Source organism: uncultured Acidaminococcus sp. (assembly GCA_900538365.1).
GTDB lineage: Bacteria > Bacillota > Negativicutes > Acidaminococcales > Acidaminococcaceae > Acidaminococcus.
The window spans coordinates 1-46,737 of the sequence record UPXT01000013.1; the positions used below are offsets into that span (position 1 = coordinate 1).

Annotated in this window: 37 protein-coding genes and 1 tRNA gene; 15 read left to right on the forward strand and 23 right to left on the reverse strand. The window is 48.7% G+C overall.

What is annotated here, in order from left to right; genetic code table 11:
• Positions 1–183: 183 nt before the first annotated feature.
• The 3 genes from uvrC to uvrB are packed head-to-tail and all read right to left on the reverse strand — an operon-like array spanning position 184 to position 6,813.
• A complete protein-coding gene (gene uvrC / locus QZQ08_RS04110) occupies positions 184–2,010 on the reverse strand; it encodes an excinuclease ABC subunit UvrC (RefSeq protein ID WP_009015618.1) in 1,827 nt (608 codons plus the stop codon).
• A complete protein-coding gene (gene uvrA, locus QZQ08_RS04115) occupies positions 2,007–4,826 on the reverse strand; it encodes an excinuclease ABC subunit UvrA (protein WP_009015619.1) in 2,820 nt (939 codons plus the stop codon). Before uvrA ends, uvrC begins: the two co-directional genes overlap by 4 nt.
• The gene (uvrB, locus tag QZQ08_RS04120; protein WP_016459752.1) at positions 4,813–6,813 is read right to left on the reverse strand and encodes an excinuclease ABC subunit UvrB; all 2,001 of its coding nucleotides are present in this window, start codon (positions 6,811–6,813) and stop codon (positions 4,813–4,815) included. The genes uvrA and uvrB overlap by 14 nt, the downstream gene beginning before the upstream one ends.
• 334 nt (positions 6,814–7,147) lie before the next feature.
• On the opposite strand from uvrB, the gene QZQ08_RS04125 reads away from it, so the two are divergent.
• The 3 genes from QZQ08_RS04125 to QZQ08_RS04135 all read left to right on the forward strand — a co-directional run bounded on the left by QZQ08_RS04125 (position 7,148) and on the right by QZQ08_RS04135 (position 9,772).
• Entirely contained in the window at positions 7,148–8,701 is a 1,554-nt protein-coding gene (locus QZQ08_RS04125) for a DUF4127 family protein (RefSeq protein WP_009015621.1), read from the forward strand.
• A 32-nt stretch (positions 8,702–8,733) separates the two neighbouring features.
• A complete protein-coding gene (locus QZQ08_RS04130) occupies positions 8,734–9,225 on the forward strand; it encodes a YajQ family cyclic di-GMP-binding protein (RefSeq protein WP_009015622.1) in 492 nt (163 codons plus the stop codon).
• Between the two features lie 235 nt (positions 9,226–9,460).
• Positions 9,461–9,772 carry a hypothetical protein gene (locus QZQ08_RS04135; RefSeq protein WP_022227222.1) on the forward strand — a complete coding sequence of 104 codons (312 nt, stop codon included), beginning with the start codon at positions 9,461–9,463 and terminating at the stop codon, positions 9,770–9,772.
• 662 nt (positions 9,773–10,434) lie between these two features.
• On the opposite strand, the gene QZQ08_RS04140 is transcribed toward QZQ08_RS04135, so the two are convergent.
• The gene (locus QZQ08_RS04140; protein WP_009015624.1) at positions 10,435–11,067 is read right to left on the reverse strand and encodes a trimeric intracellular cation channel family protein; all 633 of its coding nucleotides are present in this window, start codon (positions 11,065–11,067) and stop codon (positions 10,435–10,437) included.
• 113 nt (positions 11,068–11,180) lie between these two features.
• A complete protein-coding gene (locus tag QZQ08_RS04145) occupies positions 11,181–12,422 on the reverse strand; it encodes a GspE/PulE family protein (protein ID WP_226828494.1) in 1,242 nt (413 codons plus the stop codon).
• A gap of 216 nt (positions 12,423–12,638) precedes the next feature.
• Between QZQ08_RS04145 and QZQ08_RS04150 the strand changes: the two genes are divergently transcribed.
• Together QZQ08_RS04150 and QZQ08_RS04155 are read left to right on the forward strand one after the other, a co-directional pair.
• Positions 12,639–13,139: a hypothetical protein gene (locus tag QZQ08_RS04150; RefSeq protein ID WP_009015626.1), complete on the forward strand. Its 501-nt coding sequence runs from the start codon at positions 12,639–12,641 to the stop codon at positions 13,137–13,139.
• The gene (locus QZQ08_RS04155; RefSeq protein WP_009015627.1) at positions 13,136–14,410 is read left to right on the forward strand and encodes a type II secretion system protein GspD; all 1,275 of its coding nucleotides are present in this window, start codon (positions 13,136–13,138) and stop codon (positions 14,408–14,410) included. Before QZQ08_RS04150 ends, QZQ08_RS04155 begins: the two co-directional genes overlap by 4 nt.
• Here the strand turns inward: QZQ08_RS04155 and QZQ08_RS04160 are convergent.
• Positions 14,407–15,333: a cation diffusion facilitator family transporter gene (locus QZQ08_RS04160; RefSeq protein WP_045171816.1), complete on the reverse strand. Its 927-nt coding sequence runs from the start codon at positions 15,331–15,333 to the stop codon at positions 14,407–14,409. The genes QZQ08_RS04155 and QZQ08_RS04160 overlap by 4 nt on opposite strands.
• Before the next feature lie 297 nt (positions 15,334–15,630).
• On the opposite strand from QZQ08_RS04160, the gene QZQ08_RS04165 reads away from it, so the two are divergent.
• The gene (locus QZQ08_RS04165; protein ID WP_296328293.1) at positions 15,631–16,263 is read left to right on the forward strand and encodes a CoA pyrophosphatase; all 633 of its coding nucleotides are present in this window, start codon (positions 15,631–15,633) and stop codon (positions 16,261–16,263) included.
• A 61-nt stretch (positions 16,264–16,324) separates the two neighbouring features.
• Here QZQ08_RS04165 and yihA read toward each other — a convergent pair whose 3' ends face one another.
• From yihA to tig, 5 genes are read right to left on the reverse strand one after another with little or no spacing between them, the layout of a single operon-like run.
• Complete coding sequence (gene yihA, locus QZQ08_RS04170; RefSeq protein WP_009015630.1) at positions 16,325–16,957, reverse strand: ribosome biogenesis GTP-binding protein YihA/YsxC; 633 nt, start codon at positions 16,955–16,957, stop codon at positions 16,325–16,327.
• 5 nt (positions 16,958–16,962) lie between these two features.
• Positions 16,963–19,281 (reverse strand): endopeptidase La, encoded by a 2,319-nt coding sequence (lon, locus tag QZQ08_RS04175; RefSeq protein ID WP_296328298.1) that lies wholly within the window; start codon positions 19,279–19,281, stop codon positions 16,963–16,965.
• Positions 19,282–19,338: 57 nt separating this feature from the next.
• Positions 19,339–20,616, reverse strand: coding sequence for an ATP-dependent Clp protease ATP-binding subunit ClpX (gene clpX / locus QZQ08_RS04180; RefSeq protein WP_009015632.1), 1,278 nt, complete (start codon positions 20,614–20,616; stop codon positions 19,339–19,341).
• 46 nt (positions 20,617–20,662) lie between these two features.
• Positions 20,663–21,253, reverse strand: coding sequence for an ATP-dependent Clp endopeptidase proteolytic subunit ClpP (gene clpP / locus QZQ08_RS04185; RefSeq protein ID WP_016459757.1), 591 nt, complete (start codon positions 21,251–21,253; stop codon positions 20,663–20,665).
• Between the two features lie 20 nt (positions 21,254–21,273).
• Positions 21,274–22,593, reverse strand: coding sequence for a trigger factor (tig, locus tag QZQ08_RS04190; protein ID WP_296328306.1), 1,320 nt, complete (start codon positions 22,591–22,593; stop codon positions 21,274–21,276).
• Between the two features lie 498 nt (positions 22,594–23,091).
• Here tig and QZQ08_RS04195 point away from each other — a divergent pair, with 498 nt between their 5' ends.
• From QZQ08_RS04195 to QZQ08_RS04220, 6 genes are all read left to right on the forward strand, one after another.
• Positions 23,092–24,495 (forward strand): sodium:alanine symporter family protein, encoded by a 1,404-nt coding sequence (locus QZQ08_RS04195; protein WP_296328308.1) that lies wholly within the window; start codon positions 23,092–23,094, stop codon positions 24,493–24,495.
• 193 nt (positions 24,496–24,688) lie between these two features.
• The gene (locus QZQ08_RS04200) at positions 24,689–24,874 is read left to right on the forward strand and encodes a ferredoxin (protein ID WP_021736850.1); all 186 of its coding nucleotides are present in this window, start codon (positions 24,689–24,691) and stop codon (positions 24,872–24,874) included.
• A complete protein-coding gene (locus QZQ08_RS04205) occupies positions 24,874–25,239 on the forward strand; it encodes a DUF488 domain-containing protein (RefSeq protein WP_296328315.1) in 366 nt (121 codons plus the stop codon). The genes QZQ08_RS04200 and QZQ08_RS04205 overlap by 1 nt, the downstream gene beginning before the upstream one ends.
• A 1-nt stretch (position 25,240) precedes the next feature.
• Positions 25,241–25,408, forward strand: a complete 168-nt coding sequence (locus QZQ08_RS04210) for a hypothetical protein (protein ID WP_021736851.1) — start codon at positions 25,241–25,243, stop codon at positions 25,406–25,408.
• A 350-nt stretch (positions 25,409–25,758) separates the two neighbouring features.
• Complete coding sequence (locus QZQ08_RS04215; RefSeq protein WP_231368230.1) at positions 25,759–26,226, forward strand: hypothetical protein; 468 nt, start codon at positions 25,759–25,761, stop codon at positions 26,224–26,226.
• A gap of 211 nt (positions 26,227–26,437) precedes the next feature.
• Positions 26,438–28,180, forward strand: a complete 1,743-nt coding sequence (locus QZQ08_RS04220; RefSeq protein WP_296328325.1) for a phosphoethanolamine transferase — start codon at positions 26,438–26,440, stop codon at positions 28,178–28,180.
• A gap of 115 nt (positions 28,181–28,295) precedes the next feature.
• On the opposite strand, the gene QZQ08_RS04225 is transcribed toward QZQ08_RS04220, so the two are convergent.
• From QZQ08_RS04225 to QZQ08_RS04280, 12 genes are all read right to left on the reverse strand, one after another.
• Positions 28,296–29,297 (reverse strand): NAD-dependent epimerase/dehydratase family protein, encoded by a 1,002-nt coding sequence (locus QZQ08_RS04225; protein ID WP_296328328.1) that lies wholly within the window; start codon positions 29,295–29,297, stop codon positions 28,296–28,298.
• Positions 29,298–29,447: 150 nt separating this feature from the next.
• Positions 29,448–30,281, reverse strand: coding sequence for a carbon-nitrogen hydrolase family protein (locus QZQ08_RS04230; protein WP_296328331.1), 834 nt, complete (start codon positions 30,279–30,281; stop codon positions 29,448–29,450).
• A 19-nt stretch (positions 30,282–30,300) separates the two neighbouring features.
• The gene (locus QZQ08_RS04235) at positions 30,301–31,317 is read right to left on the reverse strand and encodes a glycosyltransferase family 8 protein (protein ID WP_296328334.1); all 1,017 of its coding nucleotides are present in this window, start codon (positions 31,315–31,317) and stop codon (positions 30,301–30,303) included.
• Complete coding sequence (locus tag QZQ08_RS04240; protein ID WP_296328337.1) at positions 31,314–32,378, reverse strand: glycosyltransferase family 9 protein; 1,065 nt, start codon at positions 32,376–32,378, stop codon at positions 31,314–31,316. The genes QZQ08_RS04235 and QZQ08_RS04240 overlap by 4 nt, the downstream gene beginning before the upstream one ends.
• 42 nt (positions 32,379–32,420) lie before the next feature.
• Entirely contained in the window at positions 32,421–33,575 is a 1,155-nt protein-coding gene (locus QZQ08_RS04245) for a glycosyltransferase (RefSeq protein ID WP_296328339.1), read from the reverse strand.
• Positions 33,572–34,747, reverse strand: coding sequence for an O-antigen ligase (locus QZQ08_RS04250; RefSeq protein ID WP_296328341.1), 1,176 nt, complete (start codon positions 34,745–34,747; stop codon positions 33,572–33,574). The genes QZQ08_RS04245 and QZQ08_RS04250 overlap by 4 nt, the downstream gene beginning before the upstream one ends.
• Before the next feature lie 43 nt (positions 34,748–34,790).
• Complete coding sequence (locus tag QZQ08_RS04255; RefSeq protein ID WP_296328344.1) at positions 34,791–35,738, reverse strand: glycosyltransferase family 8 protein; 948 nt, start codon at positions 35,736–35,738, stop codon at positions 34,791–34,793.
• A gap of 144 nt (positions 35,739–35,882) precedes the next feature.
• The gene (locus QZQ08_RS04260; protein ID WP_296328347.1) at positions 35,883–37,793 is read right to left on the reverse strand and encodes an LTA synthase family protein; all 1,911 of its coding nucleotides are present in this window, start codon (positions 37,791–37,793) and stop codon (positions 35,883–35,885) included.
• Positions 37,794–37,856: 63 nt separating this feature from the next.
• Positions 37,857–37,931 (reverse strand) — tRNA-Gly (locus tag QZQ08_RS04265).
• A 63-nt stretch (positions 37,932–37,994) separates the two neighbouring features.
• Positions 37,995–40,268 (reverse strand): adenosylcobalamin-dependent ribonucleoside-diphosphate reductase, encoded by a 2,274-nt coding sequence (locus tag QZQ08_RS04270; protein WP_296328350.1) that lies wholly within the window; start codon positions 40,266–40,268, stop codon positions 37,995–37,997.
• Positions 40,269–40,401: 133 nt separating this feature from the next.
• Entirely contained in the window at positions 40,402–40,572 is a 171-nt protein-coding gene (locus tag QZQ08_RS04275; protein WP_296328352.1) for a hypothetical protein, read from the reverse strand.
• Positions 40,573–40,596: 24 nt separating this feature from the next.
• The gene (locus QZQ08_RS04280) at positions 40,597–42,201 is read right to left on the reverse strand and encodes a Na/Pi cotransporter family protein (RefSeq protein WP_296328355.1); all 1,605 of its coding nucleotides are present in this window, start codon (positions 42,199–42,201) and stop codon (positions 40,597–40,599) included.
• Positions 42,202–43,002: 801 nt separating this feature from the next.
• Between QZQ08_RS04280 and QZQ08_RS04285 the strand changes: the two genes are divergently transcribed.
• The 3 genes from QZQ08_RS04285 (at position 43,003) to QZQ08_RS04295 (ending at position 46,519) form a co-directional block, all read left to right on the forward strand.
• Positions 43,003–43,977 (forward strand): TAXI family TRAP transporter solute-binding subunit, encoded by a 975-nt coding sequence (locus QZQ08_RS04285; protein WP_296328357.1) that lies wholly within the window; start codon positions 43,003–43,005, stop codon positions 43,975–43,977.
• A gap of 98 nt (positions 43,978–44,075) precedes the next feature.
• Positions 44,076–44,540, forward strand: a complete 465-nt coding sequence (locus QZQ08_RS04290; RefSeq protein WP_296328360.1) for a DUF1850 domain-containing protein — start codon at positions 44,076–44,078, stop codon at positions 44,538–44,540.
• 26 nt (positions 44,541–44,566) lie between these two features.
• Positions 44,567–46,519, forward strand: a complete 1,953-nt coding sequence (locus QZQ08_RS04295; protein WP_296328362.1) for a TRAP transporter permease — start codon at positions 44,567–44,569, stop codon at positions 46,517–46,519.
• The last annotated feature ends 218 nt before the right edge of the window (positions 46,520–46,737 follow it).

The window sequence follows — 46,737 nt, forward strand, 5'->3', positions numbered from 1 at the left end:
GATGGCGGCCGGGTATACGTACGTCCTCAATTGTGTTAGAATGGATGTGATCCATCGTGATTGCTCCTTTGTTGATGATTTCTCGCAAAACCATTTTAGCATGAGGCTTCACTATGGATTTATATTTTTTGATTAACTGTTCAAGTTCATTTTACAACTGACCAAAATTTTTTAAAGTAATTTTTATTTAATAAATGTTCTTTTATCAGAAGCAGATGCATGCAGGAAAGCAAAGAGTTTTTCCGCAGCTGTCCGAGTCATGGTAGGAACTGCTTCAAGATCATCAACACTTGCTTCCCGCATCTTTTCCAAAGAAGCAAACCGCTGCCAGAGAGCAGCCCGCCGTTTAGGGCCAATCCCCTCGATATGATCAAGGACAGAAACAAGATTGCGCTTAGCAAGCCTTTTCCGATGATAGGTAATGGCAAAGCGATGGGCCTCATCACGGATATGCTGGATGAGATGCAGAGCCGCTGAGGATTTATCAAGAAGGATGCTTTCATGGGCCCCTTCCGTAAAAATTTCCTCTTCCCTTTTGGCAAGACCGATAACGCGTACATCTCCAAGCCCCACACCGCGGATGACTTCAAGAGCCGAGCTTAACTGTCCTTTGCCTCCATCTATGATGATGAGACTGGGAATATCCTCCGCGTCCTTATACCGGCGATAGACGACTTCCTGCATGGATTTGAAATCGTCCGGCTTGCCTTCTGTAGAACGCAGTTTATACCGCCGATAATCCTTTTTCGAAGGGCTGCCATTGCGAAAGACCACCATGGATGCCACAGTTTCCGCCCCTTGATTATGGGATATATCAAAGCAATCCATCCGTTCCAAGGGGCCTGTCATGCCGATGGCGTGAGCCAAGTCCTCAGCAGCCTCTTCTGCCGGCTTTAGAGCAAGTCGTCCCTTCCGGAGACGTTCATCAAGGTTTTTCTTGGCATTTTCCTCCGCCATGAGGATGAGATCATGCTTAATGCCCCGCTGAGGGACAAGGATGGTGACATTTTTCTCATTTTTCTCCGTAAGCCACTGGGAAAGCAGGGCCCGGTCCTTATCAAAAAGGCCGCTTGACGTAATGATTTCCTTGGGGGGCCGATGCTCTTCCTGATAATATTCCCTAATGAAAGCAGAGAGGATTTCTGCTGCGGGTTCCCCTTTTTCATCATCAAGAAAGAAACTGTCCCGGCCCAATATCTTACCATTTCGCACAAAGAAGACTTCCAGGCAGACTCCTGTGTCATCCACCGCAAGACCTATGACATCACGGTCCCCGCTTTCTGTCGTTGCTTTCTGGGATTCTTCCAGCTTATTGAGGCTAAGAAGGGAGTCCCTGTATTGGGCTGCCTTTTCATATTCCATCTTGTCCGACGCGTCCTGCATTTTTTTCGTCAGCTGGCGCCGCAGTTCCGTGACCTTCCCATCCATAAGAAGAAGCACCTCATCAACGAGCTTCCTATACTCACTAAGGGGGACCTTTCCCGTACAAGGAGCCAGACAGCGATGAAGATGGTACTGGAGGCAGGGCCGTTTGACATTCATGCTGCGGCAGTGACGCAGGGGAAACATGGAACGGATGAGACGCATGGTTTCCCTTAAGGCCCCTACATCGGCATAGGGGCCGTAGTACTTGGCTCCATCTTTTTGAACGCGGCGCGTAATGTACATACGGGGATAAGCTTCATCGACCGTAATCTTGAGATAGGGGTAGGTCTTGTCGTCCTTGAGCTCGATATTATAACGGGGCCGGTACTTCTTGATGAGGTTGCATTCCAAGATAAGGGCTTCCATTTCGCTGGCGCAGACAATGGTCTCAATGGAATCAACATGGGCATTGATGGCCCGCACTTTCGGGGAAACCTGACTTGCCTTGCGAAAATAACTCCGCACTCGATTCTTTAGGATGACAGCCTTGCCGACATAGATAACCCGGCCCGCTGCATCATGCATGATATAAACGCCGGGCGCATCGGGAAGGACCTTCAAGGTCTCAGCAATGCGTTCATTCATTTAAGGATCCTCTTTATATACTGTCCTGTGTAGGATTCCGGTACCGCAGCAAGCTCTTCGGGGGTTCCCACAGCAACGATGCTGCCGCCCCTGTCCCCGCCTTCCGGACCCAGGTCGATGAGATAATCGGCCGATTTGATGACATCGAGATTATGCTCGATAACGACAACCGTACTGCCCGAATCAACCAGGCGTTCCAAGACCTGGAGCAGCTTATGGACATCAGCCATATGAAGTCCCGTCGTTGGCTCATCCAAGATATAGAGCGTCCGTCCCGTATTGGTCTTGGAGAGTTCCGCCGCAAGTTTGATGCGCTGCGCCTCCCCGCCGGACAGGGTCGTCGCCGACTGTCCCAGGCGGATATAGCCCAGGCCCACATCTTCAAGGACTTGGAGTTTCTTCAAGATTCGCTGATGGTTGCTGAAATAATCACAGGCTTCCGTAACGGTCATGTTAAGGACATCAGAAATATTCTTGCCCTTATAATGGACTTGAAGCGTATCCCGATTATATCGCGTGCCCCGACAGACTTCACAGGGGACATAGACATCGGGAAGGAAATTCATTTCAATTTTCAGCATGCCGTCACCATGGCAGGCCTCGCAGCGGCCGCCCTTTACATTAAAGCTGAAGCGGCCTGGTTTATAGCCCCGAACCTTGGCTTCATTCGTCGTTGCAAAAAGGGCTCGGATGAGATCAAAGGTTCCCGTATAGGTCGCCGGATTGGAACGAGGCGTCCGTCCAATAGGACTCTGATCGATATTGATGATCTTATCGATATACTGGACCCCCATGATCCTATCATGGGCAAGGGGGCGCTGCCGAGCCCCCTTGAGTTTTTGGGCAAGGCCGCGGTAAAGAATATCGTTCACCAGGGTACTCTTGCCGCTGCCGCTGACACCGGTCACAACGGTCAGGGTCCCCAAAGGAATGGAGACATCGATGTCTTTAAGGTTGTTGGCCCGTGCCCCTTTGACTATTATTTTCTTGCCATTTCCTTTACGGCGGACCTTGGGAACAGGAATCTTTTTCCGACCGCTGAGATAATCGCCTGTGACAGACCCTTTGACCTTCATGATTTCCTTTGCTGTTCCCTGAGCAACAACCTGTCCCCCGTTTTCGCCGGCGCCAGGTCCAATATCGATGATCTGGTCAGCTGCAAGCATCGTATCTTCATCATGTTCGACAACAAGGAGGGTGTTTCCCAAATCACGAAGATGCTTGAGGGTGGAAAGAAGTTTGTCATTATCCCGTTGGTGAAGGCCGATACTCGGTTCATCAAGGATGTAGAGTACACCGACAAGCCCGGAACCAATCTGTGTTGCAAGGCGGATCCGCTGGGCCTCGCCGCCGGAAAGAGTAGCCGCTGCCCGGCTAAGGGTGAGGTAATCGAGACCGACATTGTTAAGGAAAGAAAGGCGGGCCCGAATTTCCTTAAGGATTTCCTTTGCAATGAAAGCGTCACGGTCGCTGAGGGAAAGCTCTTCAAAAAACTTCAGGCATTCCCTGACGGGCATTTGGCACACTTCATTGATATTGCGTCCACCCACCGTAATTCCGAGGACTTCCGGACGCAGTCGGGCCCCGTGGCAGGTGTGGCATTCAATGGCCGTCATAAAGGATTCATAATCAAGACGCTGACTTTCGCTCATGGCATCCTTTAGCCGATGCTTCAAAATAGGAATGATTCCCTCAAAAGCGGTCGTATGGGGATGGACCTCTCCCATAAGGTTTTCATAAAGAAAGGTAAAGTGCTCATCAGGGATTCCTTCCAGCAGCTCTTTCTGCACCTTTTTAGGAAGGTCGTTCCACGTATTTTTAAGGGAAAACCCCCGCGATTTCAAGACTTCGGCAAACTGGCAAAGAAAATAGGACTTCGGGTTGCTGCTCATGGCGGCAATGGCTCCGTCTTCAAAGGGCACGTCCTTGTTCGGGATCACAAGATCCACGTCAAATTCCATATGCATGCCAAGCCCCATACAGTCCGGACAGGCCCCATACGGAGCATTAAAGGAAAAAAGACGGGGCTCGATCTCCGGAAGGGAAATGTTGCAGTCCGGACAGGCAAACTTTTCGCTGTAGACTTCAGTCTTGCCGCCAATTATTTCGATTTCCACTGTTCCTTCGCCAAGTTTCAGAGCCGTTTCCAAGGATTCGGACAGGCGCCCGGCAAGGGTTGGCCGACTGATGAGACGGTCGACAACGACAGAAATATAATGTTTCTTTTTCTTATCAAGCGTGATGTCCTCATCAAGGGTACGGATTTTCCCATCCACCTTGACCCGTACATAACCGTCACGGCGGACTTCATTGAAAACCTGCTTATGCTCTCCCTTACGGCCCCATACAAGGGGTGCCAGGACCATAAATTTCGTACCTTCCGGCAGTTCCAGGACTTTATCGGCAATCTGTTGGGGACTTTGGCGCTGAATGACCTTTCCGCAATGCGGACAATGGGGCACGCCAATGCGTGCAAACAAAAGACGCAAATAATCATAGATTTCCGTTACCGTTCCCACCGTAGACCGCGGATTGCGGCTTGTAGTCTTCTGGTCAATGGAAATTGCGGGGCTGAGGCCGCCAATATAATCTACATCAGGCTTATCCATCTGTCCCAAAAACTGGCGGGCATAGGCTGACAAGGATTCCACATAGCGCCGCTGGCCTTCGGCATAGATGGTATCAAAAGCAAGGGACGATTTGCCGCTGCCCGACAGTCCTGTAATGACAACGAGTTTATTGCGGGGAATCGTCAGGGATATATTCTTTAGGTTGTGCTGACGCGCCCCCTGGATGACAATTTCATTTTCGCTCATGGCGTTTACTGATTTCTCCTTTGATCAAAATCATTTGGTCACGATATTCAGCCGCCAGTTCAAAATCAAGCTGCTTGGCGGCTGCTTTCATATTCTTTTCGATAAGTTTCACTTGTTTCTGCAAGGCCTTTTCAGAAAGCTTCTTCAGGGAATCCACGCCGCCTGCTTTCACAGTGCCGCCGTCTTCTTCCACTTTGGTGAGCTTGATGAGCTCCACGACCTTCTTTTCAATGGTCTTCGGCACGATCCCGTGAGCTTTGTTATAGGCTTCCTGCTTGGCCCGCCGCCGTTCCGTCTCTTCAATGGCACGCTGCATGGATCCAGTCATGACATCGGCATACATGATGACCCGGCCGTGGGCATTGCGGGCGGCTCGGCCAATGGTCTGGATCATTGCAGTATCGCTGCGCAGGAACCCTTCCTTATCAGCATCCAAGATAGCCACAAGGGAAACTTCCGGCATATCAAGCCCTTCGCGCAAGAGGTTGATGCCGACTAGGACATCAAATTCCCCTGCCCGAAGATCACGGATGATCTCGGCGCGGTCAATGGTTGCAATATCACTATGGAGATAACGGACACGGATTCCTGACGCGGCAAGGTACTCTGTCAGGTCTTCAGCCATTTTCTTTGTGAGGGTCGTGACAAGGATGCGTTCCCCGGCCTCCGCCACTTTATGGATTTCTCCCAGAAGGTCATCAATTTGACCCTTGATGGGACGAACCTCGATTTTCGGATCAAGAAGGCCTGTCGGACGGATAATTTGTTCTACAACCTGCTCGGCATGATCCAGTTCATAGGCTGCCGGAGTTGCAGACACATAGATAATCTGTCCCCGTTCCTTTTGGAATTCATCAAAGGTCAAGGGCCGGTTATCAAGGGCTGACGGCAGGCGGAATCCATAGTTTACAAGCTGTTCCTTACGGGAACGGTCGCCTGCGTACATGGCCCGCAGCTGAGGCAGGGTCACATGACTTTCATCAATGACAGTAAGAAAATCATCTGGGAAATAATTGACCAGCGTAAAAGGCGGCTCCCCAGCCTTGCGTCCTGTCAAATGCCGGGAATAGTTTTCAATACCGCTGCAATAGCCCATTTCTTCCATCATTTCAAGGTCATAATTGGTCCGCTGTTCGAGGCGTTCGGCCTCAAGGAGTTTTCCTTCTTCATGCAGGACGGTAAGCCGCGCCTTCAGTTCTTTCCGGATATCTCCGCGGGCCCGTTCCAAATTCTCATCACTGGTCACATAATGACTCGCTGGGAAGATGGCCACATGGGTCCTTTTATCGATTACGTCTCCTGTAAGGACATCGATTTCCATGATGCTGTCCACTTCATCACCAAAAAGCTCAATACGGATGCCCTTTTCGTTGTAGCTGGAAGGAATGACTTCAATGACATCACCGCGGGCCCGAAAAGAACCGCGCTGCAGGACCAGGTCATTTCGTTCATAACGAATCTTGACAAGTTTTTCCAAGATGGCATCGCGATCGACCTCTTGCCCAACACGGAGGGAAAGGACGCTGTCATAGTAATCCTTTGGTGCACCTAGGCCATAGATGCAGGAAACAGAAGAGACAACAATGACATCACGCCGCTCAAACAGCGCACTTGTTGCAGAATGGCGCAGCTTATCGATTTCATCGTTGATGGATGAATCTTTCTCAATATAGGTATCTGTTGCCGGAATATAGGCTTCGGGTTGGTAGTAATCGTAGTAGGATACAAAGTATTCCACTGCGTTATGTGGGAAAAAGGCCTTGAATTCGCTAGCAAGCTGGGCTGCCAAGGTCTTATTGTGAGCAATGACCAAGGTAGGCCGCTGTACCTTTTGGATCATCTGGGCAATGGTAAAAGTCTTGCCAGTACCCGTTGCCCCCAAAAGGACCTGCGTATCCATTCCTTCTTTCACCCCTTTGACGAGGGCCTCAATGGCCTCAGGCTGATCACCGGACGGTGCAAAGGGGGCTTCCAATTGAAAGTCCATGAAAGGGCTCCTTTCCATAAAAATGAAGCAAGAGGTACTGTCCCCCAACTTCCTTATATTCTTAGAAGATTGATTCACGTTAAAGAAGGCATACAAAACCAAGGGCATCTCCCTTCTTAGGCAATGTCCTTTTGCTCATTATACCACATCAGAGTACTAGGGGATACGGTTCTTCCTCTTTTTCCCCTGACTGCGGCGGCTTTCCACAGTGATGAAAGCGTAGGCCGGCTAAAATCACAAAAGGTGTGAAAAAATGAGACAAATACGATATAATAGTTTCATTACGATGATGAAACATAGCCGGTTCCATTCCCAGAAAGGATGATGGAAGCTCTTGCAGATCAAGAAATATCTCTTAGGAAGCGCGGCAGCGCTCTTACTATTTTCAGGCCTTGCGGCTGCCTCTCCCAAGATCATCTACATTCCCTTGGACAACCGTCCTGTAAACCTTGAATATACGGTCGATACGGCCAAAGCAGCCGGTTATCCCCTGACTGTCCCACCGGAGAAATATCTTTCCAACCATAAGAGCGTCGGCGACAACGAGGGCCTTTGGGAATGGTTGGAAACCGAAGCCCCTCACGCCGAGGCCGCTGTCATTGCAACGGACAGTCTCAACTACGGGGGCCTTGTCGCCTCAAGGAAGCATCATCACCTGGAAAAATACCTCCGGGGAAAAATTGTGCGCCTCGACACGCTCCACAAAAATAATCCTGGCCTTAAGATCTACGCGTTCAGTACAATCATGCGGACGCCCCGTCAAAGTGTGGCCTCTGTTGAACCCGCCTATTATGAGACATATGGGCCCAAGATCTTCCGTCTTTCCCAACTGGCGGACAAGGAGGACATGGAAGGCCTTACGGAAACAGAAGAGCGGGAAAAAAACCAGCTGACCCTTTCCATTCCGGCAAATGATCTAAAGGATTGGCGTACGAGGCGTCTGGTGAATCTCCAGACCAATAAACGCCTTATCCGCATGGCCCAGCGGGATGGCTTTCATTTTCTTGCCATCGGCAAGGATGATGACGCCCCCCTTTCCCAGACCCACATGGAAGCACGCATCCTGGAAAATTTGGGAAACGGCATGAATAAGAAACAGTTCCAAATTGTCCCTGGAGTCGACCAGCTGGGACTCACCTTGGTCACGCGGGCCATCAACGAAATCCGCGGCGATAAGCCCGCAGTCTATCCACTTTTTGCTCCTGGGACAGGAGGCAGCACCGTTCCCTTGTATACAGATGAAAGTGCCGAAAATTCGGTACATAACCAGATTATCGCCATTGGCGGCAAGATTGCTTCAAGCACTAAAAAAGCAGACCTCATCCTTGCAGTCAACACACCGGATGATGGTATTTGCCGCGATTCCACAGCCAATGAGAATGCCCCCTACAGCAACCGCGCCAACAAGGAATTTGCTGCCCAGATTGCGGACCTTGAACGCATGAAGCCCATTGCCTTGGCCGACATTGCCTATGCCAATGGCGCCGATAACGGATTTATGGAAGCGCTCTCCCATAAAAAAGCCCTGCTTGACCTTACGGCCTATTCTGGATGGAATACATCGGACAACAGCATCGGCTTTGCCCTTTCCCAAGGAATCTTGGCCAAACGAATGTCTGAACCAGACCGGCTCCGCCTGCTCAAGATCCGGCTCCTTGATGACTGGATCTATCAAGCCAATGTGCGTTACCGTGTGTCCCTTGAAATGGACCGTCACAATGTAAAACTCAAGTATGATCTTGGAAAATATTATAACAAGATCCTTAGCCGGACAAATCGGCTCTTCAAGACCTACATCAGTGATGAACCGGACGTAAAAGGAACCGATTATACCATCGAGTTTCCTTGGAACCGCATGTTTGAAGTTTCCGTCCGCGTCAATCCATAACTACAGGAAAATGCCAAAGGAGGAACTTATACATGGCAAAAAACAGCTCTTTCGACATCGTCTCCCAATTGGATATGCAGGAACTTGACAATGCCCTGAACCAAACGAGAAAAGAAATTTCCCAACGCTACGATTTCAGGGGATCAGCCGCTGCCATTGAACTTGTTGATGAAAGCCTCAAGATGACCGCAGAAGACGAATACAAGCTAGGCGCCATCCTTGACATCCTGCGCCAGCGCATGGCTAAGCGGGGGCTCAGCCTGCGTGCCTTGGAACCCGGTAAGGTTGAACCGGCTGCGAAAGGAACGGTCCGCCAAACAGTCACCTTAAAGCAGGGCATTGATAAGGAAACCGCTAAAAAGATCATTGCTGCCATCAAGGCATCGAAGATCAAAGTCACGACCCAGCAAATGGATAATCAAATCCGGGTCTCCGGGCCCAAAAAAGATGATCTGCAGGCCGTCATCCAACTCATCCGCAGTGATGATTTCGGCATCGACGTCCAGTTCATCAATATGCGGTAATACAATTCAATGAGGCTGTGAGGAAATGATCATCTCGTTTCTTCACAGCCCTTTTTTCAATCAACGAGGAAAGGATTTTCAGCATGATTGCTTCTATCGCTCTGCGGCGCAGCATCCGAAACTATAAGCATAGCCCCGTTCCCCAGGACTTTGTAGAACAAATCCTCTAAACCGGTCTGCTGGCCCCGGCTTCCAAGAATCGTCAGCCCAGCATTTCATCGTTACAATAGGAATCATGAAAGAGGCCCCCGTCCTGATCTTTGTCATGAATGATCTAGGCTGCCGTCTGGATCACACCCTCAGCTGGGACGAACGGGTATCGGGAATTTGCTACGCCCCGTCCATTGACGCTGCCGTCGAAAATGGGTGTCTTACGGCTGACAGTCTGGAGCTTGGCAGTCTCTGGATCTGCAATACTTATTTTGCCTGCCCTGAAATTATGCCACACACTAAAAAGCCGCTGCGAACCAATCTGTGCCCTTGCCCTGGGATATGCCGCGGAAGCTCCCCCTTAACCGACTGCGCAAAGCTTTTGCGGATGCGGTGAAATTTTGCGATTCATTGTTGGGCAGTGCCAAAATCGTTCCGATTGGATGGGGTTACTTGCCCCATTGCTTAAAAAAGATACTTCTGAAAATAATGGGGGCATGATGTTTCGCAAAAAGCCTCGTACCACACTCTCATTCCAAAGTCATCCTCCAAATACCGTCGCCGTTCGATCCACTTTCAGGAATTTTTACGTTTGTTAGCGGAAAGAGCACAGGCTTACGCCGCATATCCGCATATCGGCCCATCCGCATTGTCAGTCGGCAGCTTCTTTGCTGGCATCTGGATAATCTGTTCCCCTCCAAATTAGATAACTGAAAAAAACACGATGGTTGGATCACTGTGACAAGCAGCACGTTTGCTTCGTCACCGAGGCCGATGGATCTTCGTATCTGTCCCCATCAAAACCTAAGCTGCAAAAAGCCAGAAAAAACGTAAGACACAGACATTCAAGTGAACCAACAGCCTTGCATGCCATAGCAAGTTCACATTTCTTATCAAGACAACCGCAATAAAAATCCCGTTTCAAAGCAGCTTGAGGGAGAATCGACCACTGTCGGCAATGGCCATCTTGGCCTCGTCATATCTAGCTGAGAGGACAAGAACATACATAAAAAAGAGGCAAGGAAGAAAGGATGAATGTCCTTCTTCCCTACCTCTATTTTACTTTACCGGTCGGTAGAGCTGCCATTTAAACTGCACGGCAAGCACGCGGAGAATGATTACCACAAGGGCCCCAATGATAGGGGCAAGATCCATGGCCCCAAAACGCCAACAGAGACAGATCATGATACTTCCCGCAATAGAAGCCGTGGCATAAACATCCATTACAAGGACGACAGGAATCTTTTGCGCCATGAGATCCCGCAGGACACCACCGCCCACTGCCGTTAAAAGTCCTAGGACAACAGGAAAAATATAGGATTCTGGTTCTCCATCCGAAAGACCGACCATGGTTCCTGTAACCGTAAAGGAAGCAAGGCCAATGGTATCAGCAGCAATATAAAGAAGATTGAGGAACTTTTTTCTCCGGCCCTCCAAACGGTACGAAGAGATACAGTAACTGGTTACAATAGCAGCCAATAGGGCCAGTCCTATGGGAACAGGATTGCGCAGTGCCGCCGGAGGAATATGACCGGACAAGACATCGCGAATCATACCGCCGCCTACTGCCGTCAGGATGGCAAGAACGGAAATGCCAAAAATATCCATCCGTTTGACAGCACCCACAATGGCACCGGAAACAGCAAAAGATAGGGTTCCGGCAAGGTCAAACAAATTCCATAAAAGCCACATAAGAAATCTCCTTTTTGAATAAAATCGAGTGAAACGAACTGGTTGGAAGAAAAATAAGGGCTCTCCGCACCTATCTTATCCAAAAAGCGTCCAAAAAACAACAGAGGCAGTGGTTATTTCTTCTCTAAGGGGCCTAAGACGCGAAGCATTTCTTCCGGCGAGGTCTCTCCAGCAAGAACTTTTGCGCGGCCATCTTCGAAAAGGGAAGCAACCTGCTGCTGACGACCAAGCTCAAGCAGGGCCTTCTCACCCAGTCCTCGGGCAGCAGCCTGACGGCACGCCTCGTCAAAAGGAAAAACTTCCTGAACCGCAAGACGCCCGCTGTATCCCGTTCCTCGGCAATGGGCACAGCTGGACGCATGGAAAAGATGAAGCGGCCCCTTGAGAGAAAAATACGTCCTTTCCCAACTATTTTCCCCAACGGCATAGGCCGTCCTGCACTGGAGGCAGAGCCGTCGCAAAAGACGCTGGGCCACAATTCCCTTCAGGGCCGAAGCCACAAGATAGGAATCAACCCCTAGGTCAAGAAGACGGCTTACAGCACCAACCGCGGTGTTGGTATGAAGCGTACTGAAGACAAGATGACCGGTGAGCGCGGCATGGACACTCATTTCTGCCGTTTCCCGATCACGGATCTCACCTACGACAATCAGGTCCGGGTCTTGTCGGAGGATGCTTCTCAAGCATCTGGCAAAAGTGAGGCCAATCTTGGGGTGCACGGCAACCTGGCTGATGCCGTCAATCTGATATTCGATGGGATCTTCCACGGTAACAAGGCTCCGACCGGATTCATTGAGGGCCTGCAAAATGGCATAAAGCGTTGAAGATTTCCCCGATCCCGTCGGTCCGGTTACCAGAATCAGTCCATAAGGTTCATGCAGAAGCTGATAAAGCCGTTCCAGGTTTTCTTTTGAAAACCCCAGATGGTCCAGGGAGTAAAGACCTTTTCCACTGTCTAAAAGGCGCATGACAAGCGTTTCTCCGTAAAGCGTAGGAAGGGAAGAAACACGGATATCAATGGAACGGTCCTGGTAAGTCATTTGGATACGGCCATCCTGGGGCAGGCGTTTTTCTCCAATATCCATGCGGGCCATAATTTTATAGCGGGAAATCAAAGCATCCTGCATGACCGGTGGAATCCGCATAAGGTCCTGCAGGACACCATCCATGCGTCCGCGGATGCGAAGTCCATTTTTTTGCGGTTCCAAATGGACATCGCTGACAGACAGATCCAGACAGACTTCAAGGATTTTCTTGGAAGCGGCAATGATATTTCCATCATCTCTGCCGGCATTGGAAAAAAGCGCCTCTTGAAAAAAAGGGGCTTGCTGTGTCTGGGATTGGCTCATCATCATTCCTCCATATAATAAAGCAGATAATGCGAAAAAAGGGACGTTCGTCACGAGAAAACAGCCTTTTACCATGAAGCGCCCCCCTTTTAATCAATCGGGGTAGGAAAAAAGAACAGGAATCAGTATAATAAAAGACGTTATTAAGCGTTCTTTTAATAGAGTATCATACTTTTCTAAAAAAAGCTGAATATTTCTGTCATATCTTTCAAAGGAGGAATAATGATTCATCCATCAGCCCTGAAAAAAGCCTTGAAAGAAAGAAAAAAAAGAATTTTCTTCCTTTTTCCCTTTCCGCTTCTTATTGGCGTTCTCATCTTCCGTCCAAAAGATTCCTTGCCCAATGAGCCCCTTTCCCCACCGCCTGCCATTATACCCGTACTCCCCCAGAAAGAAGAAAAAGCAGGTCTTGTGCCGCCCCGTAGGGATCCTTTTGAAGGGTTGTTTCATTCCCATTCCCCTGTGCCGCATCCCTTTCCTACGGCTAAAGATGATTCCCCTTTCCCTTTTGGGAAAAGGGAAAAGACTGAAAGCCCAATGCTGCGCCTTAGCGGAATCCTCACGGTCGACGGATGCCGCAAAGCACTCTTCATAGGCCCAGAAAAGACCTATCTGCTGGAAACCATGGATAAGATTCCACAAAGAGGGCAAGTGCGCGCCATCCATTCCGATTCGATCATCTGGAACAATATGGTCATCCCCGTTGGTGAGGTGATTCCATGAAACGTTTTTTCTTCCTGTGCCTTTTACTTTTTGTATGCGGCAGAGCCTTTGCCGGTCCCTTGGTCAGTCTATCCGTAAAAAAAGCGCCGACCGAAGAAGTCTTTCGTTCCCTGGCTTCCATGAGTGGAAAAAACATTGTCTTTCCTGAAGCCCTTACGGGGGAACTTTCCCTCACCCTTCATGACGTGCCTTACGAAGAAGCCCTCCGTCTTGCTGCCGCTTCCCAAGGGCTTTTCCTTGAAACAGTCGGGGACGTCACCATCGTAGCTCCGGCAGGGACCATGGAAAGAGGGTTCGGTGCACTCACAGCCTACCCTCTTTCCTACGTTCCAGCAAAGGAAGCGGCTGAAACCTTGAAGCCCCTCATCAAGGCGCCCCTATCCTTTGATCAGACAAGCAATACTCTTTTTGTGCTGGGAAGTCCTGGAGATCAAGCGCGGGCCCAAAAGGTCCTTGCCCGCATGGACCGGCTGCAAAAACAGGTAACCTTGGAAGCCCGAATTCTCTCCCTGCAGGAAGACGCCTCCCGCGAATTGGGCCTCCAGTGGAAATGGAGCGGACTGCCGCAGCAAAATAGCGAAGAAACAGATGGCGGTACCTTCCATCTTGGGCATGGCTATACGGGCTCCTTTCAAGGCATCCTTTCTGCTCTCTGTCAAAAAGGAAAGGCAAAGGTCCTTGCCACGCCCCGCATTGTCACCGTGCCAGGAAAAGAAGGAAAAATCTTCATTGGTGACCATATCCCTGTCGTTACGGAAAAAGTTTCCAACGGCACCACGACAACCTCGACAGAATATGTAGATGCGGGTATCCGCCTTTCTTACACCCCCATTGTCGGTCCTGATGGCGTTATCACGGCTTCGGTCCATACGGAAGTCAGCACCCCAACCCTAATTTCAGAGCTCCACAATTACCGGATTACAAGCCGAACGGCGGATACGAATGTTCGTCTTCTGGAAGGCGAAACCCTCGTCATCGGCGGCCTGATCAGTGATGAGGAACAAAAACGTCTGGAAACCATCCCGCTCCTATCAAAACTGCCCCTGTTAGGGAATCTCTTTACCTTTCGGTCTCGCAAAAAAACGCGCACTGAAGTAGTTATGCTCCTTACGCCTTATCTGACTGAACCAGGTAGAAGTCCCGCCTTCATCCCCTATAAAGAAGATCCTCATTTTCTTCCGCCACTGCCTTTTTCCCAAAAAAAGGAGGGCGATGAGAATATAAGCCTCTCATATTCTCATCGCCCTCCCTCATTTCAAATTTCAGGTTAGCTTTCCCCTGTAATCCGATTGGATCCGATGGGGCAAAAAATATTTGTTTTCGTATTATCTTTTGCAGCAATTTCCGGATCCGGCGAAACATGGACCATGCAGTGCTTGACTTCCGGGAAATGCCGCTCAATTGTATCATGGACTTCATCAGCAATGCGGTGCGCTTGAAAAAGGGTCAGGTTCCCGTCGGCAACAATGTCGATATCGACATACATCTTAGCACCAAACATACGGGTACGGAGCGAATCGATCCCGGTTACGCCACACTGCTTCATAACGAAACTTTTCATTTCCTCGATGGTACGGCCATTGGCCGCATGGTCGACGAGCTTATCGGAAGCATCCCGAAAAATACCAATCGAGGCATGGATAATCATCAAACAGATGACAACAGAAGCCAAGGGATCCATGATGCCATAACCCATACGCGCCCCCAAAATTCCGATGAAGGACCCAATCGAAGAAAGAGCATCACTGCGATGATGCCAAGCATCTGCCGATAGGGCACCGGAGTTGATTTTTCTTGCAGCCCTGATGGTATACCAAAACATAGCTTCCTTGGTAACAATAGAAACAATGGCAGCTGCCATGGCAATCAGGGCCGGCGATTCACGGTCTAGATACGTCTTATGGAGGATGGACTGAAGCCCTTCATAGCCTATGCCAAGGCCTGTGAACATAAGGACAAAGGCCAGAAAGAGGGTCGCAACATATTCCTGCTTTTCATGTCCATAAGGATGGTCTGCATCTGAGGAACGGCTAGCCAAAAGGACACCAAAGATTACGATGATGGTACTGAAAACATCGGAAGCGGAATGAATGGCATCAGAAATCATGGCCGATGAATGGCCCATGATGCCGGCTACAAATTTACCCACACTAAGGACTAGATTGACAAGGATACTTACGTAGGAAACGTGCATCGCAATATCGCTGGAGGACTGTTGTTTCAAGGACCGTCTCACGCTGATCACCTTTCTATTCTCAGAAAATGTAAGAAAAAACACGGGATAAAAATAACACCTGCGGAACGCTGCTGTGTCCCGCAGATGCCTTATCTACCTGCTGCCTATTCGGCCCGGTCGGTAACCCGACTTGTGCTTTATGTTTCCCTGTATTATAAATCATGGAAAGGTCCTTGTCAAGTTTTTTCGTCTCTTTACCGAAAAGGGAAAATCAGTTACACTATAGGAAACCCTAACGAAAGGATATCCCCACCTATGACTTTTCAAGCAATAGACACACTGCGCCGGATCATCCCTTCCCAACCATCTTCCATTGACAGTACACTCCATATCTGGGAATCAGCTGTCCTTCTACCTCTCATTGAAGGCCCTAAGGGGTGGGAAATCTTATTTGAAGTCCGTTCCTCGGCGCTTACCTGGCAGCCAGGCGATATCTGTTTTCCCGGCGGACATCGAGAGGACATGGACCGGAACCTCAGCGATACAGCCCTTCGGGAAACATCGGAAGAACTGGGAATCCCCCAAAATGAAATTACACTCCTGGGCCCGCTCGATTACTTTTATGGCGTCATGGGTCCCCTGATCTATCCCTATGTGGGAATCCTCCCCAAAGATTGCCCTCTCACCATTGAGCAAGACGAGGTTGCAGAACTTTTCACGATTCCAGTAGAAACACTCCTTTCCCTCACCCCGAAAAAAGGCAAGGTGGCCATTGGATCCAAACGGCTGGAAGGATTCCCGCCGGAACTTGAAACCCCGGAAAAGGAAGATTGGGTCATGCAGCATTCCTACGATATCTATTTCTATCGTTATAAAGAACGGCTCATCTGGGGCATTACGGCTCGCATCCTCACCCAATTCCTGGAACGTCTGCGAAAAACAAGATAAAAGGGATAAGGCCGGCAGCAAAGGATATCAATTCCTTGCTGCCGGCCTTTGATCATGGGGTTCAGTGTCCCAACGTAGCCAAAATCCGTTCGATTAGTTCTCGCCGGTTTGTGTGGGCCGTCGAGGTGTAGGTCAGGATGCGATCATCATCAAGACCAAAAGTTTTCTTATAAAGTTCCTTTTGAGCCGCCACAGCTCCTTTATTGAGCTTATCCGACTTCGTCAAAATAATCATAAGAGGGATTCCCAGACTAAGGAGCCACTGGTAGCAGTCAATATCGCTTTCCATGGGTGCGTGACGGATATCCATAAGGATACAGACAAGCTTCAGGTCCCGGGAATTTTCCATATACTTGCAGATAAAAGCAGACCACTGGTTCTTTTGGCTCTGACTGGTCCGGGCAAAACCATACCCTGGCAGGTCCACTGCATAAAAGGTATGACGCAGCGGTTCTTTCTCCGTTGTTTTCTTGGCACGAAAAGAATAGAAATTAATCGTTTGGGTCTTACCAGGAGAACTGCTGACGCGAGCCAATCCCTTTCGCCTTGCCAGCGAATTGAGCAGGGAAGATTTACCTACATTGCTGCGACCAATAAATGCAACTTCATCCACCGTATCCTGCGGGTACTGGGTGGCCTTGACGGCTGACGCGACAAATTCGCCGCCGACAATATCCCACTGCGTCATTACCATAATTGTTATGCCTCCAAAGCAAGTTTCGTGACTTGATCCATGTGATCTACAGGGATGAACTTCATGGATTTCTTAACATGATCAGGCAACTCTTCCAGATCCTGTTCGTTCTGACGAGGCAAGAGAATCGTCTTGATCTGGTAACGAGCCGCTGCAAGGACCTTTTCCTTAAGTCCGCCAATGGGTAGGACCTGACCGGTTAGGGTGATTTCACCAGTCATGGCAAGGTCCGCCTTGACCTTTCGTTTGGTAAGAGCCGATTCCATGGCCGTTGCCATCGTAATGCCTGCAGACGGACCATCTTTCGGGATAGCGCCTTCCGGGACATGGATGTGGATGTCGATTTTTTCATTGAAATCCGGTTCAAGGCCCAGCTCCTTGGCCCGGGACCGAATATAGGTAAAAGCAGTCTGGGCTGATTCCTTCATGACATCGCCCAATTGGCCCGTGAGGACCAGCTTGCCCTTGCCTTCACAGACAACCACCTCAATCTTGAGGAGCTCGCCGCCTACACTTGTCCAAGCAAGACCTGTGCAGACGCCAATAGCCGCTTTGGCCTTCATATCACTTTCAAGATAGACAGCAGGTCCTAAAAATTCCTTGAGGTTTGCCACACCGACAGAAACCTTTTCAATCTTTTTCTCAACAATCCGGCGGGCTGCTTTACGACAGATAGTGGCAATCTTGCGTTCGAGGTTACGGACACCTGCTTCCCGCGTATAGTCTCGGATAATATGCTCCAAGGTCTTGGGGGACAAAGTGAGGTTCTTAGCAAGAAGCCCACTGAGTTTTCGTTCTTTTGGCAAAAGATGCTGCTGGGCAATCTTGATTTTTTCTTCGTCTGTATAACTGTCAAGCTGGATGACTTCCAACCGGTCCAAAAGGGCTGGCGGAATTGTCTCGACGGTATTTGCCGTTACAATCCAGAAAACATTCGACATATCATAAGCAAACTCAATGTAGTGGTCGCTGAAATGGCTGTTTTGTTCCGGATCAAGGACTTCAAGAAGGGCTGAGGCCGGATCTCCCCGGAAATCCGCTCCCATCTTATCCACTTCATCCAGGAGGAAGACCGGATTATCGGTCCCGCATTCAATCATACCATGGATCAAACGGCCCGGCAGGGCGCCTACATAGGTTCGGCGATGACCGCGGATTTCCGCTTCATCCCGGACGCCACCCAGGGAAATGCGGGTAAACTTTCGATTCACAGCACGGGCAATGCTTTGGGCAAGGCTCGTCTTCCCGACTCCGGGAGGACCCACAAGACAGATAATAGGGCCACGGTTGCTCTTGGTAAGGGCACGGACAGCAAGATAATCCAGGATCCGTTCCTTGACCTTCTTCAAGCCGTAGTGATCCTTATCAAGGATCTGGGCAGCTTTTTTAATGTCGTAATTATCCTGGGTCATCTTGCCCCAGGGCAGACTCAGACAAGTATCAAGATAACTGCGGATGACAGCACTTTCAGCCATCATGGGGGGCATCTTGAGAAGCCGATCAAGTTCCTTGTCAAGGGCTTTTTTGACCTCTTCCGGGAGATTCGATTTTGCCATCTTTGCCTTGTACTCATCCACTTCGGACTGCTTTTCGTCCCCTTCGTTGAGTTCCTTGCTGATAGCTTTCATCTGTTCTCGCAAATAATATTCACGCTGATTCTGTTCGATCTGCTTACGGACCTGCTGGGAAATGTTCTTTTCAAGGGTAACGATTTCCAGTTCCTTACACAGATAGGTATACAAAAGGTGCAGCCGCTCCTTGACACTGATGGCTTCGAGGAGTTTTTCCTTTTCCGGCACATCAATGGTCAAATAACCGCCAATCATATCGGCGACACGGCCTGCATCAGGCTGATCCTTGAAGGTCAGCATGACTTCGCTTGTCACTTTCTTACTTGCCAGCACCCATTGTTCAAAAGTCTCTACAAGCATACGCTTCAGGGCTTCCACTTCATTGCCCCTATTATCCGTATCCTCTTTGACTTCTACATGGGCTTCCAAGTTCATCCCAACTTCATCGATGACAGAGATGACCTCTACACGATAAAGTCCTTCTACGAGGATGCGCATCGCGCCGTTTGGCATCTTGAGCATCTGTTTGATTTCTGCAACAACGCCGAACCCATACAAGTCTTGCGCCGTCGGATCAGCCTCTTCAGCTGCTTTCTGGGTCACCAAAAGAATCCGTTTCGTTGTTGCCATAGCCGTTTCTACAGCCTTGATAGAGCGATCCCGCCCTACGTCAAGATTGATGATCATCCCTGGAAAGACAATCAAGCCGCGAAGGGCAAGAAGAGGCAATCTCATTGTTTCTACTTCAGACATCTGTTTCACCATCCTTATAGCGAAAAAGGGAAAAGGGGACCCCCTTTTCCTTTTTTCCTAGGCATTTTTACGTGCTTTTTTAGTTGCATCAACCTTTTTAAGAACCAGTTCCGGTTCCTTATGGGCCGTAACGACATCCTTTGTCACGATGCATTTTTCAACGTCATCGCGGCTCGGGACCTCATACATCACATTTTTCATGATGCCTTCAATGATGGCACGAAGTCCCCGAGCTCCGGCCTTACGGGCCAAGGCTTCGTGGGCAATGGCCTTCAGGGCATCATCGTCAAAATCCAGCTCGACATGATCCATGGCGAGGAAGGATTCATATTGTTTAGTCAGGGCGTTCTTCGGTTCCGTCAGGATTTTGACCAAGGCCGCTTCATCAAGCTGGTCCAAGGTGACGACAACGGGAAGACGACCGACAAATTCAGGAATCAGGCCATACTTTACAAAATCCTCAGGCAGGACCTTCTTAAAAGGATTGGCCATTTCCTTTTCCTTCTGTGTCTCGATTTCTGCACCAAAGCCCATGCTTTTCTTCCCCGTGCGGGCATTGATGACGTTTTCGAGGCCAGCAAAGGCACCGCCACATATAAAGAGGATATTGGTCGTATCAATTTGAATCAATTCCTGATGTGGATGTTTCCGTCCCCCTTGGGGCGGCACATTAGCAACGGTCCCTTCAAGGATCTTAAGTAGGGCCTGCTGCACACCTTCCCCCGATACATCACGGGTAATGGACGGATTTTCGGATTTACGGGAAATCTTATCGATTTCATCGATGTAAATGATGCCCCGTTCCGCAAGCGGAATATCATAGTCGGCATTTTGGATCAGACGCAACAGGATATTTTCCACGTCTTCCCCAACATAACCAGCTTCCGTCAGGCTCGTTGCATCCGCAATGGCAAACGGCACCTGCAGGATCTTAGCTAGGGTTTGTGCAAGGAGGGTTTTCCCGCTTCCTGTCGGTCCCAGCATCAGGATATTGGATTTTTGCAATTCCACATCAGAATGATGATCCTGTTCGTAATTGATGCGTTTATAGTGGTTATAGACAGCCACGGACAGAGCCACTTTAGCGTCGTCCTGTCCAATGACATATTCGTCGAGGATCTTTTTAATTTCCTTCGGCTTCGGGAGATCGGTAATCTTTTCTCCCGCAGGTTTCTTGAGTTCCTTGTCGAGCATCTCGTTGCACAGGGCAACGCACTCATCGCAAATGAAAACATTATGGCCAGCAATCAGTTTCTTGACCTGACTCTGCTTCTTACCGCAAAAAGAGCAGGTATAATCTTGATCGAACGGGCCTTTACTATCATCGAATGCCATCTGACACCCCTCCTTACAATTGGGGCAAGACGGTTCTATCCATCAATCAAGCATGAACCGGAGATGCTACGACCTGATCAATAAGGCCATAGGACAAGGCCTCATCAGCGGTCAGGTAGTGATCGCGTTCCGTATCCAATTTGATGGTTTCTGGGTCCTTCCCCGTATGGGCTGCTAAAATCTGGTTCATCTCTTCCCGTACGCGCAGGATCTCCCGGGCATGGATTTCAATATCCGTGGCCTGGCCCTGGGCACCGCCCAATGGCTGATGGATCATGACACGGGAATGGGGCAGGGCAAACCGTTTGCCCTTGGCTCCGGCTGCCAGGAGGATGGAGGCCATAGAGGCTGCCATGCCGACGCAAATGGTCGAAACATCGGGACGGATGTACTGCATGGTGTCATAAATGGCCAGTCCAGCACTCACACTGCCGCCAGGGCTATTGATGTAGAGATGGATATCCTTATCCGGATCTTCCGATTCGAGAAAGAGGAGCTGGGCCACAATCAGATTGGCCATATGATCTTCAATCTCTCCGGTCACAAAAATGATGCGATCTTTCAGAAGTCGGGAGTAAATATCATAACTGCGTTCGCCCTTGCTGGTCTGTTCAACAACAATAGGGACATAACTCACGCGGTCCACCTCCCAGTTGATTATTCTTCAGTCTTTTCTTCTTTTGCTTCTGCTGCACCTTTGGCAGAGCTGAGTACAAGATCAGCGGCTTTGCGGCGCATGATATTGGAAACGAGCAGGGGCAGGGATCCATTTTCCTTAATGATTTTCTGGACCTGATGAAGGGTAGCACCCTGTGTATCAGCAATCTTCTGCATTTCCGCCAGCGTTTCTTCTTTCGTTACCTTAAGGTCTTCCTTCTTGGCAATGGCGTCAAGAACGAGATCAGCCTTCAGGTTTTCGAGAGCAACCGGTTTTTGTTCATCCCGATAGGTCTTCACATCTTTGCCGAGATACTGAAGGTACATCGGAAGGCTCATGTGGTGTGCTTCGAGGTTCATAGTCAGTTCGTCTACCATCTGGTTGGCGCGCTGGGTCACCATAACTTCCGGGACTTCAAAGGAAGCATTCTCTACGGCCTTCTTGATGACGTCCCGTTCATAGTTTGCTTGGGCCTGATCTTCTTCAGATTTCTTCAGACGGGCCAGGGTCTTTTCGCGGAATTCGGCAACCGTCTTGCTGTCGGAGTTTTTCTCGATCAGTTCGTCGGTCACTTCAGGAATTTCACGAACCTTGATATTCTGGACATGGACCTTGAAGACAGCGGCCTTGCCAGCCAGTTCCTTCGCACCATAATCCTCCGGGAACGTCACATTGACATCGGTGGATTCATCCTTTTTCAGACCAATCATTTGGTCTTCAAAGCCAGGAATAAAGCTGCCGGAACCGATTTCCAGGGGATAGCCCTTGCCTTCGCCGCCTTCAAACGGTTCACCGTCGATAGTGCCGGCAAAATCAATCGTAGCGAGGTCTCCCTTTTCCAGTTTACGGTCTTCCGGAGCGTCAACCAATTTAGCAGCCCGTTTCTGCAGGTTGCTGACGGCATCGTCCACATCTTTATCAGTGATTTCACGGACAACCTTCTTGACATCGAGGTTCTTGTATTCACCCAGTTCAACTTCCGGACGGAGCGTGACCAAAAGGGTCATTTCCATTTCCTTGCCTTCTTCCAAGGTGGAATCCTTCAGTTCGGGATCTGCAACAGGAATGAAGTTGTTGTCATCAAGGGCCTTTCTGTAATTATCATTGGCAAGGATCTGGAACGCTTCTTCCTTGATGGCATCCTTACCGACATGGGCTTCCAGGACCCGGCGAGGAGCCTTTCCTTTTCTAAAGCCAGGAATTGTGACTTGTTTGTTGACACGGGCAACGGCTCTTTCGAAACCCTTTGCGACTTCTTCAACAGGAATAGTGAATTTCAAAGTTGCTTCGTTACCTTTTCTTTCTACAGAAACGCTCATTAAAAAAATCCTCCTCACAGGCAGTCAGCTTTGAATTTGGTGGGTTATCTGACATACCATCATTAATTACTTAAAAAATCGCTCATATAGCATACCACAAAAGGTATAATTACGCAAATAGTCCCTTGCATTTTGTTTGCCCCCAAGCCTGCCCTCATGCGGATTCCTGCATTGTCCCCTTGCTTGGGGGGAATTCTTCCTGTCGCCCTAGCTGCCTCAAGAAGCCCTCCTTATCATGCAGAAATTTCCCGTTACCGCCATGGCTTTTCTCGGCGCAAAAAAGACAGTGAATTATCTGATTTTGAAGAGCAAGACTTTTTCCCTATGCATTGCAGTACAAGATTCCTTTCCATTTTGCTCATTTATGTTCCAAATACAAAATTGTTCCCACTAAATTTCACAAAAATGACATGTTTTCAGTCTTTTTATGATACAATAAAGGCAAAGCAATCCACAATTGGAACGGATGTGGATTCAACCCCAAAGGAGGCAATTCATATGTCAGAATTTCTACTTGCCCTGGACGATGTCCTCTATTATCCGATCCTCATCATCGTCCTACTCGCCGCCGGTCTTTACTTCACCTTTACGACGGGCTTTGTTCAATTTCGCTGGCTCCGCCAAAGCATCCGGGTCATTATGGAAAAACCGGAAAAAGAAGGCTCCATTTCATCCTTCCAGGCCCTCATGGTTTCGACCGCGTCCCGTGTCGGCACGGGCAATATCATCGGGATTTCAACGGCCCTGTGTCTGGGCGGCTTTGGGTCCGTCTTCTGGATGTGGGCCATTGCCATGATTGGTTCAGCCACAGCCTTCATTGAAAGCACCCTGGCCCAGGTCTATAAACGCAAAGATGCCAATGGCGACAGCTATGGCGGCCCGGCCTACTACATTGAAACAGCCCTCCACAACAAGACGCTGGCCATTGCTTTTGCCATCGCCCTTATTGTGACCTATGCCGGCGGCTTCAACTTGCTTGCTTCTTACAACCTGCAGTCCACCTTCTCCGTATATGGCTTCTATGACAAAACCACCACACCTTGGATCATTGGCGGTCTTCTTGCCGTAACGGTTGGTTACTGCGTCATGGGCGGCGGTAAACGTATTGTTCATGTAACGGGGACCCTTGTTCCGATCATGGGTGTCCTTTATGTCCTGCTTTCCCTTGCCATCATCCTTATGCATCTTGATATGATTCCGAGCGTCTTAGGCGCAGTCTTTGCCGATGCCTTCAACTTCCAGAAAATCCTGGGCGGCATCAGTGCTTCCTGTCTGATGTTCGGGATAAAGCGCGGACTTTATTCCAACGAAGCCGGCGTTGGTTCTGCTCCGAACGCAGCTGCAGCCGCTGACGTTTCCCACCCGGCCCAGCAAGGTCTCGTCCAGATGCTCTCTGTCGTCATCGACACGATTCTCTGCACCTGCACAGCCCTTATCTGCATGTTCTCCGGAATCATCCCGACCAAAGAGATGGCAGGGGCTCCTTATGTACAAGCGGCTACCCAAGTTGACTTTGGTGCCTTTGGCCCGATCATGATCACCTTTGCCATGGTTCTGTTTGCCTTCACGACCCTTCTGGGCAACCTCTTTTATGTCGACAACTGCCTGGCTTACCTGAATGGAGGCAAGACCCCTTCCAAATCCACCATGACCATCTACCGCATCATCGCCGTCATCGTCATCTTCGTCGGCGCCGGGATGAGCATGGACAACGCATGGGCTCTCGCCGATATCACGATGGCCTTTATGTGTTTGACGAACATTCCCTCTATCATGGCCATGAACAAAACGGCTATTGCCGTCATGAAAGACTATGGCCGTCAGCTTGCAGAAGGCAAAAAACCGGTTTTCAAGGCAAAGAGTATTGGCCTCGACGACTCCAATCTTGACTTCTGGAAATAAGCTCCTGCATCCGTTCCTTACGAAGCTGCGCTTGCGCAGCTTCTTTTTTCATGGTCACAAAAAATAGATTTCGTTGTTATGGCAACGGACAAGCCTGCTGCCCCACCTTACAATAAAGGATGAAAAGAGGGTTGGACAGGCCTTTTATAGAAAGGTCTCCACTCCCACCAGTCATCAGAGGGAGATGTTACTTATGAAATATCATGTTAATGACAGCTGTATCGGTTGCGGACTCTGCACGTCCACCTGCCCTGAGGTCTTTTCCATGGGAGATGACAATAAAGCCGTTGCCGCTGAATCCGTTCCTGCTGGTGCCGAAAGCTCCGCAGAAGATGCCATGAACGGTTGCCCCGTTGCCGCCATTGAGAAAGTGGACTGATGGAATTATGGCTGCGGCGGGTCTATGACCGCACAGAGGAAGGCCCAGAAAAGCGGATTCTTGTTGACCGGCTCTGGCCGCGGGGGGTAAAAAAAGAGGCCATTCCGACATGGGCCAAACAAATCGCACCCTCTCGGGAACTTCACAATTGGTACAAGGAACATGACGGGGATTTTCAGGGATTCAGGGAGCGTTATGAAAAGGAACTGTCTTTGAATCCGGTCTTCCCGCTTTTCCTTGACTCCCTTGAAGAAGCCCTCAAGAAAGGCCCTGTCGTCTTTCTTTATGCTAAGAAAAGCAAAGAAGAAAACAATGCCGTTGTCCTCCGGGACTATGTGCTCCGTGCCTTACGAAAGGAGAACTGACATGTGTGACGAAGATATGATCTATGACTGCCCCTGCACGGTGGATTGTCCCCGCCACGGGCACTGTGTCAGCTGCATCGATCACCATAGAAAATTGGGTTGGCCCCTTGTTGCCTGCATGCAGAAAATGCTCAAGGAACACAAAGCCCAAAAAGCCGCTCAAAAATAAGGAAGCCGCATTAAAGGCCGCCGAAAGCACAAATCATTGCTCATCGACGGTCTTTTTTTGCGGTTTAATTATAAATAATTTATAAATAAAATATTAATATTTTATGAAAATCCTGTTGCAAAAATTCTTAAAAACATGTATTTTTGTAAATTAGATTCATGAGTTAATTTTTCTTTCCAGTTACTCAAAATACCAGTAAGAAGGAGCCCGTTATGAAAGATCCAACAACATCCGCCTCTTCCTTTTGGCCCAGGGCGGCCATTCTTTATTTTTTCGTTCTGTTCCCACTCAGCTTCCTTCTTCCTGGCCCCTTTGCGTGGGAAAACGGACCTATTGAAATGGGTCAAAACATGATCCTTCTTACAGGTATCATTTGGTCCATCTATCACTACACACAGGAGACGCACCTTCACAGGCCCTCTTATTGGCTTTTTGCGGCAAGCTTTTTCCTGCTTCTTTTCGGAAGGGAAATCAGCTGGGGCCGCGTTTTTCTTCTAAAAGAAATGACTGAGACAGGACCTGTTTTCTGGAGCATGAAAGACCTCCCCTATCATCGTGTCATAGACGGCGCCATTGGACTCTTATCGGCTGCGGTCATCCATCTCTTTTATCAGAGCGTGAACGTTCAAAAAACCTTGCACTGTCTTAAAAAGAACCGACTCATGTTCCTTCTCACAGTCCTTGCCGCTATACTTGCCCTCATGGGGGATAAAGGCCAGCTCTTTCATGATTTCAGGGACGAGACCATGGAAGAACTATCCGAACTTTTTGTCTATCTTCAGATCTTCTTTTTTATTCATCGATATCGCATCGCCTGACCTTTCTACCGTTTCAGAATTTCCTAAATGGAGGGCGCCCTATAGGGGCGCTTTTTTTGATTCCAAAAGGTGGATAAGTTGGAAACTATGAGGTAAAATAATAAGTATTCGCGATTATTATTTTCACATTTTTTAGAATAGAGGCGGCCTAATCATGTCAAAATCCTTTCCGACTCCTTCCAAGACCTTTTTCATTCTCTTTTTTCTCCATTTGTTTCTTTCCTTGGTTCTTAGACTTACGGGTCAATTGGAACAGCGTATATTCAATGAAATCCTCATTTATGGTGCACTTGCCTATTCTATGATTGGATCCCAATGGAACTATGATCCAAGTTATCTCAAGACATCTTCAGTACTCTTCCTTTTATATCTTCTTTCCATATATACCCTTCAAGACTTCAGTAACAATGGGCTTTCTGCCTCTGAAGCAATCGAATGGGGTACAACCTTATTTGCCTTTTTTTCTTCATGGGGACTCTTATCCAATTCCATAAAACAGTCCCTTCTCCGCGTGTGCTGTCGCGCCATCTATTATGGCGGATTATGGCTGACGGCAAGCGTTCCGTTATTAGGGATTGGATATGGAATCGTAAGTGGAGGGCATGCCCTGTCGGCTGATCTCATATTGGCAGTTTTCCAGACAAATCCAGGAGAAGCACTGTCCTACCTGAAGGAACAGCCATTATTTCTCTGGGCACTTTCCTTACTTGGAATCTTTGCCATCAGTATACTCGTAATCAGCCTTTTGAGGAAAATGCTGAAAGCCGCACCGGTTCAAAAGCCATCCATCATTTTGATTCTAATGGCTTTACTCGCTCTGAATATGAAGTCTACCCTTCCCCGCATAAAAATCTTCTACCTAGCAAACACAATCACTTCAGCCCGGACCTCCCTGAAAGCCTACGAACAGTATAAAATTATGAAAGAAATCCGTCTGAACCGCTTGTCTGCGCTTCCCCCACTTTCCATAGATTCACAAGCCAGAGGAACCTATGTCCTTGTCATTGGAGAATCAGCATCCCGTGATCATATGCACGTATACGGATATGACCGACAAACCACGCCTTGGATGGATAAAATGGCGGGTTGTAAGGGAACAACCATTTTTTCCTATCCCTATGCCAATTACTGCCAAACCATCCTTTCCCTCACCTATGCCTTGAGCGAAAAAAATCAGTACAATCACATTCCCCTTGAAGAAGCTTATTCCATCATCGATCTTGCGAAAGCAGCTGGCTACGATACCTACTGGATCAGCAACCAGGCAGGATTTAGTGCTTCAGACACGCCCATTACCATCATTTCCTCCACCGCAGCACATCATACTTGGATCAATGGAAGAGGCGCATCTCCCAGTGATTCCACATACCCAGATGGGAAACTTATTGCAGAACTTCCAGACAATGTAGACCGCCCCAGTTTCATTGTCATCCATCTAATGGGCAGTCATTCCCGGTATGCAGATCGTTATCCCAAATCATACAGTCTCTTTTCGGGGAGAGGAAAATTTGTTGACGGCTATGACAATTCGGTTCGCTATGTCGACAGCGTCCTTCAAGGCATCTTTGAAAAAGTCCATAATTACTCCAATTTTCAAGGGTTTCTTTACCTGCCTGACCATGGAGAAGATCCAGAATCCGGAAATGCCCATTCTCCTGATAAATTTACCTTTCAAATGGTTCGAATTCCCTTTCTGGTCTATCTTAGTCCTAAGGCAATTGCCAGTCGCCCAGAAATCCAAAAAGAATTGCAAAAACACAAAGATCTGCCATGGACCAACGATCTAGCCTATAATTTGCTTATTTCCCTACTTGGAATCCAGAATGCCCCATACGAAGAAAGGCAGTTCGATCTTACGTCCCCAACCTATCAGCTCAACTGGGAGAAGGCAAAGACACAACATGGCACCAAAACTCTTTCCGAAAAAACAGAGCCCCATTCCCATATTAAGTAAAGAAAATCCCCTTGTTGTACCAACTATCGGTACAACAAGGGGATTTTCTTCTCATTTATCCAATCTCGCCAGGAGTTGGTTCTTATCAATAGATTTATCATTGGCCTTTCAGGCACTAGGCAGTCCAATGATAATACGCTTTATACCACTGGGCAAATTTCTTGAGTCCTTCTTCAATTGTCGTCGTCGGTTTAAAGCCAAAATCCTTTTCAAGGGCCGATACATCTGCAAAGGTCTGGTACACGTCACCGGGCTGCATGGGAAGATATTCCTTTGGTGCCTCTTTTCCCAGTGCCTTTTCCAGAGTCTTGACAAAGGTCATCAGTTTTACGGGCGTGCTGTTGCCAATATTATAGATTCGGTAAGGGTCCCCGCCAAAGCCATCTAGGGGCGGATGGGGAAGCAGGGTTTCGATACCCGTCACAATATCATCGACATAAGTAAAGTCACGGTACATATCGCCATGATTATAGATGGTAATGGGCTCCTCCCTCATGATTTTATTGGCAAATTTGAAATAGGCCATATCAGGCCGACCAAAAGGACCATAGACCGTAAAAAAACGCAGTCCTGTCGTAGGAATCCCATAAAGATGACTGTAGGTATACGCCATGAGTTCATTGGATTTTTTTGTAGCCGCATAAAGACTGATCGGATGGTCGACTGGGTCTGTGACGCTAAAGGGGGTCTTTTCCTGATTGCCATAAACGGAGGAACTTGAAGCATAGACAAGATGGTTCACTGAATGATGACGGCAAGCTTCCAAGATTGTAAAAAAGCCCACAATATTGGAATCAATGTAGTCCCGAGGGTGATCAATGCTGTAGCGGACGCCGGCCTGAGCCGCAAGGTTCACGACAATTTTGGGGGACAGCTTCGTAAAAACCCCTTCCACAACGTCCTTGTCACTGATATCCCCTTCTGTAAAGGAAAAGCCAGGATAATAGGAAAGACGCTTCAAACGCTCCTTTTTCAAGGCTACCTCATAATAGGCATTAAGATTATCCATGCCATGAACGGCATGGCCCTTAGCAAGAAGGCGCAGGGCCAGGTGATACCCTATAAAGCCAGCTGCACCGGTAATGAAAATCGGTGCGGCTTCTATTTTGCAGTCCATAGGAAATGCTCCTTTACTCATGAGATCACCGCCATGGGCGGCTTTTTTATCATTATAATACAAAAGACGAGGAAAAACAGTGGCTTGTACAAAACGAGACCGTGAAGGCATGATCCGCTCATTTTTCACAGTCTCGTTTCTGTATATTTTCTATTTTTTGCTAAGGGTGTACACATCTTCCCGCCGGTTCTGGAGGGTAAAGGTCTCTTTCCGTACCTTTGACACAAGGTCAAGGTCAATGGGGGCGTAAATGATGCCCGTTTCCGTCCCGCCTGCTTCGGCAAGGACCTTTCCCCGCGGATCGACGATCAGGGAGTGACCATAGGCCGTAAAGCGAGGCTTCTTTCCCACTTGGTTCGGCGCAATGACGTAGCATTCATTTTCAATGGCCCGGGCCCGGACAAGGACCTCCCAATGGGCGCGGCCCGTTGCTTCCGTAAAGTTCGCAGGGAGCACCAGAATCTGTGCGCCCTCGAGGGCCATAAGGCGGAAGAGTTCCCCAAAGCGCAGGTCATAGCAGATAGCAAGGCCCAAAGTGCCGACACCGTCCGTCTTCACCGTCACGATGTCATGACCCGGTGCTACATGACTTGATTCGCGGCTTGTCACCCCTGAATCAAGGACCACATCAAAGGGATGGAGCTTGCTGTATTTTCCGAGGAACGCTCCATCCGGTCCCAAGAGAAAGGTCGTGTTATAGGGGCGGGCCGGGTCCGCTTCATTTCTTTCGTAAAGACTCCCACCCACGATATAGACGCCATATTTTTTTGCAAGGCGGCTCAAATAGGTTGCCGTTTTCCCACTAGGAACCGCTTCTGAAAGGGCCGCATAATCGCGGCCCAAATAGGCCATGGTCTCGGGAAGGACGATAAGCTTGGCGCCTTTTTTGGCCGCTTCTCCAATGAAATCAGCCGCGACAGAAAGATTCCGTTCCTGGTTGGATGTAGTATCCATTTGAATGGCGGCAGCAACAAACGTTGTCATATAAAAACCTCCTTGAGTCTTACTTTGCCCTTCGAGAAATCAAAAAGCGTCCTTTTAGTATGGCGTAATAAGCCATTCCCTTTACATAATCCCGGAAGCTTTCTTTTCTGCGATACTTTGCCCATTCCTTGAAATCATGATAGTTTTCTGGTTTAGGGACGGGCAAAACAGCCGTCAAAGTCTCCCACGGAGAGGCCGCATTATAGGACCGCCACTGAGCGTCATAATCGGACAGGACCATCTGCCATGGTTTGCGCCGCCCTGTCCAATGAATGATTGTCCCTTTTTGCTGGGGATCATCTTCACCACCGCCAAATTCATTGTAAATAGACGGCAAAAAAGCATTTGTCCCATCAAAGACGATGTTGAGGATATCCTGGCTTTGACCCAAAAAACGTTCTTTTGGTTCTTTTTGCAGGGAAAAGGCCTGTTCCGTAATGTGCTTTTTCTGCCACTCTGGAATATTCACCATCATGACACCGTCATTAAAGTAACGGCCATGATTAAGATGGAGATAGTCACCACGGCGCTTGGCATCGGGCATCCGTTCTGAAACAGCCCCCATCGCTTTTCCCGTAAGGTCCCAATGATAGAGCGCATCAAGGGGCCGGATGACCATGGTATCGGCATCAAGATAGAGAAAACGATCCGTTTCTGCAGCAAGGATGAGGGGCATCACTACCCTTCCGTAGGTAATCCGGGAAAAGCGCTCCACTTTGACGTGAAAATCAGCAAAGGGTTCCATATGAAGGGTATAGAGCTTGATGACGCAGCCATAGCGGTCAGCCAGCTGCTCCATCTTTTGGGCATTTTCCTTGCTGTACCCATCAGTAAAGATGTGAAACATCACCGCACGGTGGGTATTATTTTCAAGGACACTGACAAGGCTTGCACCCATAATCTGAAAATAGCCGTCATTGACGTTATAGGCAACGTGCAAGGGCGCTTTGTCCGTCTTTTCCGCGTTTTTCGAAAAGGTCTCCATCCCTTTTAGGAAACGGGCGGAGACAAAATAACCGTCTTCAAAGGTTTTCATAACGATTCAAGCATCTCCATCACAGCGTCTTGGACCATGGATAAGGTCACGCTTTCTTCGCAAAGGTTCTTAGGGCAATTCTTGGGCCAGATGCAGACATGCTTTCCCGAACAGGGCACATGACCGCTGACAGCCCAAGTCCTTTCCCCACATCCCTGATAGATTTCGGGAGAGTTAGAGGTAAAAATCGTTAGGACGGGACACCCTGCCGCGGCGGCAATATGGGTCGTTCCCGTATCGAGGGTAATGGCGCAGTCGACCCGTCTCATAAGCGCCACCAAAGCGGGAAAGGTCATTTTTCCCAGGGTATCGATGATGCTTTCGGAATGCTTCATCCGGCTTTTGATGGCGTCCAGCTTAGGTCGATGGGAATCAATCCCCGTCATGATAAGGGACGCGTCATAGCGCTCCACGAGCCAGTCTCCCAAAGCGGCAAACTTTTCAGCCCGCCAGTCCTTTGCCTTTGCAGTCGTCTCCACGCAAAAAAGCACCTTTGGTCCCTTGGCAGAACATCCAGCAAGCAGGGCATCAGCGGCGGCAAGATCCTTTGAGGCTGATGGGACAAGGGCAGGAGGAATGAATTCCTGTGATTCATCACCAAAATAATCCCGCATGAGACGCTGATAGCTTTCTCCCATGCGGTGATTTTTATAATCCCACGGCGTCTTATAGGAAAGGTCTTCCGTATAGAGCCATTTTTCCCAGCCCAGCTCCCAGCCTAAGGCCCGCTCCATACTAAGGCGGATAGGAATGCGGGCGAACCATTTCATCAGCGTCACCCGTTCCCGAGGATCAAGGGAGATGCCCAGGTCATAGCCTTCTTTGGCAAGATTCCGGCCTATACGCAGGACATCAAGGGCTCCTCCGCCGCTTTGATAGGTATAAGGAATAACACGGTCGACACCACAGATCAAAGAAGCAGGCAGAGCGACGGAATCTTTCACTAAATAGTGGATTTCACTATGAGGATATTGTTCCTTGAGAACGGGAATCACAGATGCTGCTGTAATGACATCACCCAGATGCATGATGCCATCAAGGAAGATTTTTGTTTGTTTCATTTTGTTTTTCCATCCTATCTATCTGTCAGATCATTCCATTCTTTATTTTTTGACTAGATGATTTAAGAGAATTAACCATTCATTCCACACTCTTTGTGGAGAAAATGCCAAAATGCTCTCTTTCGCATTCTTTCCAATTTGAGTCCGCAAGTTTTCATCAGCCATTAACTTTCTAAGAGCCGCAGCAAAGGGCTTTATACCGTCATCACAAAGATACCCATTGACTCCATCCTGAATAATTTCAGAAACTGCCGTGCAGCTTCGGTACCCAATAGCAGGAAGTCCTACATCTAGCGCTTCTACAAGCGTAATTCCCATCTCTTCCTCTGCACTCGGGAAAGCGAAAATACTGGCATTGGAAAGAATACGCGGGACTTCGTGAGTAAACCCACAAAAATGGATTTGGTTCTCAAGATGATACTTTTTTACGAGATTCCAGCAATATTGCACATAGGAATCTTTGGCTAAATCTCCTTCTCCCCATAGTTCAAGGTGCCAGTCCGGAAACTCCGCATGCAATAGGTGAAATGCTTCTATAAGGATATGCTGTCTTTTTTGGTTTTTACTAAAGCGCGCAACATGGGCAATCACTTTATTGTTTAGGTGACTTTTGAATCCAGAAGAAATCACAGCGTTAGGAATTTGAATCAGCTTTCTACAAGCAGCATGCGCTTTAACGACCTTTACATCATGGGGCATCAGCACTTGTACACAAGCAGCATTCTCCAAGGTCCAGCGGCTTTCTTCAGTCAAACAGTCAAGGACCGTTTCTGCAGACCTATGAAACATGATGATAACCGGACAATCAGGCTTAATATAGCATAAAATCATACGCGCAAGTTCGAGGCTATATGCAATGATAATCTCCGGTTGTACGCGTTCAATAGTTGGTGCCATCATATTGGCCCAAATCGGGTCTTCAAATTTTTGATCATAACGATGACGTCTCAGCTTTGTTCCTTGAAGAAGTCTAGCAACCTTATGGACACGGCTTTGCTGTTTTTGGTAGCAATGCGTTACATGAATGAAATTTACATTAGGAGAAAGTGGGAAGAATGGTTTATCTCCATCTTCCGTCATCGCAAGAGCACTTACACAATGGCTTTTGGAAAATTCATTGGCCATCGAAAAAAATACACTCTCAGCGCCTCCAACGGTTTCCAAATGACGCCAGCGATTCACAAGAAGAATTTTCATGATTGCTTTCCATCCTGTAATCTTAAAGCGCATCCTGTCATGAAAAGAAGGGTCTTTACGGCGGCAGACATACCCAGCGTGTAATCAAACATCCCCACTGTGCAAAATCCGATCCAAGCACAAAATCCCGCAAACGCATAGGGATTTTCCACATGACGGAAAAGATAAAAGGAGGCAAGGATCCAGACAACAAGTCCCATAAGGCCTACAAGACCACTGTCCACGGCCGTTTGGATATAAATATTATGGAAATGGTGCAGGCCCTGCGTATCAGCCTTGGTACGATAATGGGCAAGATAAGCCCGTCCTCCTTGAAGGATACCAAAGCCAAAAACCGGTTTATCCTGAATCATGACGGCTGCTTTCTTCCATGCTTCGATTCGGTCTCCATTGGACCGATCGGTCGTTACATTCGAAATAGAAGAAAGTCGTTGGGAAAGGGCGGGACTTGCGGCAATCACGGCAAAAGAGCAGCTTAATGCCAAAAGGACCGCGACAATCCTTGAATTTCGTTCCCGCAAACTCTCTGCGGTCACAAGAATCACAGATACGAAAATGCCCACCCAAGAGCTTCTTGTGCCGCTGCCAATGGCACCTAGGACAATGAGAATGGCTGCCACCATAAGCCCATTCCTGTGAGAAATTTTTTCCGCCTTTTGCAGCCAAAGGATGATGCTTGCAGGAAAAACGGTAGCAACAATACTAGCATGACGCAGCCACCCATCCCCCAAGCCATGGGCACGGTCAGCTCCCGTAATGAGCCGTTCACCAAAAGTACAGAGTCCATCAAAGGCAATAAAAGCAATGAAACAGAAGAGCGCCTTTTTAATGGCTTTTTCATCGATATCCAAGAACAGTAAAATGGGAAGCACAACGATGCGGCCCACCATGGCATTGAGATATTTTCCAAAGGAAAAACTCACATCAGGGCTCAAAAGGGCCGACGGCAACAGGGTCAGGGCGAAAAAGGCATAGGCCCAAAAATAATGCTTTACGTGCGGTGCCAAATGAAAGGTTTCCCCGCGGCGCCTGCGCTGGATGACATCAACGAGAAACAGCACAATGGCAAGGCCATAGAAAATATTCCCCACCGCAATGGATATGCGCTGCGTGCACATGGCAAGGGTCAGTGCGGCTAATGAGTACCCACTTAACTTCTTTTTCATCATCATACTCCTCTTGATTCAAGGCCCTTTCTTTTTTACAATCTGCTTTTTACAATGTCTTTTTGGCTCCACCCAAAAGCCGTGTCCAAAACTTCCCCAAACGAATCCGCATTTCCTGACGCCACAAGGATTTTCCCGTCATATCCCCGGGCTGCGGCATAGGAGCGTCGCGAAAAGCCGTCTTTTTGAGGACCTCATAATAGATACGATTAAAATGCTCCGATTGAACAAATTCCCACGGTTTATAGCGCCCTGCCCAGTGGATGACGGCGGGATCCTTGAGGGCCTCGATTGCTTCGAGCCGCAAAGCCCCTTTTTTGAGGACCTTTAAGGGCATGCCAAAAACGGGTGGGATGACGTTCCAGCGCAGCGGCAATATGGCCCAATTCCCCATAAAGACTTTATTGAGGCCATCTTGGTCGTGATGGCGGTAGGCATAGCTCGTGACGCATTGCAGGACCTTTTCCCCATAGCCTTCTTTCCGAAAGGCAGCAAGGTCCATGATCATAACGCCCGAATTAAAATAAGGAGCGCCCAAGGGCAGGTCCAAAGATTCCGCTTTTTGGCGGCGCATCCTTGATGAAGCCATGATACCAAAATCCTTGACGGCACCAACAGGATGACCGTCAAGAGGAAAGTCCCATAGCTTTGCCACATCATCCTTTACTACAAGATCCGTATCAAAATAAAGGGCCTTTGCAATGGCTAAGGGCAAAAGTTTTGCAATAAGAAGGCGAAGGTAAGCCGCCTTATGGATATGACCGCTTGTGTAGGCATCTACGGTGATGCCCTTTGTATCAATAAAAGTCACAAGACCCTTGAGGTCCTTGATGGTGCGCTCCACCATCTCTTTTTTTACACCGGTGATTCCATCATCAAAGAGATAAAAATGAAGGGGTCTGGAACCTTTATGGCAAAGCAGCATAGAAGCTGCTGCAACGGCTGCGTGCTGGGCATAGCGATCATCACAAGCAAGGACAATGGCAATTTCGTCCATAATCTACTCTCCTGTCGTCTGACACTTCACATACTCTTTATCATACAATGGAAATGGCAGGAGCACAAGGGAGGCGGCAGGAATTCCTGCCGCCTCCCTTGTGCATTCGACGGTTATCTTCCTAAAATAGATTTATACCGCCGTTTATTCGATTGAGCTAATCGCATTGCCATTTTTGATTCGCCAAATGGCAATGGTCCGGGCCGCTTCGATTTGTTCCCTGAAGCGCTCGTCATTGAGCTCTTTTTGTTCTCCGATCTGACCGTCTTCAATATAAAGGCGATGGTTGAAGGCTCGCCGGGAATCAAAAAGGGAGGGAAGCAGGGATTCATAGGTCTCTCCTTGGGGCAGGATGAGTTCAGCCAAAGTCGGCGCAATCTGGAGGTGACTGCCGGCGGCGTCTTTGGCAAAAAGGTCCGTAGGAATGCCAGCGCCATAGAAGAAGCAGGGAATGCCGCTTTTTTCCCATAAGGAAACATCGCTGCTGAAATTGAAGCGCTCCGCGTGATCGCCCGTAACGACAAAAAGGGTGGATGGGTCATAGGCTTCGGCGGCCTTGATGAATTTTCCCATCACGTCGTCGGCATACCAGATGTGTCCCAGCTGGTCCAAGGTCTTCTTGTCCTTGGGAATGGCAGGTCCCCGCTTTTCAGCTACGCGGTCCCGAGGGAATCCCTGGCTGTCCACATCAAAGGCAAAGGGTGGATGGTTGCTCGTTGTAAGGATAAAGTAAAAGGTATCTCCCGGGTCTTTTTGCATGGCCTTCAGCACTTCCTCAAAAAAGGGGCCATCGGCAATCCCCCAGGAAGAGCTTTCCCCTAGGCCGGGAAATTCATCGGCGCAGTGGAATTCATCAAAGCCTTCGCGGCGCGTAAATTTTTCGATATCCTGCCAGCTGCGCAGGCCGCCATACCAGAACTGGGTCCGGTAGCCCAGCTTCTTCATGACGGCGCCAATGCCGAGGCCGTCGACGGGATCCCCGTTCTTTCCCATGATATAGTTGACGTAAAGGCCAACATCGGGAAGACCTGTAACGAATCCATTGAGGCTCGTCATGGTTCCCGTACTGTTTGCGAGGAACTGATACGTATGGGCCCCATGCGCTTCAAGGAATTTCCCCGTCGCCGCAAGGTTCATGTCCTGATACGCGGGCAAAAGAGGCCAAAGGGCATAGTTTTCTCCCAAGATTACAACCACATGACGAGGACGCTTGATGCGGGCGTCCGTCTTTTTGATTCTGGTAAAAGCTTCATCGATGGTCGCCGCATTGCCATTGCCGCCAAGAAGCCAAATGGCCGCTCGCACTTCTTCTGCCGTGAGGGGGCGCAGGACTTTTTCCGTTGCCCGTTTATGGGTGGCATAGGCGCGGTACAGGGCCTGTCCATCATCGAGAATGGCTTCATTGAGAAGTTTGGATTTGGTACGGGCCGCGCTTTCCCAGTGGATTCCATCATCGGAATGAGAGCCGCCGCCAAAGCGGCAAAAGATGGCAAAAATAGGAATAAAGATCAGCGTACCTGCAAAAATGGTCTTGATGCGGCGCTGGGGGGCGATGGCCTTTCGTTCCTGCAGCTGATGCCAAAGATAGATGACGAGAGCGGAGAGAAGAAGGACGCCGACAAGACGCGGGAAAAGCTGATATTCCTTTACGGCCGTGTCCCAAATGGCATGCTTATCATCTTTCATGCCGTTAAAGAGCATGATGTTGTACGTTTCCTGGAAAATGGCATAGTAGGGAATGCGCGCCACAAAAAGAAAGGTCATGACAAAGAGGGAAAGGCCTGTAAGGAGGGTCCTCACGGCTTTTTCCGGATAGCGGGAAGAGAAGCTTCCCGGCACGGTTGCCAAAAGAAAGGGAAGCCCCACAAGAAGGATCGTCGTCTTAAGACTGATGCGAAAGCCAAGATAAAGGGCATAGAGGATTTCTGAAGCGGGAACCGCATTCAGCTGGCTGCGGAAAAGGACGAGAAAAGCCACTCGGAAAAGCATGAGGAGCCCTTCCAAATAGAGAAAATATCGCAGATCTTTTTGCAAAAGGGTAAGAAAACGGTGCATATCGTTCCTTTCAAAAATAAAGAAAAAATCCCGCAGTCACAAACTGCGGGATGAGCGTTTCATTGGAGCGGAAAACGAGATTCGAACTCGCGACCCCCACCTTGGCAAGGTGATGCTCTACCACTGAGCTACTTCCGCAACGAAGAGAATTATACCAGATGGCAGCGTTTCCGTCAAGAACGTTTTTACTACGGCACGGCTTTAGTAGCACTTACTCCATCCGCAGTTCTTGCAGGTATTGCATCCTCCTTCAAAAACAAGGGGTTCCCCGCACTGAGGGCAGAAAATGTCTTCCGCCCGTACTTTTTTGGTCACGGCTTTTTTCACTTCTTTAGTAGGAACCTGAGGGGCCGCTTTGCCCGTTAGCTCCTGCTGCACTTCATTATACATATCAAGGAGCGCATTGCCAACCGCCAAGGGACAGCATGACCCACGGCTCGTATCCCCTCTTGTAATCCGCCGCACGGCATAACTTGGGCAGTTGCCCGTAGAATTGAGCTGATCGATGATGGTATAGATATCAATACCAGCACGGGCCGCAATGGAAATCATCCGGGACAACCCAATCATGAAGTTGTTGCAGCCGCCGGTAGAACCTTTGCTCAGGTAAGTTTCCAGAAGGGCCCCTGTTTCTGGATCAAAAAAGGCCATGCAGTGCAGGCTGCCGCAGCCAGTGATCAGTTTGCGTTTCTTGCCGATGACATGATCATCAATGGCAACGATTTCTCCGCGGGCAAGGCCCTCTCCTGCAATCGGGACTTCCTTTTTATGATCTTCCACATGCGTTGTGAGGATACCAGCACGCTTACAGCCATCACGGAAAATGGTGACCCCCTTGCAGCCGCTTTCATAGGCAAGCAGGTAAAGATGTTCTGTATCTTCAACCGTAAAGCTGTTGGGAACATTGACCGTCGAACTGATTGAAGCGTCAATATGCTGCTGAAAAGCGGCCTGCATGGCAATACGATCCTCATAGGGAAGGGTCATGGCCGTGACGAAATAAGAAGGCAACTGGGAATCATCCTTGAGATCATGCTGCTTCATATAGCATTCCACAATGGGCGTGTAGACCTTGTAATAGACATCGGCCGCATGGAGGGATTCTGTTTTACGCTCATAATAGTTTGCATAGATTGGTTCAATGCCGCCGGAAATCCCCAGCATCGTTGAAAGGGTTCCCGTAGGCGCAATGGTCAGAAGTTGGGAATTGCGCAGGCCATACGATTTCACGAGCTGTACGGTCTCTTCCGTCGTATTGGCTTTGAAGTAAGGAGTTTCCATCACTTCTTCTGCACAAAACTGCTCATAGGGGCCGCGCTCTTTGGCAAGAAGGGCGGAAGAAGCAATGGCTGTATCCGCCATGGTAAAGCCCAGGGTATGACAAAAATCAACCGCTTCCTTACTGCCGTAGGTCAACCCCATTTTCAGGAGCATATCACCAAGTCCCATAATGCCAAGGCCAATCTGGCGCCATTCGGCAACACTTTCCCGCTGTTCTTCCAAGGGATGGAGCGGCAGCCCTTCTTCAAGTACATCATTCAAGGCCCGGACAGCCACATGGATTGCTTGCTTAAACCCTTCCTGATCAAAAGAAGCCTCTTCCGTAAAGGGATCCTTGACAAATTCAGCAAGGTTCATGCTGCCAAGGAGACAGGAACCGCCTGCTGGAAGAGGTTCCTCCGCACAAGGATTGACACCGGCAAACTGGAAGGATTTGGTATTGGACAATAAGTTCCAGCTTGTAATCCGGTCCCAGAAAAGGGCTCCTGGTTCCGCATAATCCCAGTTTGTCTCCGCAAGGAGATGAAAGACCTCTGCTGCGTCTACCAAGGACTCGATGGTTTCGCCCGTTTCTTTGCGCGTGTAATGAAGGCGGAACTTGCGATTTTCCTTCACAGCTTCCATGAAATCACCGCTGATCCGAACGGAAATATTGGCTTTTGTCACCTTATCCAGATCTGTCTTCAATTTAATGAAGTCAACAACATCAGGATGGGAACAGTCAATGGAAATCATGAGGGCCCCACGGCGCCCATTTTGTCCGATTAGTTCTGTTACGAGGGAATAAAGGGTCATGAAAGAAATGGATCCGCTCGTCTGCTTGGCCGCATTGTTGATATGGGCTCCTTTGGGGCTCAATTTTGATATATCAATGCCGCAGCCTCCACCGTAACTATAAGTCCGAGCCAGTTTCCCGGCCCTGTCAAAGATGCTCTCAATGCTGTCTTCCGGCGGCTCCACCACATAACAATTGGAAAGGGTAATCTTCTTTCCCTTATTTTCAAGGCCCCGATTAGCCAGGATGCGTCCACCAAAGAGAAACTTCTGCTCCTTGATCAATTCCCTGACTTGCTCATCACCGCCGCTTACTCTATCCAGCCAGGCGTCAAAGCTTTCACTGTCATCGCGGTACTTGTTCTGCCAAATATCAAGCCCCAGCTGATTATCCGCACCAAGCCATTCCTGCACTTCCATAACCGTCTCCCCTTTTTCAATATCTTGTATTTTTTATTTTAGCAGCTCACTATATATAGTGTTTTTTATCCATACGGTACTTATCGTAGCAGGAAGTCGGGCTCCCGTCAAGAAAGCATTTTCCAAAACCTTGTCAAGATGGATGGCCCCATTTTTCCTGATCCCATTCAGCCAGTAAATACCTTCCGCCTTCCTTTTTTATAAGATGAACAGTGAATAAAATCGCCTGCAGCGCAAAAATAAAGCCCTGCAGGCTTATTGATTTGGGAAAGAAAAAACCGTGCCATGAAGCATCATCCTTCACAGCACGGTTTCGTTCAAAAAAGGATCAGAACTCACCCAGCACAATTTCGCACAGATTTTGGGCGTGATCAGAAACGCGTTTCATATTCAGCAAGAGTTCCAGCATAACAAACCCTGTTTCCGGCGTACAAACGCCGCGGTTAAGCCGGTCCACATGGGAGCGGCGCATGGCTTTTTCCTTTTTACGGACTTCATGGGAACGGGCAAGGGCCGCCTTGGCAAGATTTACGTCATTGTCTTCCAGGGACTGAAGGGCATCAGCCGTGGTCCGTATGACCATATCCCCAATTTCCTTCATCTCTTCCGCGGCTTCCGGAGAAAATGAAATCCCGTCTTCATTCATGGACTTGACTCGTTTGGCAATGGTTTCGGCATGGTCCCCAATACGTTCCAGATCCATGCAGCAGTGAAGCAGACCCGTATGGATATTGGTCAGCTCCACACTGAGGTTCTTTTCCGACATCTTTGTCAAGTAGACCGTAATGGCTTCTTCCAAATTATCAATGACCGGTTCATGTTCCTTGATATACTTGACCTTTTTGGAGTCATATTGATTGATACAGCTGAAGGCCCGTTTGATATTGCCCAAGGCAAGGCTCCCCATGCGGCTCACTTCTTTTCTTGCAAGACTCAATGCAATGGCCGGGGTATCAAGCATACTTTCATTGAGGAATTTGGGCTGATAGGAGATTTCGCCATTTTTATTAGGCATGATCTTCTCAATGAGTTTCGTGAACTGTCCAGCAAAGGGCAGGAAAAGAATGGTATTTACAACGTTAAAGACCGTATGGGCGTTAGCAATCTGCCTAGAGATATTTCCGGCAGGAGAAATCTTCAAGACCAAAGTCAGGAACTGGCCCAGGAGAGCAATGGCAATGATGCTTCCAATTAAATTGAAGAGCACATGGGAAAGGGCCACGCGTTTCGCATTGATGTTAGCCTGCAGGGTCGCCAAAACGGCGGTAATACACGTCCCGATGTTATCCCCCAACAAGACAGGGACAGCCCCTTCCAGCGGGATAAGACCTTGGCCGGCCATGGCCATCAGGATACCGACCGTCGCTGATGAAGACTGGATGACAACCGTCATACACAGACCAACCAAAAGGCCCAGGATGGGATGCGTGGAAAAGCGTCCGATGAAGTCCACAACGGCCGTATTATGACGCAGAGGGGCTACAGAATTGCTCATCATCGCCATCCCTAACATGAGGATACCAAACCCCATGAGCACTTGACCAATATCTTTCATTTGCCGCTTCTTTGCAACTGTACGGATCAAAAAACCAATGGCAAGGAGCAAGGTAATATAATCCGTCAATTTAAACGCAATGAGCTGAGCCGTAATGGTTGTCCCGATATTGGCCCCCATGACAATCCCAAAGGCTTGCTGCAGGTTCATGAGACCCGCGTTGACAAGTCCCACGGTCATGACTGTGGTTGCGCTTGAAGACTGTAAAATGCTTGTGACGCCAGCACCTAAGGCAACACCATAAATCGTGCGCTTTGTCAGTGCCCCTAAAATCCGCTGGAGCTTACTGCCGGCAGCAGCCTGCAGGCCATCGCCCATGAGCTGCATACCGTAAAGAAAGAGCGAAATCCCACCAAGGAACAAGAAGAATTGAAGCAAGGTAATCTCCCCCGTTAACATAGATCATACTGGATGCGGTCTACAATTTCATTACAAATTATTTACTTGTCTATTACATGATTTTACCACATCTTTTTCCATCAAGCTATGGAAACTGACCCGATTCCTTCTATTTTTACGCGGATTTTACACGCCATGATGACAACAAAAAAAAGAGCATTTTATCAAATTGTCATATATTTTTTATGAATCAAGATTATCGTTCGAAATATATCGAACATTATTCACAGCCTCTAAATTATCATTTTTTAAGTTTAAATTCACCCTCAAAATTTTCTCTTATTTTTTTCTCTATGCGAGTCTATTGTTAAAGGATTTTTGTGTATATATAAAAGACTATATTCCAAATTGTATTCCCTTTGTATTTCTGTGATTTCCTGCCTTTTCTCTATGAATATAAAAAGGAGCAGTTCATTATCAGAAATTTGATCAAAGCCTTGATTCTTCCCATTATGACAAAGAAAAATAGATTTCCACTACTAATATTAATTCTTGATTAGAGCTGGATTTACCGAAAAGAGTTCCTTTTCCATACCTAACGTCCCATTTTTATGACGGGAATCCTAGATTTATTTTTTGTTTTGCATATTGTATACAAATTCTATTGAACAAAAACAGTCTCATATGTTACATAACAGTTATGCTGTCTTATTCTTGACTTTTTGTAACATAAAGGTTACACTATTGATGACGAACAAGGCAGGGAAAGATTTTTTTCTATTGTTCGGTGTTTTTTGTTAGCCCGTTTTTTATTACACTGTATGGATGGAGGAGAGAACGATGAAAGCAAAAAAAATGGTAGCGGCATTCCTCGCAATGGCAGCAGCAACCGCTCTGATTGCTGGCTGCGGCGGCGGTGACAAAAAGGAAAGCGGCGGCGGTGACAAAAAATTCATCAACATCGCAACAGGCGGTACGTCTGGGACCTATTATCCCTTGGGCGGGGCCTTAGCTGATATCCTTAACAAAAATGTCAAAGGCGCCAATGCTTCGGCACAATCCACAGGAGCTTCCGTCGCAAACGTCAACCTCTTAAAAGAAGGCAAGGTTGATATCGGCTTTATCCAGAACGATATTTCCTATTATGCGGTAAACGGCGTCGAAATGTTCAAGGACAAAGCAGTGAAAAACCTCAAAGGGCTGGCCACCCTTTATCCGGAAACAATCCAGATCGTCACGACAAAAAAGACGGGCATCAAGACATTTGCTGATATCAAGGGCAAACGCGTCGCTGTTGGAGCTGCTGGATCCGGGACTGAAGCCAACGCCCGTCAGATTCTCGAAGCAGCAGGCATCACCTACGATGACATTAAGGTGCAGTACCTTTCCTTCGGGGAAGCAGCCTCTGCCTTGAAGGACGGCAATGTGGACGTTGCTTTCGTAACGGCCGGATTCCCTACGGCAGCTATCCAGGACCTTGCTACCCAACATGAAGTTGTGCTCCTGCCGGTTGATTCTGCCATGGCTGATGCCTTGATCAGAAAATATCCGTACTACACCAAGATCAAGATTCCTGCCAAAACCTACAATAATGTAGACACCGATGTAGAAGCTGTTGCGGTCAAGTGCATGCTCGTTGTTACGGATAAGATGAGCGATGAATTGGGCTACGATATCGTGAAGGCTCTTTATTCCAATCTTGACCGGATGAAAGCAGCTCACAACGTTGCAAAACTTATCACCAAGGAAACGGCCAAGGAAGGTATGTCCATTCCTCTGAACAAAGGTGCTGAAAAGTTCTTCAATGAAAAATAAGTAAAAAGCGGCGATCTCATATGGCAAATTGCACAGACCGAACACCACCCTCCAGTGGGGTTCGGTCTTTTTTTAAAAAAAACCTGCTTTTCATTATTTTGATCCTCCTTCTTGCAGGAGCCGGCTTCTTATGGTACGCGACAAGGCTCATCCTCGTCGTGATGCCTTCTGACGGTACAGCCCCCGTGGTCTTTTCCGTCAATGAAGGGGACGAATGGGTTTACCATTATAAGCATTCGGTCCAACAGACCCCCTGCTATGAATACTTCCGGATCAATGGGCCCCATAACATGACCATGACCCACACCATCTATGAATCTTACGGAGTTGGCCTTCCTTATAGTCTTATGGATGGTGCTTTCAAACCACTGAAAAAAGAGGGTAAATTTGAAATGATCATGAACCGGCCCTATGAAAAGATTTCCTTTCGGGCGGCCAGCGAGGCCCGCCCCAGCATCACCTATGGTAACAGGACCATTGATCTTGTGGATCAATTTGGTCAAGGCACACGCGTTGATGTGCTCAGCATGAAACGATATACTTTCTGGTTCATGGAATCATGAACTGGAGAAAGGAAGTGGCTATAACTATGACAAAAGAAAAGAATCAGACAGCTTCCCAAGAAATGTCGGCAGAAGAAGTCATGAAAAAATATGACAAGGAATCAGACAAGAGAAATCCCGTAGGTGCCTGGCACTATATCATTTCCGCCATTTGCATCCTCTTTGCCTGTTTCCAGCTGTATACTGCAATCTTTGGGGTACTTGACGCCCATCTGCAGCGCACCATCCATTTAATGTTTGGATTGACGCTGATTTTTCTCCTTTACCCAGGACGCAAATCCTGGTCCCGTTCTTCCATGAATCCCCTTGATGTCATCTGTGCCCTTCTGGGAATCGGCGCCACAGGCTATCTGCTCCTGAACTATCAGGAACTGGTCCTGCGCGCCGGCCTTAATACCCAGACTGACATCATTGTTGGCATCATTGGTGTCCTCATGGTCTTTGAAGCAACACGCCGCACGGTCGGCTGGCCCATGCTAACCGTTGCACTCATCTTTGTGGCCTACGCCTTCCTCGGCCCCTATATGCCAGGGATTCTCGCCCACCGCGGCGTTGGCTTTGACGAACTTGTCAGTCACCTCTTCTTTACGACAGAAGGAATCTTCGGGGTACCTATGGGAGTATCATCCACCTTTATCTACCTCTTCATCCTCTTTGGCGCTTATCTTGATGCCACGGGTCTTGGCAAATTCTTCATTGATACAGCCAATGCCCTTGCAGGATGGGCTATTGGCGGACCGGCTAAAGTTGCCGTCCTGTCGAGCGGTCTGATGGGGACAGTTTCCGGTTCGTCTGTCGCGAACGTTGCTGGTACGGGATCTTTTACGATTCCCATGATGAAAAAACTGGGCTATCGGCCGTCCTTTGCCGGAGCTGTCGAAGCAGCGGCCTCCACAGGCGGTCAGCTGATGCCTCCGGTCATGGGCGCTGCCGCCTTCTTGATGGCAGAATTTGTAGGTGTCCCCTACATCGAAGTCGTCAAAGCAGCCGTTATCCCGGCCCTTCTCTATTACACAGGGATTTGGCTGAGCGTCCATTATGAAGCTAAGAAATACGGCCTCAAAGGAACGCCCCGCGACCAGCTTCCAAAATTTGGTCCCTTGCTCCGAGAAAAAGGCCATCTAGCGGTTCCCCTGATTGTCATCGTTTACCTGCTTGTATCGGGCTATACCCCAATGCGTGCTGCCCTTTATGCCATTGGCCTGACGATTGTCTGTGCCTGCATGAGAAAGAATACGCGCATTACCTTTGCACAGTTTGTGAATGGCCTGATTGAAGGATCTCAATCCGTACTGGGTGTCCTCATTGCCTGCGCCTCAGCAGGCATCATCATTGGCGTCGTCACAAAGACCGGCGTCGGCCTGAAACTTGCTACGGCCCTTCTTGACCTTGCGCAAGGCAAAATGATTCCAGCGATGTTCTTTACAATGATTACCTCCCTGATTCTCGGCATGGGCGTACCGACGACGGCAAACTACGTCATCACCTCCACCATTGCAGCCCCTGCCCTCGTTCAGATGAAGGTTCCGGTCCTTGCAGCCCATATGTTTGCCTTCTATTTCGGTATTGTCGCTGACGTTACGCCGCCGGTTGCCCTAGCTGCTTATGCTGGCTCCGGAATAGCTGGCTCCAACCCCATGAAAACAGGCGTTACGGCCGCAAAGCTAGCCATTGCCGCCTTTGTCGTGCCCTACATTTTCGTATTAGCGCCGCAGCTGCTCATGATCAATGCCACGGTTCCCATGATCCTTATGGCCATGGTCACAGCCATTATCGGCATGTGGGGTCTGTCACTGGCCATGATTGGCTTCTGCCAGCATCCACTGACCACACTGCAGCGTGTCGCCTTCTTCATTGGCGGCCTGTGCCTCATCATTCCTGGCAGTATGACTGATATCGCCGGCATCGGGATTCTCGTCCTCTGCTATCTCTGGCAGAAAAAGAATCCGGGCGGCCCACTGCCAAACGTAGGAGACTGATTTGCGTACTGTCGAAAAGGAATGCTATGAATCATAGTTTTCCTCGTTCGCTTCTCTTCTTACGGGAAACACCCCTTACCCATTGCCGCGGGTAAGGGGTGTTTTCTCTTTGGAAAGGTTGGAGGGGGCGGTACACAAATCGCGCCGATTCTCCAAAAAAGCGGGTTCTATAATTTATTTTGGGGCGCTAAAGTGACCGTCCAGATTCGTGTCCTCTC

Excerpts from the sequence above, each read along its gene's own strand:
- QZQ08_RS04165 (WP_296328293.1), top strand. The coding sequence starts at position 15,631 with ATGACTTTTCAAGCAATAGACACACTGCGCCGGATCATCCCTTCCCAA.
- QZQ08_RS04285 (WP_296328357.1), top strand. The coding sequence starts at position 43,003 with ATGAAAGCAAAAAAAATGGTAGCGGCATTCCTCGCAATGGCAGCAGCA.
- QZQ08_RS04245 (WP_296328339.1), bottom strand. The coding sequence starts at position 33,575 with ATGAAAATTCTTCTTGTGAATCGCTGGCGTCATTTGGAAACCGTTGGA.
- QZQ08_RS04215 (WP_231368230.1), top strand. The coding sequence starts at position 25,759 with ATGATCCTTCTTACAGGTATCATTTGGTCCATCTATCACTACACACAG.
- QZQ08_RS04150 (WP_009015626.1), top strand. The coding sequence starts at position 12,639 with ATGATTCATCCATCAGCCCTGAAAAAAGCCTTGAAAGAAAGAAAAAAA.
- QZQ08_RS04195 (WP_296328308.1), top strand. The coding sequence starts at position 23,092 with ATGTCAGAATTTCTACTTGCCCTGGACGATGTCCTCTATTATCCGATC.
- uvrB (WP_016459752.1), bottom strand. The coding sequence starts at position 6,813 with ATGGACTTTCAATTGGAAGCCCCCTTTGCACCGTCCGGTGATCAGCCT.
- clpX (WP_009015632.1), bottom strand. The coding sequence starts at position 20,616 with ATGGCATTCGATGATAGTAAAGGCCCGTTCGATCAAGATTATACCTGC.
- QZQ08_RS04160 (WP_045171816.1), bottom strand. The coding sequence starts at position 15,333 with ATGCACGTTTCCTACGTAAGTATCCTTGTCAATCTAGTCCTTAGTGTG.
- QZQ08_RS04260 (WP_296328347.1), bottom strand. The coding sequence starts at position 37,793 with ATGCACCGTTTTCTTACCCTTTTGCAAAAAGATCTGCGATATTTTCTC.
- QZQ08_RS04295 (WP_296328362.1), top strand. The coding sequence starts at position 44,567 with ATGACAAAAGAAAAGAATCAGACAGCTTCCCAAGAAATGTCGGCAGAA.
- QZQ08_RS04270 (WP_296328350.1), bottom strand. The coding sequence starts at position 40,268 with ATGGAAGTGCAGGAATGGCTTGGTGCGGATAATCAGCTGGGGCTTGAT.
- uvrA (WP_009015619.1), bottom strand. The coding sequence starts at position 4,826 with ATGAGCGAAAATGAAATTGTCATCCAGGGGGCGCGTCAGCACAACCTA.
- tig (WP_296328306.1), bottom strand. The coding sequence starts at position 22,593 with ATGAGCGTTTCTGTAGAAAGAAAAGGTAACGAAGCAACTTTGAAATTC.
- QZQ08_RS04255 (WP_296328344.1), bottom strand. The coding sequence starts at position 35,738 with ATGGACGAAATTGCCATTGTCCTTGCTTGTGATGATCGCTATGCCCAG.
- uvrC (WP_009015618.1), bottom strand. The coding sequence starts at position 2,010 with ATGAATGAACGCATTGCTGAGACCTTGAAGGTCCTTCCCGATGCGCCC.
- QZQ08_RS04145 (WP_226828494.1), bottom strand. The coding sequence starts at position 12,422 with ATGATGATGAGCCAATCCCAGACACAGCAAGCCCCTTTTTTTCAAGAG.
- QZQ08_RS04225 (WP_296328328.1), bottom strand. The coding sequence starts at position 29,297 with ATGGACTGCAAAATAGAAGCCGCACCGATTTTCATTACCGGTGCAGCT.
- QZQ08_RS04250 (WP_296328341.1), bottom strand. The coding sequence starts at position 34,747 with ATGATGATGAAAAAGAAGTTAAGTGGGTACTCATTAGCCGCACTGACC.
- yihA (WP_009015630.1), bottom strand. The coding sequence starts at position 16,957 with ATGGTAATGACGCAGTGGGATATTGTCGGCGGCGAATTTGTCGCGTCA.
- QZQ08_RS04155 (WP_009015627.1), top strand. The coding sequence starts at position 13,136 with ATGAAACGTTTTTTCTTCCTGTGCCTTTTACTTTTTGTATGCGGCAGA.
- lon (WP_296328298.1), bottom strand. The coding sequence starts at position 19,281 with ATGTCTGAAGTAGAAACAATGAGATTGCCTCTTCTTGCCCTTCGCGGC.
- QZQ08_RS04240 (WP_296328337.1), bottom strand. The coding sequence starts at position 32,378 with ATGAAACAAACAAAAATCTTCCTTGATGGCATCATGCATCTGGGTGAT.
- QZQ08_RS04200 (WP_021736850.1), top strand. The coding sequence starts at position 24,689 with ATGAAATATCATGTTAATGACAGCTGTATCGGTTGCGGACTCTGCACG.
- QZQ08_RS04230 (WP_296328331.1), bottom strand. The coding sequence starts at position 30,281 with ATGACAACGTTTGTTGCTGCCGCCATTCAAATGGATACTACATCCAAC.
- QZQ08_RS04235 (WP_296328334.1), bottom strand. The coding sequence starts at position 31,317 with ATGAAAACCTTTGAAGACGGTTATTTTGTCTCCGCCCGTTTCCTAAAA.
- QZQ08_RS04130 (WP_009015622.1), top strand. The coding sequence starts at position 8,734 with ATGGCAAAAAACAGCTCTTTCGACATCGTCTCCCAATTGGATATGCAG.
- QZQ08_RS04205 (WP_296328315.1), top strand. The coding sequence starts at position 24,874 with ATGGAATTATGGCTGCGGCGGGTCTATGACCGCACAGAGGAAGGCCCA.
- QZQ08_RS04135 (WP_022227222.1), top strand. The coding sequence starts at position 9,461 with ATGAAAGAGGCCCCCGTCCTGATCTTTGTCATGAATGATCTAGGCTGC.
- QZQ08_RS04210 (WP_021736851.1), top strand. The coding sequence starts at position 25,241 with ATGTGTGACGAAGATATGATCTATGACTGCCCCTGCACGGTGGATTGT.
- QZQ08_RS04140 (WP_009015624.1), bottom strand. The coding sequence starts at position 11,067 with ATGTGGCTTTTATGGAATTTGTTTGACCTTGCCGGAACCCTATCTTTT.